Raw genomic sequence first — 55,717 nt, 5'->3', positions numbered from 1 at the left:
CCATTGCAGTTCCTTCACACCAAGATCGAAAACAGCCGTATTACGGGCGATGGATTTCAAACGCTCAATATCATGAGACTCGGTAATCAATACCGGGGGGGAAAGCATGATGACGGCTATCGGCTTTTTCACGGAACAGTTTCATTGCTGTCTCCCCAACGCCCGTCCGTTATCTAACAGACTACAGCGGCATACACCCTGAACCGGGTGTTTGTTGTTATTAATGTTGCTATTGACGTTACTACCAACGGTTGTTGCCTGTTCTTTGTTACCGGAAAAATCGACAGGCCGCAATGGCGCTTTGCGTTCTAACCGACGACTCCCCTTCTGATTGCCCCCAAACACCGGCTACAACGCCGCTGTAGGAGTACCTCTTGAGGCACTCCTGCCGTGGTTTCATGGAAAGCCTGTGACAACCGCAGAGCACTATAAAAAAGGGGCCAAACGGCCCCCTCTTGAACATTACCCGGAATCAGAGAATAACCAGATGGTTGGGTAATTCGTTTTTCTGCTCGGTGGCAGGCACATGGGCAGCCAGTTTGTCGCCGCAGGCGGCCACGCATTCCTGGAAACCCTTGGCCACGTCACCCCGTTTCAGGTGGGCGATAAAGGCATCGACCATGCTTTGCCATTCGCTGTCCGGCACATGCTGCGCGATCCCTTGGTCGGCCAGAATTTCCACGTAGTGCTCGGCTTCGCTGACAAAGATCAGTACGCCGGTGGCGCCCTTGGTTCGGTGCAGCCCCTGTTGCAGAAACGCCTGGCGCGCCAGACCAGCGGCACGAGCTTGCTGCAAGCGCCGGGGCACCAGCCGCAACTGGATCGGCTTGAACCGGAACAGCAACGTCAGCCCCAGTAGCACGCCCCACTGAAGCAGCAAGGCTTCAAACGGGGTCAGCCACACGGGCAGGAACAACAGTACCGCCGGCACCAGCAACGATAACAGCGCCGCCCACATAACCGTCACGTAGCGGTAATCGTCGGCCTGCCTGGCCAGCACGGTCACCATTTCCGCATCGGTGCGGGCTTCCTGTTCGCTGATGGCGCGGGCCAGTGCATCCTGTGCAGTGTTATCCAACAACATTACCAACCTCCCGAGGCGCCACCGCCTCCAAAACCACCACCGCCGCCGCCGAAGCCGCCGCCACCAAAACCGCCACCGCCAAAGCCACCGGCGCCCATTCCCATGGGCAGGAACATCAGCCCCCCACGACGGCCGCCACGGCCACCGCTACCGCCGCCAAAGGAGAGCAGGAAGGTGAGCACAATCATCACGCAGAGAATCAGCAGCGCCTTGCCGCTGGACACCTTCTGCTGTGGCTGCTTTTCACCCTCGTACTCCCCCTTAATGGCCGCTTGAATGCTGGTCACGCCTGCCTGGATCCCGCCATAGAACTGCCCTTGACGGAAAGCCGGCAGAATTTCCTGCTGGACGATCACACTGGAGAGCGCATCCGTGAGGGCGCCTTCCAGGCCATAGCCCACTTCAATGCGAACTTTGCGGTCATTAGGCGCCACAATCAGTAGCACGCCGTTGTCGTTTTCTTTGCTACCAATGCCCCATTCACGGCCCAGTTGATAGCCATAATCGGCAATGTCGTAACCCTGTAAATCGGGCACAGTGACCACTACCAGCTGATTGGACGTGTTCTGTTCTGCGGTGGCCAGCGCCTGGGTAAGGCTCTGGGTCTGGGCGGGGGTCAGCAACCCCGCTTCATCGACCACCCGGCCGGACAGCGCCGGGAACTCCGGCGCGGCCCATAGCGAGGTGCTGAGCAGCAGAACAATCAGTGCGAAATAGCGCATTAAAGCCCGCCCTAGTTAAAGTTCACGGAAGGAGCCTGATCCGCGTCTTCGGCGGTGGCTTCATAGGTGTCACGCTGCTCCATGTCGCTGTACAGGAAGCTGTGCCACAGGCGACCGGGGAAGGTGCGAATTTCCGTGTTGTATTGCTGTACCGCCGCGATGTAATCCCGGCGCGCCACACTGATACGGTTCTCCGTGCCTTCCAGCTGCGATTGCAGGGCCAGGAAGTTCTGGTTGGCTTTCAAGTCCGGGTAGCGTTCCGCCACCACCATCAGCCGCTGCAGGGCAGAGCCAAGCTGACGCTGGGCTTGCTCGAACTGCTGCAGTTTTTCCGGATTGTTGAGCATGTTGCCATCCACCTGAATAGAGCCCACCCTGGCCCGCGCCTGGGTCACCTCTACCAGCACTTCTTTCTCGTGGCTGGCGTAGCCTTTGACCGTGTTAACCAGGTTGGGAATCAGGTCGGCACGGCGCTGGTACTGGTTTTCCACCTGGGACCAGGCCGCTTTGACCTGCTCGTCGAACGTCGGAATATTGTTGATGCCACAGCCGCTCAACCAGCCTGCCAGCAATACCAGCATGGCGCTGCGCCAGAGAGTAGCCATGCGCGCCATTGGCCGCGCGGTCAGTGTCTTTGTCATCGATTCGGTCTCCTTGATGGTGTTTGTGTTGTCAGAATCATCACGGCTCACTGAGCGTCTCGATCCAGACAGACAGCGGCTGCTGCCGTTTTTCCGTTTGCAGGGCCGTCAGCAACCGTTGTTTGTCGCGGCGGCTCAACCGTTTTATCCGTGCTTCCAGCTGACTGGCGGAGGCCCTGTCGCCCCCCGGCAGCAGCAACACCGGGCGCACCGGGCGACGGGCCCGGGTATAGCGCGCCCCTTTCGGGCTAGTGTTATGTTCATGAAACCGGCGCGCCGGTTCGGTGCTGATCCCGGTATACAGCGACCGGTCCGCACACTCCACCATATACACCCACCACTGTTGCATGGTTTTACACCCACCCCTGCGATGGCTGGTATGATGCCAGAGACGCTACGCGTTAAGGAATCGCTGTATTGTTCTGCAATTCCCGCGCGCCATTACAACAAACCACAAACGAGAAGGATGCAAACATGGTTACCTATCTCTACTGGTTCCTGGTGGCTGCTCTGGTCATCGGCACCCTGTTTGGCCTCGGCGTACGGCTGGGCAAATGGAAGCCCGCACTGATTGTCGCCGTGATCATCTGGCTTACTGCCACTGTCGCCTATTACTTCTGGCTACAGCAGGTCTTCGTGAAGCGCTTTGGCGGCACCATGAATATCTCTGTGCCCGAAGAGCAGTATCACATCAGTGCCACCTGGAAAGACGACAACCTGTGGATCGAAAACTACAACCCGGAAACCAACGAGTGCATTTTCCGGGAATATTCCCGTGGCAACATGTTGGAAGGGAAAGTCATCATCAAGAACTGTAGCCCGCTGCAAAGCACTGGCATGGTTCTGCCAAAAGACTCCGCGGCCCAGTAACCGGATCGACCCGCGCCAACCGTGACTCTGTGCAGGGTTGGCGCTATCCTGCTGCGTTTTACACCGCACAGGACTGCCCATGAGCCCCTCGCTAAACACCCTGCTGGATTCCCTCAACAACGCCCCGGACACCGTTACCTTCGACGCGGTACAAACCGTTATTGCCGAACACTACCAGTACACCCCGACCACCTTTATCAATGGTGAGGGCGACGACAGTGTGCGTAACGATGCCGGCACCAATGAAGGTTCGTGCAAGATTTTTGCCTTCGCCAAACACCAACAACTTTCCGATAAACAGACCCTGGCCTGCTTCGGCCATTTTTACCGCGAACATGTGCTGGGCAACCCGGACGGCAACGACCACGCCAACATTCGCACCTTTATGCGCCACGGTCTGAGCAAGGTAACCTTTGACGCACCGGCACTGGCAGAAAAATAAGGTTCTTCGCGGATTAGGGGAGACATCACGTTTTCGGCGGCTTAATTGGCTTATCGCGGGTGCCGCGGATGTTGCCGAACGCTCGACGCCGGATGCCTGACGCAGTCAACAATTAGGCGAGGAAAGCCTTTTCGCGCTTTCTTCGCCCGCTTGGCAAGATACTATCAAGGTCGACGCTGGCCGACCCCGCTAACGCAAACAAAGGACACCCCACATGCCCGGCACTCTGCGCTATGCCCTGACCACCCTTGCCATACTGTTAAGCCCGCTGGCGAGCGCAGACGCTGCCTGCGCCCCCGCTCTGGATGCCTCCGTGCGCAAACTGCACACCAGCCACGAGCTGGATTTATGCGCCCTCACTGCTGGAAAGCTGACACTGGTGGTCAACACCGCCAGCCAGTGCGGTTACACCCCGCAATTCAAGGGTCTCGAAGCACTCTACCAAGCCTACCGCGAACAGGGCCTGGTGATCATCGGCTTCCCCTCCGACGACTTCCGCCAGGAACTGGACGACGAGGCAGACACCGCCAGTGTCTGCTATGTGAATTACGGTGTCAGCTTCCCCATGGCAGCCACCAGCACGGTCAAGGGCGATGCCGCCAATCCGGTGTTCAAGGCGCTGAACCAGGCGGCCGGCGAGCCCGCTTGGAACTTCAACAAGTACCTGGTGCCCGCCAGCGGCGACAATATTATCCACTTCCCCTCGGCGGAAAAGCCTTTGGGCGGCAAGCTGGAAGCAGCAATCCAGCAGGCCCTGCCCGGCACACAAAGTCAGACAGACTAACAATTGCAGTGGTGGCAGCGTTCATATGAGCCTGCTATTGTGATTGATCAACCCATCAGCCCCGATGAGTCCCGTGAAAGTTCGTAACAGTAAGGAACAACAACGGCATCGCTTGGAACGCGACATGGAACGCTTTCTCTCCGAAGGCGGGTCCATTAGTGAAGTGCCAAACGGGGTGAGTGGCGCCGATGCGGTATCCGGCAAGGGCCACCAAACGGTTCTGTTCAATGGCCCACGTCAGGATCAACGCACTGACCTGAGCCAGGTGGTGGCCACTATTGATTCACGAAAGCACAAGCCGCGCCGCCAGCGCTTGAATGCCAGACCGCAACGCAAACTGGTTTATGACGACTTCGGCGAACCGCTACGTTGGGTCTGGCAGAACAAATAACCCGCCAAATGGCACATCCAAGGACAGGTCTATGAAACGGTTTTTCCTGCTGGTATCCCTGATTGTCGCTGGCCAGGCCGGCCACGCCGATATTATTGAAACCGAAGTCACCCTGCCTGACGGCCTGGGCAAAGGCATCATGTACCTCAACGATGACCAGAAAAACCCGGGGGCCGGGGTGATTGTGGTGCACGAATGGTGGGGCCTGAACGACTATGCACGTAACCGCGCCCACATGCTGGCTAAAGCGGGCTACACCGCGCTGGCCGTGGACATGTACGGCACTGGCGAAGTCGCCACCCACCCCAAAGACGCAAAAAGCTTCATGGAAACCGCCTTGGCAGACCCGGAAACCATGAACGCCCGTTTCCAGGCCGCCCGCACCATGATGCTCAAACAGCAGCAGGTCGAACCGGATCGACTGTTTGCCATTGGCTACTGCTTTGGCGGTGCAGTGGTACTGGAACAGGCTCGCCGCGGTACCGATCTCGCCGGCGTGGCCAGCTTCCACGGTAGCCTGGGCACGGAAACCCCGGCCAAATCGGGTGAGATCAAGGCCCGCGTGCTGGTCGCCACCGGCCAGGCAGACCCCATGGTGCCCGCCGAACAAGTCAGTGGATTCGTCAGCGAAATGACCGCCACCGGCGTCGATTTCCAGTTACTCAGTTTCCCCGGCGTGAAACACGGCTTTACTAACCCTCGTTCCGACGCCGCCGGCAAACGCTTCGACATGCCCCTGGCCTACAGTGCCCATGCGGACCAGGTCAGCTGGCAAGCGCTGGTCGACTTTCTGGAACACGAAGAGTAATCATCCGCTTCGCCATCGCACCAGAATTGCGCATCACTGCGCACCACGCACCATGCCGGCACAAACTCACCCGCCGGCATGTTCGCCTCCCTGCTACGCACCAACCCCTTTCCAGCCCCCTTCTTTCTCCGCCAGCGCATGACTCGCGCGGGCAAGCACCTTTTTATTCAGCTAAGGCCCACCTTGGCACTCACCTTGCTTTGCAATAGGTAGAGGAATCGAATGGCTTGGTTGCCATCAAACACTCAACACAATCTGCACCAATAGATCGCTAGGGTTCCGGTCGGCCGCATCAGCAGCCGATGTCTGGTCCGAGAGCAATCGACCTCCTTGGCGCCGATAGGCCCGGAACAACGTCTAGCGGTAGGGGGTTACACGGCGGGACAAAAGCCCGGGAGGTCACGATGGCGACATTGTCATTGGATTCCTCATCGCCCGTAGCCAAGGAGGTCTAACATGACCCGTTCCGTACGCAAGATAGCGGCCGCTGCCGCACTGTCCCTTATCACCGCTTTCTCTCCTGCTGTTGCCCAGGAAAAAGACGAGTTCAGCATCTGCTGGTCCATCTATGTGGGCTGGATTCCATGGGATTACGGCGAACAAAAAGCCATCGTCGAGAAATGGGCCAACAAATATGACATCAGCATTGATGTGGTCCAGATCAATGACTATGTGGAATCCATCAATCAGTACACTGCCGGCCAGTACGACGGTTGCACCATGACCAACATGGACGCCCTGACCATTCCGGCAGCAGGCGGGGTCGATTCCACCGCCTTGATCGTTGGTGATTTCTCCAACGGCAATGACGGCATTGTTCTTAAAGGCTCAGACAATCTGGCCGACTTGAAAGGACAAAACGTTAACCTTGTTGAGCTATCGGTTTCTCATTACTTGCTCGCCCGCGCACTGGAAACGGTGGGCATGAGCGAAAAGGATCTGACCGTGGTGAATACTTCAGACGCGGATCTGGTATCGGCCTACGCGTCCGATGATGTCACCGCAGTCGCCACCTGGAACCCTTTGCTTAGCGAAATCAGTGCCATGCCGGATAGCCACAAGATCTTTGACTCTTCACAGATCCCTGGTGAGGTCATCGACTTGATGATCGTCAACACCGAAACCCTGGAGGCAAACCCCAATTTCGGTAAGGCATTAACCGGCGCCTGGTATGAAATCATGGATCACCTCTCTGCCGAAGACGAAACCGGCATTCAGGCCCGTGAATATCTGGCTGAAGCCTCTGGCACAGACCTCGCTGGCTTCAATGCCCAGCTCGCGTCAACGCATATGTTCTACCAACCCAAAGACGCTGTGGAATTCGTTAACAGCTCTGCTGTGAATGACACGATGAAGAAGGTAGCGGAATTCTCTTTCCAGTATGGGCTGCTGGGCGAAGGCGCACCGGATGCTGGCTTCATTGGCATCGAAACCCCGTCTGGAGTTTATGGTAACGAAGGCAACATCAAACTGCGTTTCATTCCAGATTATATGGCCATGGCCGCTGAAGGAAAGTTGTAAAACGCACTGATACGGCACGCTGGCACCCAACGTGCCAGCCTCTGTCGCGAGCGAATTAATAGCCTTCGCACCAAGGAAAAACCATGAAGAAGTTCATCAACCGCCGACCGTCCAAAGCTGTCAGCTGGGCATTAGGCATGCTGCCTTTTGTGCTGTTAATCATCATTTATATGCTGGCTTCCGATGCCCGCTTGGCTGAGAACCCCAACGATAAACTGCTACCAGCACTGGATACGTTTGTGCAGGCAATTGATCGTATGGCGTTTGAGCCCAGTAAGCGCACCGGTGAGTATCTGATGCTTAACGACACCCTTGCCAGCCTTCAACGGCTCGCAATAGGTGTGGGAATCAGTGCCTTGGTTGCCGTTATGGTAGGCATTGGCAACGGCACCATTCCGTTGATTCGTGCCACGTTCTCACCCTTGGTTACAGGGCTTTCTCTTGTTCCTCCGATGGCTATCCTTCCCGTGTTGTTCATTGTTTTCGGGCTGGGTGAGTTGGCCAAGGTCATGCTGATCATTATCGGCATCACTCCATTCATGATCCGGGATCTTCAGCAACGAGCACGGGAAATTCCCGCTGAACAGATTATTAAGATGCAAACCCTGGGCGCCAACACCTGGCAGATCATTACCCGGCTGGTGTGGCCACAGTTAATGCCCCGTCTAATTAGCGTCGTACGACTCTCGCTGGGTCCCGCCTGGCTTTTCCTTATCGCGGCGGAAGCGATTGCGGCCACCGAAGGGCTCGGCTACCGGATATTCCTGGTGCGCCGTTATCTGGCCATGGACGTCATTCTTCCCTATGTCCTGTGGATTACGCTGCTGGCCTTTGCCATTGATTTCACCCTCAACCGATACACGCAATGGCGCTACCCCTGGTTCCATGGAGGAGAATCCTGATGGCAATTATCGAGATGCAAAATCTGTGGAAAGAGTACGGCGAGCAAGTGGTACTGGAAAGACTCAACGCCAGCGTTGAGGAAGGCGAGTTTGTCACCATTGTTGGCGCCTCCGGCTGTGGCAAAACCACCTTCCTGAAAATGCTGCTAGGGACGGAAGAGTCTACCCGCGGTGAGCTACTGCTGGATGGCCAACCCCTCACAGCCGAACCGGATGACAGCCGCGGCGTGGTCTTCCAGAAATACTCTGTCCTTAGCCATATGACGGCGCTGGAAAATGTCATGCTTGGGGGCGAGCTACAAAGCAGCCGCTGGCTGGGTATCAGTTTCGGGAAACAGCGCCGCAAGATTCGTAAAGAAGCATTGGCGATGCTCGAATCCGTAGGCCTGGATCAGGCAGCGGACAAATACCCCCATGAGCTATCCGGTGGCATGCAGCAACGTCTGGCTCTTGCCCAAGCGTTGATCAAAAAACCTCGCATTTTGCTGCTGGATGAACCCTTTGGTGCGTTGGATCCAGGCATCCGCTCCGATATGCACAAGCTGGTGTTGTCATTGTGGAAAGAGCAAAAGCTCACCGTGTTCATGATCACCCATGACATCAACGAAGGCTTCTATCTGGGCACCCGACTGTGGGTTTTTGATAAACCCCGCCTGGACCCACAAGCCCCCGGAGCCTACGGCGCCCGTGTGACCTACGACCTGCCAGTTGGCGACTGCCAGACCGGCACCCTCACCTCCATCAATGCAAGCGTGGATAGCACCAGCCGCGCCATCGACCGTGTCTAAGGTGATCAGCATGAAAAATTCATTCCATCACGAGCCCCTCTATCAAACCACCCTGCCCGGCAGCGCCCACTGGTCGCTGCGAGTACGCCGGGGCATGCAATTACGCTTCACCGACCTGGAAGGCGGCGCCAATCTGGGCTTGCTCATGTTTAACCCGGAAGACCTGCTCGAGCGTTACAACGCACCGGACACGTTAAAAGGTCAACACACCTTCAAGCTAACCCGAGGGAACTGCCTGTACTCAGACATGGGCCGCGTGTTCGCCTCCATAGTAGAAGACGATTTTGGGTGGCATGAATCCGTGTGCGGCACACTTAGTGAAAAAGCACTCAAACAAAAATACGCGGCCCGTTCTTACCAGGATCATCATAATCACTGGACCCTCAGTGGTGAACACAGCTTCCTGACTGAGCTCGCCAAATACGGCCTTACCGAAAGAGACATGGCCGCCAACCTCAACCTTTTCTCTAAAGTCGCCGCCGACAATGACGGCAACCTGATATTTGATCTTTCAGCGGCCAAGCCCGGGGCCAGCCTCACCCTGCGTTTTGAAATGGACACGCTGGTCATCTTGAACAGCTGCCCCCATCCGCTGAATCCAGCGGAGGATTACCCCATGAAGCCGATACAGATCGAGATGCTAAAAGCCGCCCCGGTTGCCGATGACGATTACTGCAAACATTTCCGTGCGGAGAACGTTCGCGCTTTCGAAAACAACCGTCTCTATCACTTGGGTATCTAAGTCTCGCTACGCGATTCAGGCACCACGAAACAAGAGAGAACACCATGATTAAAGAAAGCCCAAGACAACCGGAAAATGCCACTTTTCGTGAAATTGTCGCCGCCGGTGATTACTTCATTCATACCGTGCAACAAGGCCAAACCGTGCGACTGCTCGACCTGGAAGGTAACCAGGCCGCCGATACCTTGTTCTACAGTGCCGAGGATCCTGCCGAGCGTTACAGCGCCATGGATACTATTCGCGAACAGGGCAATGTCTACCTCACCGCTGGCACCACGCTGATGTCCAATCGGGTTAATCCATTACTGGACATCGTCGCTGACACTTGCGGCCGCCACGATACTCTGGGCGGCGCCTGCGCCACAGAAAGCAACACCGTGCGCTACGACCTGGAAAAACGCTGCATGCATGCCTGCCGTGACAGCTGGATGCTCGCCGTGAACCAGCATCCGGAATTTGCTCTGGGCAAACGAGACATCACCCATAACATCAATTTTTTCATGAACGTGCCAGTCACCGCAGAAGGCGGCCTGACCTTTGAAGACGGCATTTCCGCCCCCGGCAAATATGTGGAACTGACCGCCTGCATGGACGTGATCATTTTGATCTCAAACTGCCCGCAATTGAACAACCCCTGCAACGGATACAACCCGACTCCGATCGAAGTACTGATCTGGAACGATTGATCGCGTCTGCCGGGACGACCCGGACAGCGCAAGGATTTACTGCGGGACGGCCCGCTACCGTCAAGAGACACTGTCATGTTCAACAAAGTGCTGATTGCTAACCGCGGCGCCATCGCCACCCGAGTTACCCGTACTCTGAATAAAATGGGCGTCACTGCTGTGGCGGTCTTTGCGGAAGCCGACCGGGACTCCCTTCACGTTAGCCAGGCCGATGAGTGTTACTGCCTGGGCGAAGGCGGTGCTCGGGAGACCTATCTGAATCAGGATGCCCTGTTCGCACTGATGGAAGAACACGGCGTCGATGCGGTACATCCTGGCTACGGTTTTCTTAGTGAGAACCCTGATTTTGTCAAAGGCTGCGAAGCCCGCGGGATTGCTTTTATCGGGCCCACACCGGATCAGATGAACACCTTCGGGCTAAAACACACCGCCCGCGCCCTGGCAGAAGACACCGGGGTGCCATTGCTTTCTGGCACCCCTCTGCTCACCGACAAAAACGCCGCGTTAAAAGCCGCCGATAGCATTGGCTACCCGATCATGTTGAAGAGTACCGCCGGTGGTGGCGGCATTGGCATGCAGGTTTGCGAAAACGCGGACAGTCTGGACAAGGCATGGGATACCGTTCGCCGGCTTAGCGCCAATAATTTTTCCAACGATGGCGTGTTCATCGAAAAATATATCCCCCGTGCACGACATATCGAAGTGCAGGTGTTTGGTGATGGTCAAGGTAACGCCATCACCCTCGGCGAACGTGATTGCTCCGCCCAGCGACGCCACCAGAAAGTGCTGGAAGAAACCCCAGCTCCGAACCTGCCAGACACTGTCCGTGCGGATCTACATGCCACCGCAAAAAACTTGATGGAAGCGGTGCAGTATCGCAATGCCGGCACCGTGGAGTTCATTCTCGATCAGGACAGCAACGCCTTCTACTTTCTGGAAGTGAATACCCGCCTGCAGGTCGAGCATGGTGTCACTGAACAAGTGTACGGTGTGGACTTGGTCGAATGGATGGTAAAACTGGCCGCCGGCGATCTGCCCGCTCTGGAACAACTCGGCACCGAACTGACTGCCCGCGGCCACGCCATTCAGGCACGGATTTACGCGGAAGACCCGAACAAGGATTTCCAGCCCAGCGCCGGGCTACTGACTGCGGTAGCGTTTCCCGATGCGAATGGACAATCCCGCCGCATCGATCACTGGATAGAAGCTGGCCTCACTGTTTCTCCCCTGTTCGACCCCATGTTGGCCAAAGTCATCGTTCACGAAACCTGCCGCGATGATGCTTTGACTGCATTGAACGCCACGCTGGCTGAAACCAGCATAGAAGGCATAGAAACTAACCGGGATTATATTTGCGCCATTCTCGCCGACCCGGTTTTCGATCAGGGTGAAATGACCACCCGCTACTTGAACGATTTCCGCTATCAGCCGTTCACCATGGACGTGTTGGCCGGGGGCACCCTTACCACCGTGCAGGATTATCCCGGCCGCAGTGGTTACTGGCCTGTGGGGGTCCCACCTTCCGGCCCCTTCGATAACCTGAGTTTTCGTCTGGGCAACCGTCTGCTGGGCAACGATGAAAATGCCGCCGGTCTGGAATTTACCCTTAACGGCCCCACGCTGAAATTCAATCAGGCCACGCGCATCGCGCTTACCGGCGCGGACATGCAGGCCACACTGGATGACCAGCCGGTTGCCAGCTATTGCGCCATTGAGATAGCACCGGGGCAGACGCTCCAATTAGGTAAAGTCAGCGGCGACGGTGCCCGCGCCTATCTGGCCGTGGCCGGTGGCCTGCAATGCACCCCCTATCTCGGCTCACGCAGCACCTTCACTCTGGGTCAGTTTGGTGGCCACGGGGGTCGCGCGCTACGCACTGGAGATGTACTGCATTTCCAACAAGCCGCACCCGCACCGGCCACTGCTATTGTGCCGGACAGCCTGAAACCCGCACTGGGCAACCACTGGACCTTACGGGTGATTTACGGCCCCCATGGCGCGCCTGACTTTTTCACTGACGACGACATGGCCATGTTCTTTGCCACCGACTGGCAAGTGCATTACAACTCCAGCCGTACCGGTATCAGGCTAGTCGGGCCAAAGCCGACTTGGGCCCGCAGCGACGGCGGCGAAGCCGGCATGCACCCGTCCAACATTCACGACAATGCCTACGCGGTAGGGACAGTGGATTTCACCGGTGACATGCCGGTGATCCTCGGCCCGGACGGCCCATCCCTGGGCGGCTTTGTCTGCCCTGCCACCGTGGTCCTGGCGGACCGCTGGAAACTGGGCCAATTAAAGGCCGGCGACACCCTGCGCTTTGAAGCGATAAGCCTTGCAAGTGCCGACGCCTTGGCAGCTGACCAGAACGACTGTGTCGTCGCTCTCACGCCACCACAGGCAGTGGCAGAAAGCGCCGACATCACCACGCCGGTGCTAAACCGCCTTGGCGAAGCGGAAGCGGGCGTGGAGGTGGTGTATCGCGCCGCCGGCGATCGCTATCTGCTGGTGGAGTATGGCCCACTGGTGCTCGACCTTCGCCTGCGCTTTCGCGCCCATGCCTTAATGCTTTGGCTGGAACAACAACAGCTTGAGGGCGTCATTGAACTGACCCCCGGGATTCGTTCTCTGCAGGTTCATTTCGACCCTCAGCGTTTGCCCCGCCAACAACTGCTGGATGTACTGGCCAGCGCAGAACATGAACTGCAACAACAGGACGACCTGGAAGTCCCCTCCCGCATTGTGAATATTCCACTCAGCTGGGACGACGAGGCTTGCCATCAGGCCATCGAAAAGTACATGCAGTCCGTGCGTAAAGATGCCCCCTGGTGCCCCTCTAATCTGGAGTTTATCCGCCGTATTAATGGGCTGGGTAGCGTGGACGAAGTGAAAGAGACCCTGTTCAGCGCCAGCTATGTGGTAATGGGCTTGGGCGATGTCTATCTGGGTGCCCCGGTGGCCACCCCCTACGACCCCCGTCACCGTCTGGTGACCACCAAGTACAACCCGGCCCGCACCTGGACCGCAGAGAATTCCGTGGGTATCGGGGGCGCCTACCTGTGCGTGTACGGCATGGAAGGCCCCGGCGGCTATCAATTTGTCGGTCGCACACTGCAGATGTGGAATCGCTACCGAAAGACTGAAGCCTTTGACCAACCCTGGCTGCTGCGTTTCTTTGATCAAATTCGCTTCTACGAAGTGAGCCACGAAGAACTCAACCAGATCCGTCGGGATTTCCCCAAAGGGCAGTATCCCATTCAAGTGGAAGAAACCACCTTCAGCCTGAATGAATACCAGCAATTTCTTGATGACAACCAACAGGACATCACCACCTTCACCGACGCCCGCAACCAGGCCTTCGACGAAGAACTACAACGCTGGGTAGAAAGCGGCCAGATCAATTTCCAGTCAGAACAGGACCTGGACGCCGACAACGGCGCTGACGATGTGGAAGGCACCCCGGTGGAGTCGCCAGTAGCGGGTAGCATCTGGAAATTGAACGTGCAAGAAGGCGACGAGGTGAAACAGGGGGACGTGGTAGCCGTGCTGGAATCCATGAAAATGGAAATCGAAATTTCAGCCCCCGCCACCGGCAAGGTCATCGCCCTTACCCGACAGGAAGGCCAGCAGATCAACGCAGGCCAAACCATCATGGTGCTGGATTGATAATCAGAAAATCACAGGGAGGTCCGGCGCCCCCTTTTTAGGTGGGATTCCCTGTGCAGCCTCCACGAATAGGAGTGTAGACAGAATGTTAGCGCCGGTGCTCCTGATAGAAACGCTGGAAAGGCGCTAAAGACTCAGCCTGGCTGTCTACCCAGCTCTGCAAGGGCTCTGGCATGGTCGAGGGCCACTTCAGGCCGTACTGCGGCGGCATGAATAGTGGGGCCAGCAAGCTGGCCGCCGCCAGATCCGCCCGGGAAAATTGCTCACCAGCCAGGTAGGGTCGTTCACCATACGCCTGTGACAGTGTCTGAATAGCTTGCTCCAGCGTCACGCGACTTTCGCTAACCTGGGGTTCGCGAATTTGCATGGCTTTGCGCATTACCCCCTGCAGTTTCGGGAAAATCATGCGTAGAAATGCCTTTCCCCAGAAAGGGCCACCCTGGGCGAAAAAGGGAATCACCAGATCCGGATGGTCCAGCAAGGTGTGGTAACAAAAACGGCGCACATGGGGGCCAATGTTGTCATCGCAGAATGTTTCCCAACGTAATGCCTCCTCCCGGGCTTCCGAAGCCTGCGGCGTTAATGGGCGCGCCGGAAACTTTGTATCCAGGTAGCTGATAATCGCCGCAGAGCCTTGCACGTAATGTCCATCGTGCTCCAGAACCGGCACACTGCTAAACGGCACCACGGCTTTCATTTTCTTGAAGTGCAGGCCCGGAAGGTGGTTCTTCAGCCGATAGTCCAACCCCTTGTAATCCAGTGCCCAACGGATTTTTTCGCAATAATGGGAAATCGGAAACTGGTGCAACACGATGGCCATGGAGGCATCCTTTTATTGGTTTAATCGCGAATAAACAGAGAAGGCTCATGATGTAAATCAGACCTGATAGCGCCCTCACTCCTTCCCGCTTTGTTGTTTTACATGCCAGTGAACAATCTGCTGCACCGTGGCCGTCGGGGAACGCGCCCAGCGAAAATGGTCAGCGCGGTCACCCAGCATCTGCTCATCCAGCACCACGTTGCTTACCGTGGCTGTGATAAATTTTTCTACTACCGCCTCCACAGACGCTGGCGGCGCAAAAGCATCATCCGCCATACGCAGGCTCAACACTGGCCCACTATATTGCGCGATGCCACAATCCAGGTCATCGCTAAAGCCATTGGCCTGATAACGGTTGGTTTTCGCCAGAGCTAGCCAGTCCTGCATCAAGGTTCTGGCTTCACGGCCGCCGAACCCTAGCTTGTCCCCCGGGTAGTAACCCAGTATCGACGATGCAGGCGGAATCATGGCGCAGAGAAATTTCAGCTTACTGCGGGTCGCTCCGGTAAATCCGCCCAGCCAAGGGCTACCGCAGGCAGCCAGAATAATGCCGTCTATTTGCCCACCATAGACGCCAGACGCCATGGCGGAATAATGCCCGCCCAAGGAGTGGCCCATTAGATAAACCGGCAATCTAGCGGAGCGGCTTTTCACCCAATCCAGAGCTACCGGAATTTCATTGACCAGTGGCTCACGAAAGCCCCAGTCGCAGCTGCGTGACGGGCGCCAGGGGCTCTCGCCATGGCCACGCTGCTCCAATAAGGCCACATTCAACCCGGCCGCCTGTAACGCCTTTGCCAGTGGCAGATAAAAGCGAGCGCCCATGCCTAAAGCCGCCATCAACACCACAGCGCCACTGGCACTATCTGCCGGGTACCAATTTACCGGCAAGGTATAGCCCGCACCGCCTGGCAAAGAAACTGACTCAGGAGCTTTCATTGCTGGCCTCCTGACGGCGAGGGCGCTTCACCAGCTCGCCCTGGCAGTTGGGGCAGCGGCTTGCATGAATGGTGCAACAATCCACACAAAAGGTGCATTCATAGGAGCAGATATAGGCTTCCGCCCCAGCAGCCAATGAGCACTGGCAACTTTCACAACTGGATCGCATTTCAAGCATCAGGGTTACCCGGTTAGTGCGCTTTCACTTTTTCTTTTCCGCAGCGGTCACAGCGATAGACAGTCACCAGCTTTCCCTGCTTCACATCGAATTGCTTTTCCTTGCAGACCACCCACTTGTGGAAGTCATGCTGGCACATGCCTTTACGCGGCGTTTTCTTTTGCGGTTTTTTGAACGGCAGGATATCGCCCATACCTTATCACCGTGGCGGAAAATCGTTACCCGAGCATACCGCAAATGTTACTTGGTTCGTTACAGTGACATCGCTTACAAGGAGAACAGCAGCCCTATTCCCAGCCCCACCTCTGCCATCAGAAACAAGGCCGGAAAGCCATCCAGCCGGCGATCCACACCCCAGGACACCAACCTGCCGGCCGCCATGCCCAGCAATGCCAGCGCTAGGGCGAGCAACACTCCGTCACGCCATTGCGGATAATCGCGGCAGGCAATCAACAACCCGCCCATAGCCACCCCAAAGCCGCCATAGACAGCACGCACCTCGTTACGGGCAGCCGCCACCGGCTGTTCGGTAAAGGCAACACAGCGGGTTACCCGCCGTGGTGACACCAGGGCAACCAGACCCATCAGCAGGAAGCCCAGAGCGGTAATCTCGATCATGATCGGCCTCCCGGTTGCGACTGTGCAGCGCCACGGACAGTACGCTGTTGTTCCTTAAGCGGTTGCGCCCGCAGCCCCCGCCATTGGAAAAGGGCACAGATACCCACCAGCAATGCCACATCCAGCAACACCAGATGCCCCCAGAATGATAACCAGGATGCAGCCAGCATCATGACCATGGGCGTCGCCACCACCCAAGCCAGATCAGCCACGGTAATCATTTTGGCCAGTCCCGGCGAAATGAATGGTCGCGTCGCCACAAAAGCCACATCGGCCGCGAAGATCAGCAAGGCAGCGCCGAGAGCCATCAGTATCAACGGGCTGAATTCGCCCATCAGTGACGCCAGCCCATCCGGGGCCAGCAATAGCGTGGCCCCCAACAAGGTTGAGCAGGCTGCGTTGAATAGCAACGCATGTTTGAGTGATGTCCAGGGCATGGTGCACCTCCAGGTTTGGAGCCGACTTGCGGATTACCGCAGCGGGCCGGTTAGTGTTAGATTCAGCCTCTGCCGAACAAGGAAGTGAAACAATTACCTCAGAGGTAATGGAGAAGCCCGGCTGCCATGGCCATGCTGACCCGCCACTGGAAGAAGAGAACCCCAATGCAGACCGGCCAGATCCTCGCAGAACTGCGCAAAGCCCGCCGCCTCAGCCAGCTGGAACTGGCGTTACGGGCCGATGTGTCCAGCCGGCACCTGAGTTTTATCGAAACCGGTCGTAGCCAACCCAGCCCGACCATGCTGAAGCGCCTGGCACTGGAAATGGAATTGAACTGCCGGGATACCAATCGGCTGCTGCTGGCCGCCGGTTATGCACCGGCCTTCACCGAGGCCGATCTCAGCAGTGACAACATGGCCCCGGTGCGCGAAGCGCTCACAGTCATGCTCAGCAACCATAATCCGTTCCCTGCGGTTGTTCTTGATGCCCACTGGAACGTGTTAATGGCCAACGAGGCCCAACAGCGGCTAGTCGGCTTGATGATTCAGGAACGCGGCCCCTTTGCGCAAACCGCAAATGTGATCGAACTGGTCTTCCATCCCCAAGGCTACCGGCCATTCCTGTGTAACTGGGATGAGGTAGCTGGCTTTCTGTTGCGCCGCCTGCACCGTGATCAACAGGCTCGCCCGGACCCGGCGCTGGCCGCGCTGCTTGACCGGCTGGCAGCGCTCGCCAATCTGGACGAGCTGCTGCACCAGCAGCCCAGCACGGACCGCAACGAGCCCATGATGACGCTAGAAATTGAACTGGCCGGCCAGCGCCTGCGAAGCTTCTCCACCCTGGCCAGCTTCGGCACCGCCCTCGACGTAGTCATGGAAGAACTGCGCATCGAACACTACTTCCCCGCCGATGAGGCCACCCGCCGCTGGTTCCGAAATCAGATTCAATAGGTTTCACCCATCGAAGGGGGCCGTACAAACCCGTATAATTCGCCCCCCAAGCAATCACCGGCAGCAACAATGACTGACTTTATCCCCGGCCAACGCTGGCTGAGCGAATCCGAAACCGAGCTGGGCCTCGGCATCATCAAGGAATTGGATTACCGACTGGTCACCGTGGAATACCCGGCGGTAGAGGAAGAGCGCACCTACGCAAAGAACAATGCCCCGCTGTCCCGAGTCACCTTCGACAGCGGTGACACCATCCGCACCGCTGATGAGATGGAGCTGGTGGTCACCGAGGTTAACGAGCTCAACGGCCTCAAGGTCTACATGGCGCACCCAAAGGACGGCAATCCGGACGATATTCAGCCGGTGCCAGAAACCAACCTGGGCCACACCCTGCGCCTGACAGCAGCACTGGACCGCCTGCTGTCCAACCAGCTGTCATCCAATCGCTGGTTTGAGCTGCGTATCGATGCACTCAATGCCCACTGTCGTCAGCAGCAATCCACCATCAAGGGGTTGCGCGGCCCACGCATCGACCTAATTGGTCACCAGCTGTATATCGCCGACCAGGTAGCCAACCGCTTTGCCCCACGGGTGTTGCTTGCCGACGAAGTGGGCCTGGGGAAAACCATCGAAGCCGGCCTGATCCTGCATCAGCAACTGCTTACCGGCCGGGCCAAGCGCGTGCTGGTGGTCGTACCCTCCCCCCTGGTCCACCAGTGGTTTGTGGAAATGGTGCGCCGCTTCAATCTGCATTTCTCCATTTTTGATGCCGAGCGCCTTAACGCCTTGCAGCCGGAAACCAGCATCAAAGACATGCTGGCGCAGATTATTGAAGACGAAAGCACACCGGACGAGGATTCAGAAGAAGACACCGGTGCCGTCAGCGCCGCCAGCGGTGACGATAACCCGTTCCTCAGCGAGCAATTGATTCTCTGCAGCACCGATTTTCTCAGCGAGTGCGATATCGACCAGCTCGCCGCCGCCGACTGGGATCTACTGGTGGTTGATGAAGCCCATCACCTGGAATGGTCTGCCCAGCAGGCCAGCGACGATTACCAGCGCGTGGAAACCATTGCCCAACAGGCGCGAGGGCTATTGCTGCTCACCGCAACACCCGAGCAATTGGGCCTGGAAAGCCATTACGCTCGCCTGCGTCTGCTCGACCCGGAACGTTATCCCAGCCTGGAAGCGTTCAAGGACGAGCAAGCTCACTATCAGGATGTGGCGGCGCTGGCCGGCCGTTTGCATGACGAACCCCGCTGGGATACGGCACTGAAAGAAGAAGCCGTTGCCCTGCTGCCGGATATGAATATTGACGAAGCGGATCGCGACGCCATTCAAACAGAGCTGCTGGACCGCTCCGGCCCTGGCCGCGTCATGTTCCGTAACACCCGCCACAACATTGCCGGTTTTCCGGCCCGCCACGTACACGGTATTCCCCTGACCCTGCCGGACGAATACAAGTACGACAGTGACGAAGAAGTAGACGGCCACCTGCACCCGGAAACCCTGTTCCACGATGACCGCTGGTGTGGCCTGGACCCACGCGTGAACTGGCTGGAGAACTTCTTCAAGCAACACCGCCACGACAAAGTGCTGGTGATTTGTGCCAGCAAACACACCGCCACCGACCTGCATGCTCACTGCAACTACAAGCTGGGCATGAACGTGGCGATGTTCCATGAAGACATGGACCTGATAGAGCGGGACCGGGCCGCCGCCTTTTTTGCGGACGACTTTGATGGCGCCCAGGCACTGATTTGTTCCGAAATCGGCTCTGAAGGCCGCAACTTCCAATTTGCCCATCATTTGGTGCTATTGGACCTGCCGCTAAACCCGGACCTGCTGGAGCAGCGTATTGGCCGCCTGGACCGTATCGGCCAGACCGACGATATCCAGATTCACGTCCCCTACTTCGAGCAGCACGCTCAGGAAGTGCTGTTCCGCTGGTATCACGACGGCATGAATGCCTTCGAGCACACCAACCCGGCTGGCCACGATATCTACCTGCGCAGCCGCGACGCGCTGGAGCCACTGCTTACTGGCGACCCGGAATACACCGCCATCGAAGCACTGGTCGACGACACCCGCACCATTACCAACGAGCTGCATACGCTGCTGGAGACAGGCCGCGATCGCCTGCTGGAGCTGAGCTCTTTCGACAGTGAGCGCGCTGAAACGTTAATCACCGACCTGATCGCCGCGGATGACGACAGCCCTCTGCCTTTCATGCAGCGCATCTTTGATCGCTACGGTGTAGAGCAGGAAGATCATTCCGATACCGCCATCATCCTCAAACCCGGTCCTCACATGCGCGATGCGTTCCCTGCCTTGCCGGAAGAAGGCGTGACCATGACGGATAACCGGGCCACCGCGCTGGCCCGTGACGACATGCAATTCCTGACCTGGGAGCATCCCATGGTCACCGGCAGCCTGGAGATGATGCTTACCGAGCATCGCGGTAAAGCCGCCGTGAGCATGCTCAAGAACCCGAAAATCAAAGCCGGCACGCTGCTAATCGAAGCCATTTACACGGTGGATGCGGTAGCGCCGAAACATCTTCAAGCGGATCGCTTCTTGCCCACCACGGTGATCCGTCACCTGCTGGATGCCAACGGCAAGAATATTAGCCAAGCCATCAGCCACGACGGTCTGAGCCAGCAATGTCACAAGATGGACAAGCCGCTCAGCCGCAAGATCGTTGGCAGCCAAAAGTCTCTGCTGGAGAAATTGCTGAAGGCCGACGAAACCAGCGCCAGCCAGGAAGCAGAAAGCATCATTGCCGCTGCTCAGGAAAAAATGCGCGCCGAACAAGCCCATGAACTGGCGCGACTGAAAGCCCTGCAGGCCAAAAACCCGGCGGTTCGTCACGAAGAAGTGCAGGCCCTGGAAGCACAAACACACGCTTTGGAAAAATGCCTCAGCGAAGCCCGCTGTCAGCTGGAAGCCGTACGAATTATTGTTTCGGGAGGAGACTAGTTATGAGCGAAGTATTGCCTTGTGTTGAAATCGAACCGACCACAAGCGCCACCGCCAGTGTCATCTGGCTACACGGTTTAGGCGCCAGCGGAAACGATTTCGAACCCATCGTGCCGGAGCTTCAGTTGCCTGCCGATCTCTCCGTGCGGTTTATCTTTCCCCATGCGCCGCAGATTCCTGTGACGGTCAACGGCGGCATGGTGATGCCCGCCTGGTACGATATTCTCGCCATGGATATTGATCGTAAAGTCGACGAAGCCGGCGTGCTGGCTTCTGCCGATGCGGTGGATGCACTGATTGAGCGGGAAATCGCCCGCGGCATTCCCAGCGAACGCATCATCATTGCCGGTTTTTCCCAAGGTGGCGCGGTCGCGTACCAAGCGGCCCTGCGTCAGCCCAAACCCCTGGCTGGCCTGCTCGCGCTCTCCACCTACATGGCCATGCCTGTCACACCCAGCGAAGCCAATGCCAAGCTTCCCGTGATGATCTGCCACGGCAGCATGGACCCCATGGTCCCCGAACAACTGGGCCAACGCGCCGTAGCCACCCTTACCGAACTGGGCTATTCCCCGCAATACCGCAGCTACCCCATGGAACACATGGTCTGCCTGGAGCAAATCCGCGAGGTTGGCCAGTGGTTGACCCAGTGTCTGACGCCTGACGCCTGACAGCACACAGAAGCGTCTGGTTACGGCTAGGCCTAACCAGACCGTCTTCCTTCTCTCCCATCGCTTTTCACCAGCCATTCTTGCCAGCAAGACCGGTATTTCCATCCAGGCTTCACTGCGACAATCCTTGCTGATGTTTCACAATGCATGCGCGTTGCTTGCACATTCTCTTATTACCCTGAAGGCCTCAGTCACTCAGCCACATGAAGCGTCATTTGGCTTAGGAGGTTTTCATGCGTAAAGGAATTATCGCTACCGCCACCATCCTCGTCAGCAGTCTGGGCAACCAGGCCATTGCCTCGCCACCGGCGTGGAACAATGCTCACAAGCATCACCCTGAAAAGCCCTATTTTCATCCGCAGGCACACGTGGTGCATGTTGGCAAAAAACCATCATGGAATCGCCACTACGTTACCCCCCGACGCCACTACGATGCCAGCTGGTATCGCTTCGCTTATGCAGGACAAAATCTGCCACATGATTTACGCCTGAACCGGTATTACTTACCGAAACATGCCCAGATCCGGCGCCCGGTAAACGGTGTTACCGAACTGGTTATCGCTCATCAGATCATCCGCATTCTCGACGCAACACACACCATTATTAGCGTCAGTCGTTAACTATCAGACAAAAAAAAGGCGCCCTATGGGCGCCTTTTTTGCTGAACCGGATTACAACCAATAGACGGTGATAAACAGGAACAGCCATACCACGTCCACGAAGTGCCAGTACCAGGCACCCGCTTCCCAGGCGAAGTTGTTCTCTTCATCAAAGTGCCCTTTGATCACACGCACCAAGGTCACAAACAGGAAGATGGTACCGATAGTCACGTGCGCACCATGGAACCCGGTGAGCAGGAAGAACAGGCTACCGTAGATACCGGCATCCAATGTCAGCCCCATGTCATAGGCATGAACATATTCCAATGCCTGCAAACCCAGGAAGATTACACCCAACACGACTGTGGCTGCCTGGAAAACAATCAACATGCCACGCTTACCTTCCAGCAGAGCGTGGTGAGCGATAGTCAAAGTAATAGAAGACACCAACAGAATAGCGGTGTTGATGGCCGGCAAGCCCCATGCGCCCATGGCTTGAGTAGTATCACCAGCCGGAGTCAACGTCAGCGGCCACATGGCCTGGAAGTTCGGCCACAGCAGCTCGTGGGTCATGGCGTTGCTGCCTTCCCCGGACAACCACGGCAGGATCAACCAGCGGGTGTAGAACATGGCGCCAAAGAAGGCCGCGAAGAACATCACCTCGGAAAAGATGAACCACAACATACCCTGACGGTAAGAGCCGCCCAGCTGGTTGCTGTGCAGGCCGCCGACAGATTCCTTGATCGTGTCACGCCACCACAGGGCGATCACCACCAGCAACCACGTCAGTCCCAGGAAGAACAGCGGCTTGCCGATGAAGCTGGGCTCCATGTCTGCCATGGTGCTCTGCTGGATGAAATGCGCACCACCGATGGCGGTCATGAACAAGCCAATGGACGCGGTCAGCGGCCAGGGGCTGCTCTCGGGAACGTAATACTTTTCAGTAGCCATTAAAAAATCTCCTCTACAACCGGCTGTTCTAGTTAGCAGCCACGCTGTTGTTTTTACCGGCGACCCGCTCTGTCACATCGAAGATCGTATACGACAGAGTGAATTGGTTAATGTGACTGGGAATTTCCGGGTCCAGATAGAAAATCATCGGCATGTCTTTACGCTCACCCGCCAGCAATGTTTGCTGATCAAAACAGAAACACTGTGTCTTGTGCAGGTATCGCGCCGCTTCCCCCGGTGTGACCGACGGGATGCTCTGGGTAATCATGTCCGATGACGTCGGGTTGCTTGCGAAAAAATGCACCAAAGTAATTTCCCCCGGATGCACTTTTACCCGCCTGGTTTCAGAGGAAAACTCCCCACTGATCCCATCGCCTTTCTGGGTGATAAATTCCACCGTCACGGTACGGTCTGCCACCACGTTTTCAGGCACTTGGGTGGCCGCCGTACTGGATGTTTTTCCATTCAGTCCGGTGACATCACAGATAACGTTATAAAAGGGCACCATGAGGAAGGCGAAGCCAAACATGGCCACCGCCCAGATCAACAGCTTTTTCAGCGTGCGCTTGTTGCGCTGTTCAACACTGAGCTGTTCGTCGCTCATGGTGCCTCCGTCAGTCTCTGTTACTTCACTCTCTGTTACTTGACTACCGGCGGGGTGTCATAGGTGTGGAACGGCGCCGGTGACGGCACTTCCCATTCCAAACCTTCAGCACCTTCCCACGGTTTAGCCGGAGCTTTTTCGCCTTTCTTCATGGCGCACAGCACAGTGATCGCCAGGAACAGCAGCTGTGACAGACCAAACCAGAAGCCGCCAATGGAAATCCAGAAATTGTAGTCCGCAAACTGCAGTGCGTAGTCAGCGTAACGACGCGGCATGCCGGCCAGGCCCACGAAGTGCATGGGGAAGAACAGCAAGTTGGAAGAAATCAGCGAGTTCCAGAAATGCAGCTCACCCAGGGTCTTGTTGGGCATGATCCCGGACCACTTCGGCAGCCAGTAGTAAGCGGCAGCGAAGATGGAGAAGATGGCACCGGTCACCAGCACGTAGTGGAAATGCGCCACCACGAAGTAGGTGTCATGGTACTGGAAGTCCACCGGGGTAATCGCCAGCATCAGGCCGGACAGACCGCCACAGGTAAACAGCACCACAAAGGCGATGGCCCACTTCATCGGCAGTTCGAAGGTCATGGACCCGCGCCACATGGTGGCCACCCAGTTGAACACCTTCACGCCGGTGGGCACGGAGATCAACATGGTCATGTACATGAAGAACAAGGTGCCGGCCAGCGGCATGCCCACAGTAAACATGTGGTGAGCCCATACCACGAAGGACAGCAGCGCAATGGACGCAGTCGCGTACACCATGGAGGCGTAACCGAACAGCGGCTTGCGGGCAAAGGCCGGGATGATCGCTGACACGATACCGAAGCTCGGCAGGATCATGATGTACACTTCAGGATGCCCGAAGAACCAGAAAATATGCTGGAACAATACCGGGTCACCGCCACCGGCGGCATCGAAGAAGCTGGTGCCGAAGTGGCGATCCGTCAGCATCATGGTGACCGCACCGGCCAGAACCGGGATTACCGCGATCAGCAGGAAGGCCGTGATCAGCCAGGTCCATACGAACAGAGGCATCTTCATCAGAGTCATGCCTGGGGCACGCATGTTGAAGACGGTTACTACCACATTGATCGCACCCATGATGGAAGAAATACCCATCATGTGAACCGAAAGGATGAACAGATCCGTGGACGCCGGCCCGTACTTGGTGGACAGCGGCGCATAGAAGGTCCAGCCAAAGTTCGGTGCGCTGGGGTTACCGGCACCAAAGGCACTCAACACCACTGAACCGATCAGGATGGTAAACGCAAAAGGCAGGATCCAGAAGGACCAGTTGTTCATCCGCGGCAGCGCCATATCCGGCGCCCCGATCATCAAGGGAATCATCCAGTTGGCCAGGCCAACCGTGGCGGGCATCACCGCGCCGAATACCATGACCAAGCCGTGCACGGTGGTCATCTGGTTGAAGAATTCCGGATCCACGAATTGCATGCCAGGCTCGAGCAGCTCGGCACGAATTACCATGGCAAGGAAACCGCCGGACAGGAACATGGCGAAGCTGAACCACAGATACAAGGTACCGATATCTTTGTGGTTGGTGCTGAACAGCCAACGTTTCAGGCCGGTCGGGGCGTGGTGATGATCGTGATGATCATCATGGGTTGCAGCTGCAGTAGACATTGCTATCCCCTCCCTTATTCGTGGTCGTTAACGTCGGCGGGCTGGATCAGATCGCCGGTATCGTTGCCGAAAGCATTACGCTCGTAGGTGATCACCGCCGCAATCTGGCGAGGTGTCAGCTGAGCCTTGAAGTTGGGCATGGCGGCACGGCCATTCACCAACACATCGATGTGTTCGTTCAGGTGCTCTTTATTGGTGGCAAACTCCGTACCGGCAAACGCCAGGCCGATACCGCCTTCACCATTGGCACCGTGACACAGGGCACAGGCGCTGTCGTAAACTTGCTTGCCTTCTTCCAGCGCCTGATCGATGCCGGCAAACGGCGTCAGATCCGGGCCAGAGGCCGCTTTTTCTTTCTCTTCAGCAATCCAGGTCTTGAACTCGTCCTGGGTCACCACTTCTACGGCAATCGGCATGAAGGCGTGGTTCTTGCCACACAGTTCCGCACACTGGCCGTAGTAAGTCCCTTCTTTGCCTTCTGGCACCAACGCCCAGGTTTCGTTAACGAAACCGGGAATAGCGTCTTTTTTGCCACCAAGATCAGGCACCCAGAAAGAGTGGATCACGTCGTCGGAGGTCACCAGGAAGCGCACTTTCTGGCCGGACGGGATACGCAATTTCTTATCCACTTCCAGCATGTAGTTGTGCCCTTTTTCGGGAGCGTCCTTACCGACCAGATCTTTCGCCGTGCCGTAAGGGAACAAGCCACCGGCAAGTACCGGGTTGTTGTACTGCTCCGGGGGAGTGGCCAGGTTGGAGAAGAAAGAGACACCAATATCGTTGTCATCTTCGTACGTCAGGTACTCGTAACTCCACTTCCAGCGATAACCAGTCACCTTCACCGTCAATTCTGACTCAGCAGTATCGTCCAGCTGAACCAGTACGCGGGTGGCCGGAACGGCCATGGCGATCAGGATAACGAAGGGGATCACTGTCCACAGCACCTCGAAAAACACGTTTTCGTGGAAGGTGGAAGGATTCGGGTTCTTGGAACGGCGGTGGCGGATCATCGAGAACAGAATCAGGCCACAGACCAGCAGACCGATAACGGTCACGATCCAGAGAACGGTGGTGTGAAGATCTTGAACATCCTGGCTGACTTGGGTTACCCCCGGTCGCAGGTCGAGATCGGAACGTTCAGTCCAGTCGCTAGCGAAGGTCATACCACTGATCATCAGTGACGTCAGACCCGCCGCCGCGCGGTGGAACAGAGTTGACTGCATGCGTTTGCTCCCTGTTTTCCCCAGCGCTACCCCGTTACAGGCACGCTTGTTCTTTGCCGTTACCGGCGCCTGGAAAGCGAGTTTCAGGATTGATGCAGCGAAACGGTCACCAGACCTTCCCCAGTCACATCCACGGCCAAGGGGGCGGCCGCTTAACGTGTCACATGGGAGGCAAAACCCAATAAAATCAAGTAGCTATTTACCGCTATGCTGATTTCATTGAATTGCCGGAGGTGTGGCAAATTGTCCCACTGCATTTATGGGCGCCAACTCTAGTCATTCGCTTGGCTAAAGTCCAGCCGAAACGTAGGGTTTATCAAGCCTTTCAGGCAGATACGATTGCCACACACTATGCTACACTCAGCCCCTGTTCCACTACCCAGCGCCCCTCTCCCCCATGCCGAAACGCCGTCCCATTTACCGCGTCATATTCCAGAACCAAGGGCAAACCTACGAAGTCTATGCCTCGGAGATATACCAAAGCGACCTGCACGGGTTTATCGAGGTGGAAGAATTCCTGTTTGATGAACGCAACGGCGTGCTGGTGGACCCGGCAGAAGAAAAGCTGAAGACGGAGTTCTCAGGAGTATTACGGTCTTATATCCCCATGCATGCGGTGATTCGTATTGATGAGGTAGAAAAAGAAGGCGTCGGCAAGATCACTGAATCACACAGCCAACCACGCACCAACAATGTTTCCCCCTTCCCCATTCCGCCAGCACCACCCAAATAGCCCGAACAGAGTCAAATCAGGCTGACCAGCAGCCCATAAGGTGACACGGCGTGTTGCGGCCGCAAATCGGCAAAAAAGAAGGGCGCCGGTTAGACCGAGCGCCCCGAGGGTTGCCTGATATTACTAAGAGGAGAAAACGTATTTTGCCTACTGAATTAGTCCGCAGGCTGATTCAAAGGTTCCCACCAGACCAAAAAAATCTTCTGCTAGCGGGAGGTATCCCGAGAGACGTGATTTCGCGCCATAGAGCGCACCGCCGAAAGCTCAGTGCGGGCGCTTTGGGCCAGCAACATGGCCTGTTCAGCCCGCGCAACCATGCGAACAAACAGAATCAGCGCAAACCGTGTCATCAACTCCATCTTCGTCTCCTGCTGCAGCGGGCCCGTCTGCTGACTCCCTGAGAGGGTCGGCCAGTTATCAGACAGCTCAATAAAAGAAGCGGGGAAGCGCGTCCGTGCTCCCTGGCCATCCTTGCTGGCCCTTCTCCGCGCATCTCGCTCAAGGCGAGTTACCGTATCAGAGACGTCTTTTCCGCCTTCGTTCACTGATCAGCGGGGTTTTTACCGGCCTTTTACAAGCAGCGCGCTACCTGCGCCAAAGCGTTACTGCGCCGGAGTTCGGGAAGGGGCCACCTCGCCGGATTGAATCGGCTCGCCATAGCGCAAGGTCGGGTTCACATCGTGAGGCTGAATCCAACCCATCATCATACTGAGCAGAATGAACAGAAACACCGCAACGGAAAAACCCACACGCCAAGCCAGCGCGCGCATAGTCTTGCCTTCTTTGCCCTGCCCTTTTACCAGCGACATGAGCGCACGCCCCAGAGAAATCATTGCCGCCAGCAGAAGAAGCACCACAATCAGCTTTACCCACCACATACTCTTTACCTCCTTCAATGCATTGCTATGGCGTCCCGCTCCGTGCCAGCGAAGCACCGCCAGAATTCCCTGGGTGAAAAGCCCGGCCAGCTATGTACAATGTGCCGCCATTGCTGTGTGGACAAGCCGAGAATCGCTGCGGGACCGCCATTTATGCGGCTATTGTAATGGCCGACTCTTCCAGTGCACGCACTATCTGACCTGCGCTGTCGCCCACGGACCGGGCAAGCCGCCGTTTTCACCACGCCACTGCTGTCACGAGGGCAGACAACCATGCCTCACACTCACCGCCGGGCACCCTGGATCGCACTGATCGCCACCTTGATTGTGGCCGGAATCTGTCTGCGGTTGGCCTTGTGGCAACTGGACCGGGCCGACGAAAAGCGCCAGTGGCTCACAGAACAGAGCGAGCGGGCCACCCTGCCGCCGGCAGACTTGCCCACCTTGCAGGCCGACGCGGACCCCATGCACCGGCGCGCATCGATTTCCGGCCATTTTGATAACGCCCACAACTTGCTGTTGGATAACCGCACGCTGAACCGCGTAGCCGGCTACCACCTGTTGACTCCATTTGAAACCCACAAAGGGCAATGGGTTCTGGTCAACCGGGGCTGGCTGCCCCGGGGCAACGATCGCGCCAAACTGCCAGCCATCGCCCCCATTACAGGAAACTTGACCGTCACTGGAGTGGCATACCGCCCTTCCCGTGATGCTTTTGTGCTCAAGGACATGCCATTGCCCGACAATCAGTGGCCATTACGGGTTCAGAAAGTGGATTTTGACGCTATTGGTGAACAACTTGGGGTAGAATTGGCGCCCTTCGAAATCCGGGTCACCCCTGAACTGGCGCTGGGTAGCAACGCACCGCTACCCCGGCACTGGCAGGACGTGACCGTGATGGGCCCGGAACGGCACAAAGCCTACGCATTGCAGTGGTTCGCACTGGCACTGGCCGCCCTGCTGATATATGTTGCCGCCGCACTCCGAAACCGGCGCAAAGCACGTAAGACGCGAGAGGAACAGTAATGACTCCACGGACCAAGAGCAGGGTCACTTTGTTAGCCATCATTGCGCCCTTTGTTCTGTTTTTTCTGGCCGGACGCTACTTGGTTGATGTCCAGGAGCTGCCCAAGGTCAACAAGGGCCAACTGCTGATTCCGCACATCGACATGGCGAGCCTGAACGCCACTGACAGCGACCAGCAACCCTACGACGGCAATCACATGGGTAACCAGTGGACCCTGCTCTATGTGGCTGGCGAAGGCTGCGATACCCGTTGCAAAAATGGCCTTTATTATCAGGTACAACAGGTACGGCTGACCTTGGGCGAAGACACGAAGCGGGTACGTCGGATGATTCTGCATACCACCCCGGCAAACACCGAATTACAGACCTTTCTCACCGACAAGGTGGACGGCATGGTGTCCATCCATGCGGCTTCTACCGATGTCACTCAGGCACTGGCGCCGGTGTATACCCCCGACGCCAGCCAGCCCATTGGCGATATTTTTCTGGTCAGCCCGGACGGCCAGATCTTCATGCGTTATCCCACGCACGAAAACATGGATGCCACCCTCGAAGAGGCGGAGAACATCCGCGTCGATCTCAAACGGACCCTCAAAGGGTCACTGATCGGTTAAGGCAGACTCTTGATTATGCAAACCCCCACCGCATCGCAGCGCTGGTTGCGCCGCTTCTGTATTCTGGCTGTGCTGATGGCCGCCGGCGTAATCATTCTTGGCGCCTGGACCCGTCTGTCCGATGCGGGCCTGGGCTGCCCGGACTGGCCTGGCTGCTACGGCCATCTGGACGTGCGCAAGGCCATTGAACATGTGGCCACCACCAACGAAACCACCCCCGGCGCCCTGCGCGAAGCACATAAAACCGTGCCGGAAATGGTGCACCGCTATTTCGCCTCGACCCTGGGGCTGGTGATCATCATCATTGCCGCCTTGTCGTTTGTTAACCGCAAACGGGAAAAACAGCCGCTGAAGCTACCGCTCTTCCTTGTTGCGCTGGTGATCTTCCAAGGCATTCTCGGCATGTGGACGGTGACCATGGGGCTGCAGCCCACCATCGTGATGCTGCACTTACTTGGCGGGTTTACTACCTTCACCTTATTGGTGCTTCTCACCGCCCGAGTATTCCGCTGGCCCAGCTTCCTCAATGATTGTGATGTACTGACACTCAAGCCGTTGGCATCCATGACCTTGGCCGCCGTTATCTTGCAAATTGCCCTGGGCGGCTGGACCGCCAGCAACTACGCAGCCGTGGCCTGCACCGATTTGCCGGTGTGCGAAGAAGGCTGGCAGGATAGGCTAAACTTCAAGGAAGCGTTTATTTTCTGGGGGCACGAGCACGACAAGCCGGACTACGAGTACGGCGTCCTTGATAACGAAGCACGCACCACCATTCACGTGATGCACCGCTTCGGCGCCCTGATGGTGACCCTGCTGGCGCTGCTGCTGGTGGGCAAGATTCTGCTGCGTGCCCGCAGCGTGTTTTTCCGTAATTTTGCGCTGGTGATTCTTGGCATTCTCAGCCTGCAAATCGGCCTGGGCCTCAGTAATGTGATGTTTGCGGTGCCGCTGGATGTGGCCGTGGCCCACAACTTCGTCGCAGTGATACTGTTGGCCAGTCTGGTGTTGTTCATTCGCGCCATTAATGTGAAGTGTGGCAAACGCCAGCCCCCCAAACAGGAAGGAGTCTCGTCATGAGTGAGTCAGCCCACTGGCGCGACTATCTCGCCCTCACCAAACCCGGCGTAGTCATGTTGCTCATGGTCACCGCGGTGGCAGGCATGTTCCTGGCCACCGAGCCGGCAGGCATGGTGCCGTTGGGAACCTTCATCCCCGCGTTCCTGGGTCTATCTCTGGCCATGATGGCGTCCGCCGCCATTAACCAGATCATGGATCAGAAAATCGATGCCATCATGAAGCGCACGGAAAAGCGCCCCCTGGTGGCCGGCAAGCTGACCCCAAAAGCGGCCATCACCTTTGCGGTGCTACTGGCAGCAGCCTCCATGGTCATGCTGTATTTCCTGGTGAACCCGATTACCGCCTGGCTGACCCTGTTCGGCTTTGTTGGCTACGCCTTTATTTACACTCTCTACCTGAAACGGGCGACCCCGCAAAACATCGTGATTGGCGGCATCGCCGGCGCCATTCCACCGCTGCTCGGCTGGACCGCCGTTACCGGTGAAGCCCACCCGTACGCCTGGCTGCTGGTGCTGATCATCTTCGTCTGGACGCCGCCACATTTTTGGGCGCTGGCCATTCACCGTCGCGACGAATACGCCAAGGCGGATATCCCCATGCTACCGGTGACCCACGGCATCCCGTTCACCCGTGAATCGGTGCTGTACTACACCATTCTGCTGTTTATCTGCACCCTGCTACCGTACCTCACCGGCATGAGCGATCTGATCTATTTGCTCAGCGCCCTGATCCTCGGCCTGGTGTTTCTGTATCACGCGGTACGCCTGCGTTTTTCCGAAGACCCGAAACTGCCGATGAAAACCTTCGGTTACTCGATCACCTACCTGTTCGCCCTGTTTACCGCCCTGCTTGTGGATCACTACCTGCCGGTGAGCCCGACCAACGTCGCCACTTGGCTCGGCGCGTGAGAACCCCGTTGCGAGATACGAGTTTCGAGTCACGAAAGGCAAGAAACAACACAACAGAATCTGCTTTTCGAAACTCGTTACTCGCCACTCGCTTGTGCCTTAAAAGACACTGCCACAGCGGTTTCATTCGCTCCCTTCTTCCCACTCTACGACTTTTGCAGTAGCTTATAGGCCAACAACAACACCGCTTGGGGAAGGATCACCTGCATGGGCACTCTGATTTTTTTCGGCATCATCATTGCCGTCATCATTTACATCATTGCCGTCTACAACCGGCTTATCGCCCTGAAGAATCGCTTCAAGAACGGCTTTGCCCAGATTGATGTGCAGCTACAGCGCCGTCACGACCTGATTCCCAATCTGGTGGAAACCGCCAAGGGCTACATGAGCCATGAGAAAGAAACGCTCACCCAGGTGATTGAGGCCCGAAATCAGGCCATCAGTGCCAAGCAAGCCGCTGCCGCACACCCGGACGACGCTAACGCTGTCACCCAGCTTGGCAAGGCGGAATCCCTGCTATCCGGCTCACTGGCCAACTTTTTTGCGCTCAGCGAAAACTACCCGGACCTGAAGGCCAACGACACCATGGCCCAGCTGATGGAAGAGCTGAGCAGCACCGAAAACCGCATCGGGTTTGCCCGCCAAGCATTCAACGACGCGGCCATGAACTACAACACGTACCGCGAACAATTCCCGCAGAACTTTATCGGTGGCCTGTTTGGCCAGTTCAGCGAAGCCAAGCTGCTCCAGATCGAGAGCGAGCAGGCACGCAAGGCTGTGAACGTCACCTTCTAACGCGGCCTTCCCATGGATTTCTTTCAACATCAGGAACGGGCCCGGCGTAAAACCGGGCTTTTGGTCCTGTATTTCATTCTCGCGGTCATCGCTATCGTGGTGTGCGTGAATCTGGCGGTATTGCTGACGCTCTTCTGGGGCGATTTTCAGTCAGTCTCGGCCAGCCAATGGTTTACCCATCCCTTCATCCACTGGATTACCGGCCTCACACTCGTCGTCATGGTGTTCGGTTGCCTGCTCAAGCTGTGGCAACTGCGCAATGGCGGCCAGGGGCTAGCCGAGATGCTCGGCGCGCGCCATATCCCCATGGACAGCACCGTCACCGGTGAAAAAAAGCTGATCAACGTGGTCGAGGAAATGAGCATCGCCTCGGGCATTCCTGCCCCCCAGCTCTATGTCCTGGACAAGGAAACCGCCATAAACGCTTTTGTTGCGGGCTTCCGGCCCTCGGAAACCGTACTGGTGGTGACCCAAGGCACCCTCAACGAGCTGAATCGGGATGAATTGCAGGGCGTTATCGCCCATGAATTCAGTCATATATTCAACGCCGACATGCGCCTTAATCTACGTTTGCTAGCCGTCTTGGCGGGCATTCTCGCGCTGGGCAAGGTGGGCGAATACCTGATTCGTGGGCAACGCCGCTCGTCGTTCAGTCGTTCTTCATCCAACAGCAAGGGCGGGGGCGGGTTGGTGTTTGTCGGGCTGGCCCTGATGGTGATCGGTTATGTGGGCCTGTTCTTCGGTCGCCTCATCAAAGCTGCCATTTCCCGGCAACGGGAACTACTGGCGGATGCCTCCGCGGTGCAGTTCACTCGCAACCCGGCCGGGCTCGGCGGCGCGTTGATCAAAATTCGTAACGGTAACGGCTCCCACCTGGCCACGCCCCACGCGGAAGACATGAGCCACATGTGTTTCGGGGAAACCCTGCACTTTCGCCTGCGTAACCTGCTGGGGACCCACCCGCCACTGGATGAGCGCCTGACCGCTCTGGGCAGCGACTGGGTGGCCCGTGCCCGCAGCCGCGCACGGGACTCGGGGAGTTCGGCTATTGGCACAGAGAACCAAACCGCCCCAGGGACTGCCGTACCCCAAGGCGCCTCAGCTTTCGCCGGCGGTAGCACAGAGCCTGCGGGCACCACCACCGCCCCGCCCCCCACTGCGTCACAGCGGGTGGGCACCGTCAGCGAACCGGATATGGGCTATGCCCGCAGCCTGCTGCAAGCCATTCCGGATGATTTGCGACACCAGATACGCTCGCCCCAATCAGCAGAAAGCGTGCTATACGCCTTGATCCTCAGCACCTCCACCAGCGACCCCGAATCGCTGCTCAAGGCACTGAACGTCAGCGACGAGCGGCAAACCCTGATGACATTGAGCCAAACCATCGGCGCACTGGGCTCGCGCCTGCGCCTACCGCTCATTGACTTGGCCTTGCCGGTGCTCAAGCCCTTACCTGCCGATACACGGGCGCGCATTCTCTCGCACCTGACGGCACTGATTCAGGTCGATAACCGTTACACGTTTTTCGAATGGGCGTTGGTGGGGCTGGCCCACCAACAACTGGGCGACCAGTCTGGCAGGAACCGCCGCACCCGTTTCCGCCGCTATGGCGCCCTGGCGGCCGAGCTGCAACTGCTGTTTTCCGTATTGACCTGGTCCAGTGGCGCCGAAGACGAAGAGGCCCGCACCCTGTTCCAGCGCAGCACCCATGGGCTACTGCCCGCCGGCCGCACCTTGTTGCCACTCACCCACTGCGCCAGCCACAAGCTGGGTAACGCTGTGGATCGGCTGGCCGACCTGTCTCCCCTGCTCAAGGGGCCGGTGATTGATGCCGCTGCCGACCTGGTGTTGGCCGACGGCAAAGTGCAAGTACAGGAAGCAGAATTGCTGCGGACCATCGCCGCCCTGCTCGAATGCCCGCTCCCTCCCCTGTTTGCCGACTGAACGCTCAGCGGCATACGGCGGGCGCCCCCATGCCACCACAACCACTCAAATGGTTTCCCGACAAGGCGCCTCCACATTGGCAGGCGGGCCACCCTATTATGCAAAACACTGAATCTTCTTCAAATTGTCAGCTTTAGCTGACAATTATCAGAGCAACTTCCCTATGCATTGGCACGAAAGTACGGGCAGAATACGAACATCTCCGAAACACTGCCGTTGATCGGCAGAACTGTGATTCGCATCACATTTTCACGGACGATCAACCTCATGGGACGAGGACAAACGATGGAATTCAGTAAAGCAAGCACCCGCAATACATGGGAATCCGTGGCCCACGCCACCGAACAGGTTCGTAGCGGTAGCCTGGACCCGGCACTCTCGGCCTGGGTTAAGGCGCAAGGCTTTGCGCTGGATGAAACCGTTTTTTCGTGTGTATGCAGGTTCGATGACGGCATCTACACCGGCACTCTCGTTGACCGACACGGCCGTGCCTGGGAGTTCTTTGCCGATCTGAATGACCCACTGAGCTGCGACCTGGAAGATGTGACTGATACCCTGGGGCCGAAATCCCCAGACCACCCCCAGGCTGATTTGTGTGACAAAGTCACCATGGCCCTGCTGTACCAGCGAGAGCAGCAAGTAGCGGCCTGACGATCCTGGCCGACATGTTAAGGGCCATTAGGGACTCGTTATTCCCCACCTCGCCGGAAGGGCAACAGACTGCGCGCCTCGTCCTGGTAACGCTGCACATGCAGCGCTTCTTCCTCACAGAAATCCCCAATTGCCCGCTGAAAAGCGGGCTCACACAAATGGTGCAACGACCAAGTAATCACCGGTTCGAAGCCACGCAGAATCTTATGCTCGCCCTGCACACCGGGGTCAAACTCCTGTAACTGCTGCTCAATGGCAAACTCGATACCCTGGTAATAGCACATTTCGAAATGCAGGCAATCGCGCTCCTGCAGGCAGCCCCAGTAGCGGCCATAGAGCTGGGTGTCGTCGAAGAAATACAGGGCCGCTGCGATAGGTGCCTGGCTATTGCCGTCCCGGGCCAACACCATCATCAGCTGCTCCCCCTGCTGTTCGGCCACCGTGGCAAAAAACGCCTCGTTCAGGTACGGCATCTGACCACGCTTGAGATACGTGCTGGCGTAGCAACGATAGAACAAGGACCAGTCATCTGCCTGGATCTGGGCGCCACGGCGGCGCTCGATCTGGATGCCCTGCTCGTGGATTCGCCGACGCTCCTTGCGCAGGTTCTTGCGCTTGCGCGACTGGAACTCAGCCAGAAAAGCACCGAAATCGGCATAGCCGCGATTAAACCAACGAAAGTGACAGGCCTGGCGAGACACCAGCGGCAAATCCACCAGAGCCTCACGGCTTGCCTGGTCCGGAAACAACAAATGCCAGCCACTAGCCTGCTGCACCGCCAATTGCTCGCTCACCGCCTGCCAAAGCGTCTCCGGGCGCCAGTCGCCCAACCACCGCGGGCCCACCACCGGCGTGAACGGCACCGAGGTCACCAACTTGGGGTAATAAGCCAGCCCATGGCGCTGATATGCGTCTGCCCAGCTGAAATCAAACACGTACTCGCCACGGGAATGGTCTCGACCGTACAAAGGCAGCCAGGCCCCGTCGCGCTCAACATGGCAGGGCGACCAGCCAGTCTCTGGCGTGGTGGCGCCGCACTGCTGCAACGCCTGGAAAAAAGCCGAATTCAGGAATGGATACGACGTCAAAATGACTCCAACATGAGTTTCACCGCCAGCTTGGGTACAATGCCCGGATTGTGCGGTGCCTGACAGTCATTACCGGCAAGCCCTGCCAACAAAAAGGGCCACGGTAACGGGGGTTTTACCCGGGCACATTAGCCGCACAATACCGCCTCGTCATCTGGCTGTTTTTATCCTTACTTTTATCACTCATTGCATAAACAAGGTAACGTCAATTCCATGAATGTCTCTAAATCGCTGACTATTTTTTACGTCATCGTCACCCTGTTGCTGGCCATCCCTGGCGCCTGGCTTCTGTTTGCGCCGGAAATGGCCCTGGTGACTATCCACGAAAACCTGGCCATGATTCAGGTTTCTAACATCCACAGTCAACAAACCGGCCTGGGCCTGTTGCTGGCCGCGGCCGTCAACCTGGTCTGCCTGCTTGGCGGTCGCCAGCGGCTGCCGCTGCACGTGGCCGTGTTTTTCTACCTCGCCGGCCTGGTAGCCAGCCATGGTAATACCGTCTTCACCCACCAGGCATGGCTGTGGATTCCGGTCCTCGCCTACCTGCTGCCGCTGATTCCCTTCAGCAAGTTGGTGCCAGCCAACCTGTCTATGCCCTCCTTGCCCGGCAGCAATGGCCAGCAGCGCGGTGAAGTGAAGTGGTTCAACCCGAACAAAGGCTTCGGCTTCATTCTTACCGACAGCGGTGAAGAACTGTTTGTGCATTTCAAAGCAGTACAGAACGGCGGCCGTCGCAGCCTGCGCACCGGCACCAAGGTACGTTTCGATACCCGCATGTCTGATCGTGGCGAACAAGCCGATAACGTTTATATCGAGCAGTAACGCAACATAAGCCGCATCACGCGGCGCGCAACAGGCTGCACGCGGCGGCCTGTTGCGCGCCGCCTGTTGCCTGAAGCGGAATAACAATAATGACACTGGCCACGGCTGACTGGGTTGTCCTGGCGGGCTACCTGTGTGTGGTACTGGGTATCGGCATCTATTTTTCTCGCCGCAATACCAGCACCGAAGAATATTTTGTCGGCGGACGACGCTTTCGCGGCTGGGTGATTGGCCTCTCGCTGGTGGGTACGTCCATTAGCTCTATTACCTTCCTTGCCTACCCGGCCGATGCGTTCAAAACCGACTGGTTGCGCTACCTGCCTAACCTGGCGTTGCTACCGGCCATGCTGGTCGCCGCCTTTGTTTTTCTCCCTTTTTTCCGGCGTGGCAACATGACCAGCGCCTACGAATTTCTCGAACAACGCTACGGCCCCTCCATTCGAGTGTATGGCGCCGTGGCCTTTCTGGTGGCACAGCTGGTGCGCCTGGCCATGATTCTGTGGCTGTTGTCGCTGTTGATTCAACAGGTCACCGATCTGTCACCAACCACCGCCATTGTGCTCGGCGGCCTCTTTGTGGGGCTGTACACCGTGATCGGCGGCATCGATGCGGTGATCTGGACCGATGTGCTGCAAACCGTGATTTTGCTGCTCGGCGGCATTATCTGCCTGTGGGTGATACTGGATGCACTACCCGGCGGCCTGAATCAGGTGTTTGAGCAAGCCGGCAGCGCCGGCAAGTTTGCGCTGGCACCGTGGGAAAACGGCGCCCCGGGGGACACCTCCTGGTCGTTCTCCCTGAGCGAGAAAACCGCCACCATGATGCTGCTGATCGGGCTGACCAACTGGCTCACCGAATACTCCAGCAACCAGAACACCGTGCAGCGTTACTGCGCCTCCCAATCCACACTGGAAGCGCGGCGAGGACTCTGGGTCTACCTGTTCACGGCCCTGCCGATCTGGGCGTTCTATATGTTACTGGGCACCGCTCTGTGGGTGTTCTTTCAGGTGTACCCGGACCCACATGCCGGCGCCATTCTGGCCAGTGATGCGCGGGCGGAAACTCTGATGCCGCATTTCATCACCGCTTACCTGCCCGCGGGTGTGGCCGGGCTGGTCATTGCGGCGGCCCTCGCCGCCGCCATGAGCTCACTGGATTCCAGCATCAATTCGATTACCACTGTCAGCGTGGTGGACCTGTATCGCCGCCACCTGCGCCCCGGTCGCGATGATCGCCACTATCTGAAAGTGGCCTGGGCCATCGCCATCGCCGTCACTGGCTTCATGATTATCGGTGCGCTGTGGCTGAACCAGGCTGACACAAAAACGCTGCAGGACACCTCCACCATTCTGGTGTCCCTGCTGGGTGGCGGCATGCTGGGGTTGTATCTACTGGGGTTCTTCAGCAAGAAGGGGAATGCACGGGCCGCCTGGTGTGGCATCGGCTGCACATTGGTATTCACCAGCTGGACGATCCTGACCAACAACCAGCTGCTGCCAGAGGCGCTAAGCGCCCCCTTTGACCTGTACTACACCGGCCTGATCGGCAACGTGTTGATGTTCCTGGTCGGTTATCTGGTGGCGTTGTTCTGGCCCGCCGCCTCAGTAGCACCGTCTGCGCCCTTGTCTTCCTCCGAAGGCTGAACCGATGGCTGCGACGCGGGCATGGCCCGTGCCCGCAGCAATCGATCTCGCAATAACCAACCTGCCGCCCAGCACACCAGCCAGGGATCGATCAGGTAATCCCACAGGTTGTCACTGGTCAGCAAACCGGCGCCAAAGGCGCACTGAGCCGCCACCAGAATCAGGCAGGATGCATAGGCCCGCGTAATCCACGCCAACAGACCGATCAGCAACAGAGCCGTACTGAATTCAAAACTGCCAAAGCCCAACGCATAAGGGTCAGCATAGCTGGAGCCCATGCTCATCGGGTAGAACCACAGCGCCATCAATACCAGCATCAGGCAGGCGGTGCGCAACTCCCGCACGGGTAGCCAGTAATGCCCGACGACACGGTGCTGAATCGCCAGCACCGCCAACAGGCCAGAGGAGACACTAAAGCCCGCCAGATAACTCAACACCCAAGTCCCAGGCCCCCAGGGGTAAGGCAGCAAGGACCAAACGAAGACCAGCGCGGCCAGAAAAATACGCCCCCGCAAGAACAGCAAGTTGGCACTGATACGCAACTGAACCGCCACCAGCACCAGCGCGCAAATCACCAAATCAAGTGACATTACCGAGCTCCTTGTGCGGGTTCTTGTGGGGACACTGTGCCCTCAGAGGAATCAGCTTTCAGCCAGGCATGGCGGATCGCCGTCTTGTTCCAGGTGTAAAGTAGATGCAGATCGCCATTACGGGTGCGCACCATATACGGGTAGTCGTACTGAAATTCACAGCCCCGGTGACTTTGGCACTTGTTGGCCTTCACTCGCTCAAGAAACAGGCGCCGATCTTCGGGAATAGCACCGCCGACAAACTCATCGTCAATCAGATCAGCAAACGCATCCGGTTTCAGCTCGCTACCGCGCCACTGCTCCCGATTATGGAAAAACCAGCGATCTTCCCAGTGCTGCCCTGCATCACGGGTTTCACGAATACACAGGTCATCGCGCTCTTCACGGTTACAATTAGTGGCCACCAGCCAATGCCCCGGCCCCATGGCAACGCCGCCCACGGCTGAGCTGGGATTATCTACCGGCGCGTATTCCAGCGGCGACCAACGCCAACCACCATCACTACTGGAGGACTGATACAAATACCCGTTATTCGGCTCGTTCTCATTGCGCAGGAAAGAGACCGCGTGATTACTGTCATCCACCAACACCAGCGGCTGGATAGCCTTGCGTCCATGCCCGATGCGGGCCTTACCGAGGATGCGATTATTGCGGTCCAGGCGCAGAATTTCACCAAACTTGCCGATCATTTCGTGGTACACCGGCAAACCGATGGAACCATCGCTGTAATGGATCGGCGGAGTTTTAACCAGTGTACTGATATTGAGAAACGGGGTAGCCGCCAGAGCAGTATCGAAATGCCAACTGGCCCCTTGATCCGACGACTCCATCACCACTATGCGGCTGGCCGCCCAACCCCCGAAACTGACGGCTACGACAAACAACCGCATGTGGCCATTGTCGTCCAGCACCGGTACCGCGTTACCCAGTTTGCGAATGTGCCGCCCCCAACCGCGAGAGATTTGTTCGCGGGTAACGGACACCTTTTCGTCAGACCAGGTACCCGACTCAGGATCAAAAATCGCAGAATTAATGGACACATCACCCGCCCCTTCACGGGTGCCGGCAAACCAGAAGGCGCGCAAGCGGCCATCGGGCAGCTCTAGCATGGAGGCCGCATGCACCATATTAGTATCCGCATCGGACGCAAAGCGGGTTTGCCATTGGCTATCCGCCGGAACCGGGGCAGGATCAGCCGCCAACAACTGTGGGGTCGGCTGCCAGAGGCGTGCCGGTGTTGCCGCAAAGTAGCCCGCCACCAGAGCGGCACCGACCAAAAGATGAAAAGCTCGCTTAAGCATAGGGAATCGTCACAACTGAAATATGCAAATGCTTGTTATTGGGTGATCTATTGGCGCAAAACGCGCCGGGCGACAGTCTAGCAGCCGTTCACAAAATTGCCTGCCGTTAATACATATTTGCCGCACCGACTGTCAGTTAGCGCGGAGAAACCACAGGGCAAAGCGGTCAAAATGTGTTCAGCCCTATAATGATAATGTCATAATGACGTCGCGTTATATGCCCAAATCAATTCCAAGAATAGCGAACAAGGACTTCTCGCCCCCTATGGACAGGCTTCGACCTTTTGGCCTCAGTTGGCTGCTGCTTGCACTTTCTGCATTGCTCTCTACCCTTTCTCCCGCATGGTCGGCACCAGCATCCAGCAATGCGGCCCCGGGCTGGACACTGGTCAGCGACCGCAATGACATTCAGGTGTACATGAAACACCGGGATGAATCCCGCTTAAAAACCTTTCGCGGTATCACCCGCTTTACCTTGAACGACGAATACTCCCTGGTGGCCCTGCTAAACGACTATCCTTCATTTCCCAAGTGGCTACACTTTGTCGACAGCGCTGAAGAGTTTGGCCGTACCAGCCCCCTGGATCGGCAGCTGCGGTTTACTACACAACTACCTTGGCCACTGGCAGACCGGGAAGCGGTGCTGCGCGCCAAAGTCACGCAGACCCTGGGCACCGATCCTGAATCGGTAATGATTACGTTGATTAACCAGCCCGATTCCTTACCCCCCAACAATAACTACATCCGCTTCCCGGAAATGACCGGGCTGCTGGGTTTTACCCGGCTGGGTAACCGCGAAGTGGAAATGACCTATGAACTGATTCTGGATCCGGGCGGTTACATCCCCGCCTGGATTGCCAATATCCTGCTTCGCGATGCCCCTTACTTCACGCTTGAGCGTCTGCGCCGCATCGTCAACAAGCCGGAATACCAGAGCCATTATTACGACTATATTGATTTGCATGGCCCCGGCCGGCCAGCAGATGCCAACCCACAGGCCGCACCACCGCCAGCCCCCAGCTCATAAACGGCGATCACCACACCGCCTGAGGGCAGCGATTTTGCAGCCCTCTCTCCAGGCGATTTCACCCCAGCGCCACAATGCCGTGTCGCCAACGCCACGGCCCCAGCACCTTGTCTGACAAAATTGGCCCATTCTGCGGTAACAAAGTGTCTACACTCGGTCGCTTTGATGAAGCTGAAAGTTCAAAGTTGAAAAGCGCGAGGAAACTATCGGTAATACCCCGAAGCGCCGGGCCCGCGACGACAAGCAATCCTGAGCAACCAAATTGGATCGCGCTTTTGAACTTTGAACGGCTTGCAACGGAATGAGTGGACACAGGAGTAATCATGAAGAATTTCAAAGATAAAGTGGCGGTCATCACCGGTGCCGGCTCCGGCATCGGCCGTGCTCTGGCCCAGGAACTGGCGGCATCCGGCGCGAAGCTGGCACTATCCGACATTAATGAAGCCGGCCTGAAAGAAACCGCCAACAGCCTGAATCTCGGCGAAGATCGTCTGATGACCAAGATTCTCGACGTGGCCGACCGCCAGGCGTTCTATGATTTCGCCGACGATGTGGTCAACCATTTCGGCCACGCCAACATGATCTTCAACAACGCCGGTGTGGCACTGGGCGCTACCGTGGAAGACATGAACTATGACGACTTCGAGTGGTTGATGAACATCAACTTCTGGGGCGTGGTCTACGGCACCAAGGCTTTCCTGCCCTACCTGAAGCAAGCCGGTGAAGGTCATATCGTCAACGTCTCTTCTATCTTTGGCCTGGTTGGCATCCCCACACAGTCGGCCTACAACGCCGCTAAATTCGCGGTGCGTGGCTTCACGGAAGCCCTACGCATCGAGCTGGAAATGGAAGGCAGCCCGGTATCCTGTACCTCCATTCACCCGGGCGGCATCAAGACCAACATTGCCAAGGCCGCGCGTTTTGACGCAAGCGTTGAACGCATTACTGGTGGCAATCAAGAGCAATCCATCCAAGACTTCGAGAAAATGTTCCGCACTACGCCGGAAGAAGCCGCCAGCACCATCCTTAAGGGTGTCCGCGCCAACAAGCGTCGTGTTCTGATTGGCTCAGATGCTGTCGCTGTCGATACCATGCAGCGCCTGCTGCCAACCAGCTACCAAAAGCTGGTCGCCATGGGTCAGAAGTACATGAACAAGAAGTAACGACTGGGGAATATCGCTTTTCCCTTGCCAGAAAAAGCCTTTGATGGTGCCATGGCTTCTCACTCACAGGAGTAGCCATGACATCCCCAGAGGTTCCTTTTTCCCAGGCGGCCGAAAACAATAAAGGCCCCATCCTCCAGGTTCTGCAACAACACTGTCAGGCCCCCGGCACCTTGCTGGAAATTGGCGCAGGCACCGGACAACATGCCGCCTGGCTCTCTGCACAGTTGCCCCACCTGCAATGGCAACCTTCTGACGTGGCGGAAAATTTGCCCGCCATTCGCCACTGGTTAAGTCAGAGCCCCAACCCGGCAAAGGCCCCCTTGGCACTGGACGTGACGGACCAATGGCCCTCCGGCCCGTTTGATTATCTGTTCACCGCCAATACCTTCCACATCATGGCGCAATCGCTGGTGGCCCACTGTATCGCCGAAGGTTGCCAGCGTCTCAGCCCGAAAGGGGTATTCATGGTCTACGGCCCCTTCAACTACGATGGGCAGTTCACCAGTGATTCCAATAGACAGTTTGAAGGATGGCTGAAAGCCACTGATGCGCAGCGGGGAATCCGCGACAAGGAGTGGGTGGAGCAGGAATTTGCCCGCCACGGCCGGCAATGCCTGACAGACCATGCCATGCCGGCCAATAACCGGGTGCTGGTGTTTGGGTAAAAGAGTTGAGATCAGGCTCAGGCGCGGCGAATACCGCGCATTCTCGGCTTCAGGTAAATCACCCCGAATATCAGGGTCATCAAGGCATCACGCCAGTGAAACAGGCCCTTGCCCCGCAGCCACAGGGCAAAGCCCAGGCATTCCAGCGCATGCAGTATCGCCACCACCGAGCCGGCAATAATGAGCAAGCGGTCAAAGGGAGCGGGTAAATCCATGAAAATGGCTAACAGTACCCCCACCCAAAACACTACAATAACGCCGCGAAGCAAGCCCATAACAAACATCCTCTGACAGCGCTGGCTATTTTTTCTACACTGTGATGTTTGGAGACGCCTCCAAGGCCCTGCCAGACAGGAACACAAGGCGACTGCACTCACAAATCTCTCGCATTCAGACTGAGCGAATACATGCAAAAAGACAAGGCAAGCTCCTGGAGCCTGGAGCAATTTCAGGTCCCGGAAAAGGAAGGCGAGAGCCGCTTTCACGATTTCGACCTGCACCTGGACCTGATGCACGGTATCGCTGATTCCGGTTTCCAGTACTGCACCCCCATTCAGGCCGAAGTGCTGACCCACACCCTTGCTGGCGCCGACGCCATCGGCCGGGCCCAGACCGGCACCGGGAAAACCGCCGCCTTCCTGATCACCGTGATCAACGACCTGCTCAAGCACCCCATCGACGTGCAGCGTTTTGCCGGTGAGCCCCGAGCCCTGATTGTGGCCCCCACCCGGGAACTGGCCATGCAGATCGAAAAAGACGCCAATATACTGGCCAAGCACACCGACCTGCAGGTAATGAGTGTGGTCGGCGGCATGAACTTCAATCGTCAGCAGGAACGCCTGCAAAACAAGCTGATTGATATTCTGGTGGCCACCCCCGGGCGGCTACTGGACTTCGCCAAGCGCCGCGACCTGTGGCTCGACCGGGTGGAATTCCTGGTGCTGGACGAAGCCGATCGCATGCTGGACATGGGCTTCATTCCCGATGTGAAACGCATTGTCGGCATGACCCCGAAAAGCCAGCACCGCCAGACCCAGCTGTTCTCCGCCACCTTCAACGACGACGTGATGAACCTGTCACGTCGCTGGACCCAGGACGCGGAAGTGGTGGAGATCGAACCCACCCAAGTCACCACCGATACCGTGGAACAGAAGGTCTACATCACCAATACCGACGACAAGTTCAAGCTGCTCTATAACCTGATCACTGGCATGAACATGGACAAGGTCATCGTGTTTGCCAACCGCCGGGATATTACCCGCCGAGTCAGCGATCGGTTGCACAAGAAGGGGCTGAAAGTTTCCCTGATTTCCGGCGACGTGCCGCAGACCCAGCGTAGCAAGACTCTGGAACGCTTCCGCGCCGGCGAATTGCAGGTGCTGATCGCCACCGACGTGGCCGGCCGGGGCATCCACATCGACGGCGTCTCCCATGTGGTGAACTACAACCTGCCGGAAGATCCCGAAGATTACGTACACCGCATTGGCCGTACCGGCCGTGCTGGCGCCAGCGGCATGTCGATCAGCTTTGCCTGTGAAGACGATGCCTTCCTGCTGCCGGAACTGGAAAATGCCATCGGCATGAAGCTGGAATGCGAATACCCGCCTGCCGACCTGCTGGCCGAGAAAGACGCTGCCGCCCCCGCAAAAACCGACAGCAAAGACACCTAGCAATAAGCGGAAAAGGACTGACCAATGGCAACACGAATCAGCCCCACTGACGGCAAGGCCCTGTTTGAACAGGGCGACGCCTTGTTCATCGACATCCGCGACCCGGCCAGTTTTGCAGCCGGGCACCTGCGCGGCGCCGTGCACTTGAGTCAGGCCAACGTGGAACCCTTCCTGGCCAACACCGCCCCGGATCATGCCCTGGTGGTGTACTGCTACCACGGCAACAGCAGCCAGAACGCGGCGGACTGGCTGAGCGAGCAGGGTTTCAGCAATGCCGTCAGCCTGGACGGCGGCTACGACGTGTTTCGCCAGCAGTTTCCGGAATGCTTGGAAGAAATGGCTTAATTAGGGTTCATCGCGGAGTAGAGTGAATAACACGCTTCTCGCCGTTTGATTGGCTTATCGCAAATGCCCCGTGCTTTGCCATACGCTCGGTGCCGGATGCCTGACGCAAAAACACATAACCCAGAAGGCTGTCGCTACTACGATACGTCTTTTGAGGAATATTCAGGGAACAATCTGGTCATCGCGTTTTGCGAAGAGCGCATCAAGGCCACGGTTTTCCAGGTGTTGAATGAAAGCGTCAGTCGTCGGGCCTCCGACGTTCAGCGGTCGCCAGAGCGGGATAATGAGACAGGTCCGACACCGGCTCACCACTCCATTCCGCGATAACCCTCAATTAAACCCGCTGGAAGCAACACGCCAAACAGGAAAGCACAGGGCGGAGATCACTCAATACCCTCTCCGCCCATGCGCCCAAGCTCACTGGGGACTTACTCTCTACCGCGTCCAGCGTGTTACGTGAAGCGCCCCCTAAAAGCGATAGCCCACGCCCACCATGTAGACCCAAGGGTCAATTTCCACATCGATTTTATCCACCCGAGCGTCGTTCACATACAGCCGCGCTTCGGTATCAATATCGATATTCCAGACGCTGGCATTGAGCAGCCAGTTTTCATTGATGAGGAGATCCGCACCCACTTCCCAGGCAAAGCCCACGGAATTGCTCAGCTTCACATCCACATCAGCGCCGCCCAACAAAGGGCTCACTACTGCATCATCAATGCTGTCATCGAAGAACAGCGTGTAGTTCACCCCGGCTCCAAGATACCCGCGTACAGGGCCCAGCTGAGGAGCATAAAACTGTGCCAGCAACGTCGGTGGCAGATGGCTGGTTTCGCCAATCACTACCCCGCTTCCCCCGGTATCCAGAATGATGTCATGGGTGAACGGCGTTGCCCCGACCAATTCAACACCAATGCTGTCTGTCACCATATAAGCGAACGTCAGCCCCACCTGGGTATCATCGTCCACATCGACCTCTAGCCCGCCAACCACTGGCAATGCCGGATCGAAAGCATCACTGCTCACATCAGGAGCAACCTTGATGCCCCCCATACGTACGATGAAATCACCGGATTGATGAGCCATGACAGGCCCGGCCAACAAGACGGTGGACAACATCAACACACTTTTTCCCTGTCCGCGCAGTTTCATACCCTTCCCCCCTCTATTAATTCAAAACCCGGTGTGAATCCCCTGATGGGTCAACACGGCACCATTGAACGCCACACTCGGGTACCAGGCATTGCGCTGCATCAATAAAGAATCAGGCGTCCGTCAAATGCTGTCGCAATACCTAGGGAGCCCCCCTCACTGACTGCCAGACTGGATGTCCAGACATATTGGCGCCCCGCTCGATTCAGAATAGGCGCCCCTACCGATGCAACCCTGCGCATACCGACAAAAACCGCATAAATATTGACCAACGGTACAAAACATACCGCCTGCCGATGCCGATCCTTTCTGGTAGCAAACCGTGCCCGGCATACACACCACCACACTGCGTCTGTAACGTTTGCACTAGCGCCCCCGGCAGCAGTCTTCCCGGTTACATACAGCGTGGTGCGAATGCCGCAAGATAGCTTTCGGAGCCGTGTGCTCTACCGCGAAGCGGGGGCTGCGTTCCATCGCTATGCCCGGAATCCCCAATATCCAGAACCGAATAACAATGAGGTTGTATCACCATGCCCGCCAACACACTGGTCAGCGCCCTGCGCGATGCTCACAAGGCACATCTGAGCCAACAGCTTCAGAACCCGGAACACTGGCAGGACCTTATGGCTCAAGCGAGCAACCTGCTTACTGACATTCCGCTCGGCAACCTGGTGGATCAAGACAGTCTTGTAGAGGTCGTTGATCAGTGGCTGCTGGAAGCGCTCAGTGCCCGCGGATTGCAGGACGTCATCAACGACGTGAGCCTTGCCGTGTGGGAAGCTGCAGAGCAGGATGATGCCACCATCGGTGAGCTACTTCGCGAAGAACACTTCGAGACCATTCTCGAACAGGTACTGAAACTGCAAAGCCTGCGGGAAAAAGCCATTCACTCAGCCATGAACCATCCACTGGTCAGCGAAATGGTCAGTGAAATGCTCTATACCGGCATCAAGAATTTCCTGTTGGAAGAAAATGCGCTGGCGAAGCTGCCCGGTGTTAGCAGCATGATGAAGATGGGCCGCAAGAGTGTGGTCGGCAAAGCCATGGGCGGCATGGAGGAATCCATTCGCACCTACCTGCAAAAGAATATTCGCGTCACCCTGAAAACCGGTGAGCAATGGCTGAACAAGCAATTAACCAACGAGCGAATTCAGCAACTGGCCCGCGATGGCTATCTCCGCGTCGCTCCGCTTAAACCAGCAAATTACATGAAGATGGTGCCCGACGGCGCCGTGACGGAAGTGGTGGCGCAAAGTTGCGCGATTACCGATGAAAGTGCCCGTCTGGCGTACACCCGCCGGCTGGTCAGCGTGGGCATCCAGGCAGCCGTAACATCGCTGATGGACAAACCACTGAAAAGTGTCCTCGAGGGCATGCAGATCAGTGAAGAACGAATCCGCGAGATCGCCACGCCGGCACTGGCTAGGGGCGCCAGTGTTCTGGTTGAACAAGGCGTACTGGAACCCTTTATCGAGTGGGTGCTGGACGATTTCTATCAGTCCGAGGCGTGCAAAAAGATACTGGAAAGTAGCGACGCTTGATACAAAGCCGCTGTAGGCGCGAAGCCTGAACCACGAACCCCGCGCTGGCGTACGGAGGCTCCCTGCAAGGAATGCAGGGAGCCTGGCCCGGGACACCCGGTTCGCCCCTCAGGCGGCGCTCCTGCCATTAACCACTTTGCCTTAAAGAAACGACTCCGCGTATTCCGCCAGCTTGGATCTGGGCACACCATTGAGCTGCACCGAACCACCATGCTCGAACCGTTTAAAGCGCTCGGTCATGTAAGTCAGCCCGGAACTGGTGGGTGACAAATAAGGCGTATCGATCTGTGCCAAATTACCCAGGCACACCACCTTGGAGCCTTCCCCTGCCCGGGTAATGATCGCCTTCATCTGATGGGGAGTCAGGTTCTGGCTTTCATCGATCAGGATCAGGGATTTCTGGAAACTGCGCCCGCGGATGTAGTTCATGGCCTTGAACTGGATATTGGCGCGTTCCTTCACATACTGAATGCTACCGGACGGGTTTTCATCGTTAAGGTGCAGCGCTTCGATGTTGTCGTTGATGGCCCCCAGCCACGGGTCCATCTTTTCTTCTTCCGTGCCGGGCAGAAAGCCATGATCTTCCGCCAGCGGTGGCGTGGAGCGGGTGGCAATAATCTTGTTGAAGCTCTTCTGTTCCACCGTCATTTCAATAGCAGCGGCCAGGGCCAGAATGGTTTTCCCTGACCCGGCCGCACCGGTCAGCGTGACAATGTGTACATCCGGGTCCAACAACATCTGCAAGGCAATAGCCTGCTGAATGTTCATCGGTTTCAGGCCCCAGGCTTCCTGCTCCATCAGGCTGTCCGCCTTGTAATGTCGAAGCGTTACCACGCCGTTTTCCACCGTCATCACCCGGCCAACAAATCCCTGCTCATCGATGATGTACTGGTTGGGGTACACCTCTTCACCCAGAATTTCGCTGACCAGCAACCCGTGGGAAAGATGGTGCAGCGTATCCACCCCCACCTGCTCGGTTTCTACCTGAGTCACCTGATCCCAGAACGAACCCGGCACTTCAAAGTAGCCCCGTGTTAGCTGCTTAATGTCTGACACGAGTTGGTCGTTGTGATAATCCTCCGACTCGATACCGCACGCCCGCGCCTTGAGGCGCATGTTGATATCCTTGGTCACCAGAATATAGCGGCGGTCCGGGAACTGATGCTTCATGGCGACCACATCATTGATGATGCGGTTGTCATTGAGATCATTGGGAAGCGGCGCCGTGGCCTTGTTTTGCTCCGCCATCAGCACTGTCAGTGTGCCCTGGGGCGCATTATCGCCGCCACGGGGAATCGGAATGCCTTCTTCCACTTGCTGCGGGGTTGCACTGCCCAACACCTTGTCGATCTGCCGAATGGCGGCACGGCAGTCCGCCGCCGTGTGCGACTTGCCACTCTTGAGCTTGTCCAGTTCTTCCAGCACCGTCATGGGAATCACAACCCGATGTTCCTCGAAATTCAGTAACGAATTGGGGTCATGAATCAGCACATTGGTATCGATAACGTAGGTTTTTTTCTGCTCTTCTTCGAAAGTCGAACTGTCGTTCTGGCTATCGTCTGTGTGGTTAACGGAAAGGGTGTGGAGTCTGGCCGCGCGCTCTTCCATGCGTATCCCCTGTACAGGTTAGACGGTACGGTTGCATCGTTTTGGCGGCATGTGGCTTGGCGTCAGATCTAAGAGTGCAAGAGTGACGCCTGCCCCTGCCGCCACGGTTTAAGCCCTTTGGCGGTTCAGTTGCATTAAGCTGTTTCAGCTTTTGATCGCGATCACTCCCACAAAGGCGGGATTGGAATTACCATAACCCAGCTTTTCACAAACGATCAATAGTCCATTGCGCAATCTTTTTGCCTCTCCTTGCGTTCACTGCGTGCAACGCTGCTCTGTGAATGGTTGACCAAGCCGAAAGCTGGCCCGCTATTTCCCGTGATAAAAACGGCCCAAGACAGATACAATCACAGCCTGAATCCAATGCCGCCACACAAACACCGCCAAAGGAATTTTCATGTCGCTTGAACATCCCCAGGTCATAATGCCGCCGCCAGCCCTTTTCCTGGGCGGCCTGCTGATGGGGTACGGACTGGACCGGGCGCTGACCCTGCCGGCAGTGCAGTTCCCCGGTCAACACTGGGTCACTCTGGTGCTGGCAATTATCGGTATCGGGCTTACCGCCAGCGCAGTGATTCAGCTGCGCCGGGCCAGCACCACAATGATGCCCCACCGGGCGGCCAACGCCCTGCTCACCGGTGGTGTATTTGCACTCAGCCGCAACCCGATCTACCTGGGCTTTGCCTGTCTGCACCTGGCCATGGCGCTGGCTCAGCACAGCACCGGGATGCTGGTAATGTGGGTGCCCGTCATCTGGGTTATCCAGCAACATGTGATCGCGGCGGAAGAAACGTTTCATGCCCAGCAGTTTGGTGAGCAATGGCAGGCATACAGGCAGAAGGTGCGCCGCTGGCTGTAAGGGCATCATCAGCCTCACAGAGCACTGGGTGTGGTAATTCAGATTTGAGCCACTCCACAGGGCCCAGCTTGCCGTGTTGCAGGCGCATATGCCGCGATCCAAAATGGCCGGGCACCAAGGTGCTTGAGCGAGTGTCCAGGGGTAACCATCCAAGACGCCGGTACAGCTCTGCCACCAGCTCGGAACAGAACCAACCCCGCTGGTCTGGACGCCGGGTGAACCCGGTCAGCACATCCAGCGCATTACAAAGCACATAATTTTTATAGGGACGATGCAGCAACCGGCGCGCCATCCGTGCCACCATCCGTTGCTGCCGTTCCGATAGATTCGGGCCGTGCCGGCGACGCACCGCCACCGCCCCCGGGTAGTCGCGAATTTTGCTATACAACGGGACTAACGCCACACCCGCAACCGGGTGGCCGAGAGTAATATCCGGGGATTCACTCAGCGTGGTGGATTCCAGCACCAGCGGTTCCGGCTGGCCGGGCAGGTGGAGCACCATGCCGATGTGGCTCCAGGGGCTGCGAGTAAAGACCCGAATTACATCGCTGGTAAAACCACGGCCCGAAAAAAGCAGCAGATCACCGGTACGCAACGTATCAACAGAATCGTGAGGCTGAATGTCTGGCTTGGCCACAGTCGCCCTTCCGTTGTGATGACATCCGGACGAAGCATTTCGCCCGCCAAGTGATGAAACATCCTGTCCTTCACGCTAGAAACCGGGCATGACAGTCTGCTGACAACACGATCACACTTTGGTGAAAGGACAGCGAGTGCCGTACGCCGGATGCCTGTCGCCCAAAATCAACAGCCACATCACTCCTGCTTATGTCGACGCTTTCCCGCACGCGTGTACCCTCCACGCGGTAAAAGACACCAATGGGGCACCGTCAGGCCCGGGCTTTTCTCCCTGGTATCGTCATATTTCTGTTATCCATGGGCGTTAAGGTAAGCGTCACTGTGGATGAAACTGACCTATGGAAGAAAAGCTCTACCTGCTGCAACGCCATCTGCCGGAACTGCTGGAACTGGATGCATTGATCCGTCACGGCGAGCGTCATTTGCGCGTGACCACGGTGCACCAGGTCCCCATGGGGCAAGTGTCCCTGCCGATTCATGTGATCGAGCTGGGCAGCCGCTCACCGAATGCACCAGTGGTGGGATTTTTCGGTGGCGTGCATGGTGTGGAGCGCATCGGCAGTCAGGTGCTGATGTCCTGGTTACATAGCCTGATCCATCGACTGCAATGGGACGACCAGCTTCACCGGCGCCTGGAAAAGGTACGCCTGGTGTTCATGCCCATGATCAATCCCGGTGGCATCTGGCAGCGCACTCGCAGCAACCCCAACGGGGTGGATCTGATGCGCAATGCACCGGTGGACGCCATGGGCAAGGTACCCTTTCTGGTGGGCGGCCACCGCATCAGCCGGCACCTGCCCTGGTACCGGGGAAAAAATGGCGCCCCCATGGAACCCGAAGCCCAAGCGGTGATCCGCACCGTGCGCGAGAAACTGTTTTCCTCACCGTTTTCCATGAGCCTGGATTGCCACAGCGGCTTCGGCCGCCGCGACAGAGTCTGGTGTTGCTACGCGCGAAGTCACCGGCCGATCCCGCATATTGCGGAGGTATACCGGCTCAAACAGGTCTTCGAGCAGACCTACCCGAATCACCATCCCTACCTGATTGAACCCCAATCGATTAACTACACCACCCACGGGGATCTCTGGGACTATCTGTACGACGACGCCCAGGAACAACAGCCGAATCACACCTTCCTGCCCTTCACTCTGGAAATGGGCTCCTGGCTCTGGGTGCGCAAAAATCCACGCCAAATGCTGGATTTCTTCGGTTACTTCAACCCCATGATCAGACATCGTCACCACCGGGTGCTGCGCCAGCACTTGCCCTTCTTCGAGTTTCTCACTGCCATGGCCAGTAATGCCGGCAACTGGTTGCCTACCCCGAAAGAGAAGTCGCGCCTGACCCAGCAAGCCATCGAACACTGGTTTGGCGCCACCTGACCCCCGCACACGGCAGGCATAAGCCACCACTTCAGGCTAGCAATACCGCCATGGGCCCGGATTATCGAAAGCAACAATTGGCCTCAGCCTTGCATTGACCCGTGCATGCGCGATGCCCAAGATTGGATCATTCTCATTCGAGGCACCGCCGAATCACGCTTTGCCTGCTCTGCATTGCCTTATACTAAGTACAACCCAACAGGAGTTTTCTATGAAACACCTTGTCACTGCCTGTGCATTCTTACTGGCCGGCTGCCAACACCTGAACTATCAACCCCCCAGCGGCGACGATACCGCCACCGTCACTTTCACCGGTAACAGCATCTCCGCTCAGCCGATGGTGTGTGTACCCGGAAAAGGCTTTAAAGCCACTGAGTATGCCCTGACCAGCAGTGGCAGCGACGCGCTCGGCGATTTACGGGAAACCCTCAAAAAGAGCCCGCAAGTCACCACCTCAGTGCCGGCAGGAAGCTCCACCCGCATCGGCGTGGCCTTCAATCGTCCGGGCAATAACCACAGCCGCGATCGCTGCCAGGTTGCCCTGTTATTCACGCCTTCTGCTGGCAGTGAGTACAGCGCCCACTTTGTCTATGAAAACGACCAGTGCGGGCTTTCACTGAAAGAATCCTCAGGCGGTTCCGCCGATGCCGTGCTGACGGACTGGAAATGCCCATAAGCGTCGCACCAAAGCGGTGCCAGGCACCATTACAGTGCACCGCTTTCTTTATTTCCCCTTCATGAACCTTCAGCGAACCTTCCCGAAAACAGTTAACCCCTTGTTATAAAAAAGATAAAAATAATTGGCACAGTCTCTGCAATACCCTTGATGAGCCGATTTGGCGGTGCGTCACCTGCGCACACTGAACGAATTAGACTTGTTAAGAGGGTTGCACATGAAAAACGTATTTGGTCTGAAGAAAACCGTTCTGGCGGCATCCGTTATTGCTGCCAGCCTGGCCCCTGCCATTGCTGCAGCTGAAGTCAGCGGCACCCTGGGTGCATCCAGCCAGTACTTGTGGCGTGGTCAGCAGTTGACTGACGGCGCAGCGGTATACGGCAGTGTGGATTACTCCCACGCTTCCGGCCTGTACGCAGGTGCCTGGGCGTCCTCTGAAACCGATGACACCGAGTATGACCTGTACGCCGGTTATGGTGGCGAAGTAGGCGGCTTTAGCTATGACATCAGCTACATCGACTACAACTACACCAGCGGTGGCACCGTTTCAGCTCCGGCCTCCGGTGCGGATTTCGAAGAAGTTCACGTTGGTGCAGGCTTTGCCGGCTTCAGCGCTGATGCCTTCATCGGCGTTGGCGAAGTGGCCCACGGCGACAACGCCACCGACAACAAAGACAACTACTTCGCACTGGGCTACGGCTACGATAAATATGGCATCAGCGCGGGTTACTACGACTTTGACGGCGACCCGGTAACCGACGGCACCCTGGCCGACTACACCCACGTGGATCTTAGCTACGCCGTTACCGATCAGTTCACCTTCACTGCCTCCAAAATTGTCGACCAGGAAGACGTGGCCGGCACAGACACTTGGGATGACGACGTAGTAATGAGCGTTTCTTACGAGTTCGCCCTGTAAAGCATAAGATCAAACACGCTCCATCGGGCGACTCCGGTCGCCCACTGTTTTACGCCGCAGGGCTCTCCCTGGTCCTCGCAAGCACGCAAGCAACCCTGCGGCGTTTTTTTAATGTACGTTTGACGCTCAACGCCCGATGCCTGACGCTTAAAAGCAAAGCGGGTCAGCGTGACTGAAAGCAGGCAAATTCCCCGTATCTTCTATCTTCTCGCTTCTAATCCGGCTCCTAGCGTTCAAAGTACACCACCAGTGCATCATGGTCGGACACCGGCGCCACCCCCTTGCTGCCATACAGGCTGTCGTAGCGGCCCGCATTGCCACGACTTACCGCGATCTTGCTAACAAACGTTTTTAATCCGGGCGTCACCCAGATATGGTCTAGCGCTTGCGGACGACAGCGGTGGCGAAAACTGTAGCGTTCCTTTTCCGGTAAAGACTGCCAGAGATTCAACAACCCCGATTGTTCGAACCGTTCATAACTGTCGGAGAAGCGACCCGCGTCCCAGGTCGTATTGAAATCCCCCGCGACAATCAACGGCGGAGTCTGCGCCGTTACCCAATTGGCCAGCAAGGCCGCCTGGGTTTGCCTTTTTTCATGGACCCAGGTTTTCTTTAAATCCCGCGCACTACGCAAATGCACCACCACCAAATTCGCCGCAAGCGGCGCCTCAAGTGCAACTACCAATGGCGGACGTGAATACAACGCATGGCCATGAAACTGTTGATCCGAAAACAACGTACGCACCGCACCGATTTTTACCGGTGAGCGATACAGCACCGCCACATCCATACCGGAAGGATCATTGCCTTCGCGCAACACGGAACGATACCGGTAACCCCGTTTCGCCATCTGGTCCGCCAGACGGTCCAGCACCGCCCGGTTTTCCACTTCCTGCAACGCCAGTACATGCGGCGCATTCAGCTTAGCAACAACAAACTCTGCAACCGCATTCACCCGCGCTTCCAGAACGGCGGACGATACCGGGGAATCCAGCTCGCTGTTCTTGCGATCATCGCGCAAACGCCACAGGTTCAGGGTTGCCAGCGCCCACGTTTGATCAGACGCAGCCGGCACGCCACGGGCAGGCGCCAACCGCTGGCAATCTGCCGAGGCCAGAAGAGGAAAAATAATGAGGGTAATCAGGATTAATAAACGCATACAGGCAGTGTAGGCGTGCCGTCAGCTGCGCAACAGAGGCACAGGCGCAAGCGCATGTAGATACCGTCTCTCCTAATGAACTACAACCCTCTCACATGGGTTGTGGTTCATATTCTTTCTGGTGCGCCAGTACGCCGTAAGCGATGTGCACCAGCTTTCTCATGGCGGCTCCAAGCGCCGAC

60 protein-coding genes and 1 riboswitch (1 of these 61 cut by a window edge) are annotated in these 55,717 nt (G+C 57.1%); of the genes, 35 read left to right on the top strand and 25 right to left on the bottom strand.

Going from position 1 to position 55,717, the window contains the following annotated elements; all coding sequences use genetic code 11:
• The 5 genes from ABNH18_RS02990 to ABNH18_RS02970 all read right to left on the bottom strand — a co-directional run.
• Positions 1 to 132, bottom strand: the 5' portion of a protein-coding gene (locus ABNH18_RS02990) for a hypothetical protein (protein WP_349381404.1). The gene continues 78 nt to the left of window position 1, outside the view; only the first 132 of its 210 coding nucleotides appear in the window; the start codon lies at positions 130 to 132; the stop codon falls past the left edge of the window.
• Between the two features lie 340 nt (positions 133 to 472).
• Complete coding sequence (locus tag ABNH18_RS02985; RefSeq protein ID WP_349381403.1) at positions 473 to 1,084, bottom strand: TPM domain-containing protein; 612 nt, start codon at positions 1,082 to 1,084, stop codon at positions 473 to 475.
• A complete protein-coding gene (locus tag ABNH18_RS02980; RefSeq protein ID WP_349381402.1) occupies positions 1,084 to 1,806 on the bottom strand; it encodes a TPM domain-containing protein in 723 nt (240 codons plus the stop codon). Before ABNH18_RS02980 ends, ABNH18_RS02985 begins: the two co-directional genes overlap by 1 nt.
• 11 nt (positions 1,807 to 1,817) lie before the next feature.
• Positions 1,818 to 2,447, bottom strand: a complete 630-nt coding sequence (locus ABNH18_RS02975) for a LemA family protein (RefSeq protein WP_349381401.1) — start codon at positions 2,445 to 2,447, stop codon at positions 1,818 to 1,820.
• Positions 2,448 to 2,487: 40 nt separating this feature from the next.
• Positions 2,488 to 2,796: a GIY-YIG nuclease family protein gene (locus ABNH18_RS02970; RefSeq protein WP_349381400.1), complete on the bottom strand. Its 309-nt coding sequence runs from the start codon at positions 2,794 to 2,796 to the stop codon at positions 2,488 to 2,490.
• A 125-nt stretch (positions 2,797 to 2,921) separates the two neighbouring features.
• Between ABNH18_RS02970 and ABNH18_RS02965 the strand changes: the two genes are divergently transcribed.
• The 11 genes from ABNH18_RS02965 (at position 2,922) to uca (ending at position 14,047) form a co-directional block, all read left to right on the top strand.
• Entirely contained in the window at positions 2,922 to 3,317 is a 396-nt protein-coding gene (locus tag ABNH18_RS02965) for a hypothetical protein (RefSeq protein WP_349381399.1), read from the top strand.
• 79 nt (positions 3,318 to 3,396) lie between these two features.
• Entirely contained in the window at positions 3,397 to 3,759 is a 363-nt protein-coding gene (locus tag ABNH18_RS02960; protein WP_349381398.1) for a HopJ type III effector protein, read from the top strand.
• Positions 3,760 to 3,973: 214 nt separating this feature from the next.
• The gene (locus ABNH18_RS02955; RefSeq protein WP_349381397.1) at positions 3,974 to 4,543 is read left to right on the top strand and encodes a glutathione peroxidase; all 570 of its coding nucleotides are present in this window, start codon (positions 3,974 to 3,976) and stop codon (positions 4,541 to 4,543) included.
• A 73-nt stretch (positions 4,544 to 4,616) separates the two neighbouring features.
• Positions 4,617 to 4,934 carry a hypothetical protein gene (locus tag ABNH18_RS02950; protein ID WP_349381396.1) on the top strand — a complete coding sequence of 106 codons (318 nt, stop codon included), beginning with the start codon at positions 4,617 to 4,619 and terminating at the stop codon, positions 4,932 to 4,934.
• Positions 4,935 to 4,965: 31 nt separating this feature from the next.
• Positions 4,966 to 5,742 carry a dienelactone hydrolase family protein gene (locus ABNH18_RS02945; protein ID WP_349381395.1) on the top strand — a complete coding sequence of 259 codons (777 nt, stop codon included), beginning with the start codon at positions 4,966 to 4,968 and terminating at the stop codon, positions 5,740 to 5,742.
• Between the two features lie 260 nt (positions 5,743 to 6,002).
• Positions 6,003 to 6,142: riboswitch (guanidine-I (ykkC/yxkD leader) on the top strand.
• Between the two features lie 56 nt (positions 6,143 to 6,198).
• On the top strand, positions 6,199 to 7,263 hold the full coding sequence (locus ABNH18_RS02940; RefSeq protein ID WP_349381394.1) for a putative urea ABC transporter substrate-binding protein: 1,065 nt from the start codon (positions 6,199 to 6,201) through the stop codon (positions 7,261 to 7,263).
• 83 nt (positions 7,264 to 7,346) lie between these two features.
• The gene (locus ABNH18_RS02935) at positions 7,347 to 8,165 is read left to right on the top strand and encodes an ABC transporter permease (RefSeq protein WP_349381393.1); all 819 of its coding nucleotides are present in this window, start codon (positions 7,347 to 7,349) and stop codon (positions 8,163 to 8,165) included.
• Positions 8,165 to 8,953 carry an ABC transporter ATP-binding protein gene (locus tag ABNH18_RS02930; protein ID WP_349381392.1) on the top strand — a complete coding sequence of 263 codons (789 nt, stop codon included), beginning with the start codon at positions 8,165 to 8,167 and terminating at the stop codon, positions 8,951 to 8,953. The genes ABNH18_RS02935 and ABNH18_RS02930 overlap by 1 nt, the downstream gene beginning before the upstream one ends.
• Before the next feature lie 10 nt (positions 8,954 to 8,963).
• Complete coding sequence (locus ABNH18_RS02925; RefSeq protein ID WP_349381391.1) at positions 8,964 to 9,695, top strand: urea amidolyase associated protein UAAP1; 732 nt, start codon at positions 8,964 to 8,966, stop codon at positions 9,693 to 9,695.
• Between the two features lie 44 nt (positions 9,696 to 9,739).
• The gene (locus ABNH18_RS02920) at positions 9,740 to 10,381 is read left to right on the top strand and encodes an urea amidolyase associated protein UAAP2 (protein ID WP_349381390.1); all 642 of its coding nucleotides are present in this window, start codon (positions 9,740 to 9,742) and stop codon (positions 10,379 to 10,381) included.
• A gap of 75 nt (positions 10,382 to 10,456) precedes the next feature.
• Complete coding sequence (uca, locus tag ABNH18_RS02915; protein ID WP_349381389.1) at positions 10,457 to 14,047, top strand: urea carboxylase; 3,591 nt, start codon at positions 10,457 to 10,459, stop codon at positions 14,045 to 14,047.
• A gap of 88 nt (positions 14,048 to 14,135) precedes the next feature.
• Here the strand turns inward: uca and ABNH18_RS02910 are convergent, their stop codons facing one another.
• The 6 genes from ABNH18_RS02910 to ABNH18_RS02885 all read right to left on the bottom strand — a co-directional run bounded on the left by ABNH18_RS02910 (position 14,136) and on the right by ABNH18_RS02885 (position 17,039).
• Complete coding sequence (locus tag ABNH18_RS02910; protein ID WP_349381388.1) at positions 14,136 to 14,867, bottom strand: glutathione S-transferase family protein; 732 nt, start codon at positions 14,865 to 14,867, stop codon at positions 14,136 to 14,138.
• Positions 14,868 to 14,942: 75 nt separating this feature from the next.
• Positions 14,943 to 15,806 (bottom strand): alpha/beta hydrolase family protein, encoded by an 864-nt coding sequence (locus tag ABNH18_RS02905; RefSeq protein WP_349381387.1) that lies wholly within the window; start codon positions 15,804 to 15,806, stop codon positions 14,943 to 14,945.
• Positions 15,793 to 15,975, bottom strand: a complete 183-nt coding sequence (locus ABNH18_RS02900) for a DUF1272 domain-containing protein (RefSeq protein WP_349381457.1) — start codon at positions 15,973 to 15,975, stop codon at positions 15,793 to 15,795. The genes ABNH18_RS02905 and ABNH18_RS02900 overlap by 14 nt, the downstream gene beginning before the upstream one ends.
• Positions 15,976 to 15,997: 22 nt before the next feature.
• On the bottom strand, positions 15,998 to 16,177 hold the full coding sequence (locus ABNH18_RS02895; RefSeq protein ID WP_349381386.1) for a hypothetical protein: 180 nt from the start codon (positions 16,175 to 16,177) through the stop codon (positions 15,998 to 16,000).
• 74 nt (positions 16,178 to 16,251) lie between these two features.
• On the bottom strand, positions 16,252 to 16,602 hold the full coding sequence (locus ABNH18_RS02890; RefSeq protein WP_349381385.1) for a DUF4345 family protein: 351 nt from the start codon (positions 16,600 to 16,602) through the stop codon (positions 16,252 to 16,254).
• A complete protein-coding gene (locus ABNH18_RS02885) occupies positions 16,599 to 17,039 on the bottom strand; it encodes a hypothetical protein (protein WP_349381384.1) in 441 nt (146 codons plus the stop codon). The genes ABNH18_RS02890 and ABNH18_RS02885 overlap by 4 nt, the downstream gene beginning before the upstream one ends.
• Positions 17,040 to 17,165: 126 nt before the next feature.
• Between ABNH18_RS02885 and ABNH18_RS02880 the strand changes: the two genes are divergently transcribed.
• The 4 genes from ABNH18_RS02880 (at position 17,166) to ABNH18_RS02865 (ending at position 22,257) form a co-directional block, all read left to right on the top strand.
• Entirely contained in the window at positions 17,166 to 17,990 is an 825-nt protein-coding gene (locus tag ABNH18_RS02880; RefSeq protein WP_349381383.1) for a helix-turn-helix domain-containing protein, read from the top strand.
• A 69-nt stretch (positions 17,991 to 18,059) separates the two neighbouring features.
• Complete coding sequence (gene rapA, locus ABNH18_RS02875; RefSeq protein WP_349381382.1) at positions 18,060 to 20,969, top strand: RNA polymerase-associated protein RapA; 2,910 nt, start codon at positions 18,060 to 18,062, stop codon at positions 20,967 to 20,969.
• Between the two features lie 2 nt (positions 20,970 to 20,971).
• A complete protein-coding gene (locus ABNH18_RS02870; RefSeq protein ID WP_349381381.1) occupies positions 20,972 to 21,637 on the top strand; it encodes an alpha/beta hydrolase in 666 nt (221 codons plus the stop codon).
• A 233-nt stretch (positions 21,638 to 21,870) separates the two neighbouring features.
• Complete coding sequence (locus tag ABNH18_RS02865; protein WP_349381380.1) at positions 21,871 to 22,257, top strand: hypothetical protein; 387 nt, start codon at positions 21,871 to 21,873, stop codon at positions 22,255 to 22,257.
• 51 nt (positions 22,258 to 22,308) lie between these two features.
• On the opposite strand, the gene ABNH18_RS02860 is transcribed toward ABNH18_RS02865, so the two are convergent.
• The 4 genes from ABNH18_RS02860 to coxB are packed head-to-tail and all read right to left on the bottom strand — an operon-like array spanning position 22,309 to position 26,657.
• Entirely contained in the window at positions 22,309 to 23,187 is an 879-nt protein-coding gene (locus tag ABNH18_RS02860) for a cytochrome c oxidase subunit 3 (RefSeq protein ID WP_349381379.1), read from the bottom strand.
• 28 nt (positions 23,188 to 23,215) lie between these two features.
• Positions 23,216 to 23,791, bottom strand: coding sequence for a cytochrome c oxidase assembly protein (locus tag ABNH18_RS02855; RefSeq protein ID WP_349381378.1), 576 nt, complete (start codon positions 23,789 to 23,791; stop codon positions 23,216 to 23,218).
• A gap of 35 nt (positions 23,792 to 23,826) precedes the next feature.
• Positions 23,827 to 25,434 (bottom strand): cytochrome c oxidase subunit I, encoded by a 1,608-nt coding sequence (gene ctaD, locus ABNH18_RS02850; RefSeq protein ID WP_349381377.1) that lies wholly within the window; start codon positions 25,432 to 25,434, stop codon positions 23,827 to 23,829.
• A 14-nt stretch (positions 25,435 to 25,448) separates the two neighbouring features.
• Entirely contained in the window at positions 25,449 to 26,657 is a 1,209-nt protein-coding gene (gene coxB, locus ABNH18_RS02845; RefSeq protein ID WP_349381376.1) for a cytochrome c oxidase subunit II, read from the bottom strand.
• 397 nt (positions 26,658 to 27,054) lie between these two features.
• Here coxB and ABNH18_RS02840 point away from each other — a divergent pair, with 397 nt between their 5' ends.
• Positions 27,055 to 27,390 (top strand): DUF1820 family protein, encoded by a 336-nt coding sequence (locus ABNH18_RS02840; protein WP_349381375.1) that lies wholly within the window; start codon positions 27,055 to 27,057, stop codon positions 27,388 to 27,390.
• Between the two features lie 206 nt (positions 27,391 to 27,596).
• Here the strand turns inward: ABNH18_RS02840 and ABNH18_RS02835 are convergent, their stop codons facing one another.
• Both ABNH18_RS02835 and ABNH18_RS02830 read right to left on the bottom strand, forming a co-directional pair.
• Entirely contained in the window at positions 27,597 to 27,749 is a 153-nt protein-coding gene (locus tag ABNH18_RS02835) for a hypothetical protein (RefSeq protein WP_349381374.1), read from the bottom strand.
• Positions 27,750 to 27,992: 243 nt separating this feature from the next.
• Entirely contained in the window at positions 27,993 to 28,268 is a 276-nt protein-coding gene (locus ABNH18_RS02830; RefSeq protein ID WP_349381373.1) for a twin transmembrane helix small protein, read from the bottom strand.
• A 273-nt stretch (positions 28,269 to 28,541) separates the two neighbouring features.
• Between ABNH18_RS02830 and ABNH18_RS02825 the strand changes: the two genes are divergently transcribed.
• The 7 genes from ABNH18_RS02825 (at position 28,542) to ABNH18_RS02795 (ending at position 35,283) form a co-directional block, all read left to right on the top strand.
• Positions 28,542 to 29,294, top strand: coding sequence for an SURF1 family protein (locus ABNH18_RS02825; protein ID WP_349381372.1), 753 nt, complete (start codon positions 28,542 to 28,544; stop codon positions 29,292 to 29,294).
• Positions 29,294 to 29,908 (top strand): redox-active disulfide-containing membrane protein, encoded by a 615-nt coding sequence (locus ABNH18_RS02820; protein ID WP_349381371.1) that lies wholly within the window; start codon positions 29,294 to 29,296, stop codon positions 29,906 to 29,908. The genes ABNH18_RS02825 and ABNH18_RS02820 overlap by 1 nt, the downstream gene beginning before the upstream one ends.
• Before the next feature lie 15 nt (positions 29,909 to 29,923).
• Positions 29,924 to 30,985, top strand: coding sequence for a COX15/CtaA family protein (locus ABNH18_RS02815; protein ID WP_349381456.1), 1,062 nt, complete (start codon positions 29,924 to 29,926; stop codon positions 30,983 to 30,985).
• A complete protein-coding gene (gene cyoE / locus ABNH18_RS02810) occupies positions 30,982 to 31,893 on the top strand; it encodes a heme o synthase (protein WP_349381370.1) in 912 nt (303 codons plus the stop codon). Before ABNH18_RS02815 ends, cyoE begins: the two co-directional genes overlap by 4 nt.
• A 207-nt stretch (positions 31,894 to 32,100) precedes the next feature.
• Positions 32,101 to 32,688 carry a LemA family protein gene (locus tag ABNH18_RS02805; RefSeq protein WP_349381369.1) on the top strand — a complete coding sequence of 196 codons (588 nt, stop codon included), beginning with the start codon at positions 32,101 to 32,103 and terminating at the stop codon, positions 32,686 to 32,688.
• A gap of 12 nt (positions 32,689 to 32,700) precedes the next feature.
• Positions 32,701 to 34,632: a M48 family metalloprotease gene (locus ABNH18_RS02800; protein ID WP_349381368.1), complete on the top strand. Its 1,932-nt coding sequence runs from the start codon at positions 32,701 to 32,703 to the stop codon at positions 34,630 to 34,632.
• Positions 34,633 to 34,917: 285 nt separating this feature from the next.
• On the top strand, positions 34,918 to 35,283 hold the full coding sequence (locus ABNH18_RS02795) for a hypothetical protein (RefSeq protein WP_349381367.1): 366 nt from the start codon (positions 34,918 to 34,920) through the stop codon (positions 35,281 to 35,283).
• A gap of 38 nt (positions 35,284 to 35,321) precedes the next feature.
• Here the strand turns inward: ABNH18_RS02795 and ABNH18_RS02790 are convergent, their stop codons facing one another.
• On the bottom strand, positions 35,322 to 36,371 hold the full coding sequence (locus ABNH18_RS02790) for a GNAT family N-acetyltransferase (RefSeq protein WP_349381366.1): 1,050 nt from the start codon (positions 36,369 to 36,371) through the stop codon (positions 35,322 to 35,324).
• Positions 36,372 to 36,584: 213 nt separating this feature from the next.
• Between ABNH18_RS02790 and ABNH18_RS02785 the strand changes: the two genes are divergently transcribed.
• Entirely contained in the window at positions 36,585 to 37,193 is a 609-nt protein-coding gene (locus tag ABNH18_RS02785; protein ID WP_349381365.1) for a cold-shock protein, read from the top strand.
• Between the two features lie 89 nt (positions 37,194 to 37,282).
• Complete coding sequence (locus ABNH18_RS02780) at positions 37,283 to 38,836, top strand: sodium:solute symporter family protein (protein ID WP_349381364.1); 1,554 nt, start codon at positions 37,283 to 37,285, stop codon at positions 38,834 to 38,836.
• On the opposite strand, the gene ABNH18_RS02775 is transcribed toward ABNH18_RS02780, so the two are convergent.
• Positions 38,764 to 39,426, bottom strand: a complete 663-nt coding sequence (locus tag ABNH18_RS02775; RefSeq protein WP_349381363.1) for a hypothetical protein — start codon at positions 39,424 to 39,426, stop codon at positions 38,764 to 38,766. The genes ABNH18_RS02780 and ABNH18_RS02775 overlap by 73 nt on opposite strands.
• Positions 39,426 to 40,727, bottom strand: a complete 1,302-nt coding sequence (locus ABNH18_RS02770; RefSeq protein WP_349381362.1) for a sialidase family protein — start codon at positions 40,725 to 40,727, stop codon at positions 39,426 to 39,428. Before ABNH18_RS02770 ends, ABNH18_RS02775 begins: the two co-directional genes overlap by 1 nt.
• Positions 40,728 to 40,992: 265 nt before the next feature.
• On the opposite strand from ABNH18_RS02770, the gene ABNH18_RS02765 reads away from it, so the two are divergent.
• The 3 genes from ABNH18_RS02765 (at position 40,993) to ABNH18_RS02755 (ending at position 43,585) form a co-directional block, all read left to right on the top strand.
• Complete coding sequence (locus ABNH18_RS02765) at positions 40,993 to 41,754, top strand: START domain-containing protein (RefSeq protein ID WP_349381361.1); 762 nt, start codon at positions 40,993 to 40,995, stop codon at positions 41,752 to 41,754.
• A 323-nt stretch (positions 41,755 to 42,077) separates the two neighbouring features.
• The gene (locus ABNH18_RS02760) at positions 42,078 to 42,917 is read left to right on the top strand and encodes an SDR family NAD(P)-dependent oxidoreductase (protein WP_349381360.1); all 840 of its coding nucleotides are present in this window, start codon (positions 42,078 to 42,080) and stop codon (positions 42,915 to 42,917) included.
• Between the two features lie 77 nt (positions 42,918 to 42,994).
• Positions 42,995 to 43,585 carry a DUF938 domain-containing protein gene (locus tag ABNH18_RS02755; RefSeq protein WP_349381359.1) on the top strand — a complete coding sequence of 197 codons (591 nt, stop codon included), beginning with the start codon at positions 42,995 to 42,997 and terminating at the stop codon, positions 43,583 to 43,585.
• A gap of 17 nt (positions 43,586 to 43,602) precedes the next feature.
• Here ABNH18_RS02755 and ABNH18_RS02750 read toward each other — a convergent pair whose 3' ends face one another.
• The gene (locus ABNH18_RS02750; RefSeq protein WP_349381358.1) at positions 43,603 to 43,860 is read right to left on the bottom strand and encodes a DUF1145 domain-containing protein; all 258 of its coding nucleotides are present in this window, start codon (positions 43,858 to 43,860) and stop codon (positions 43,603 to 43,605) included.
• Between the two features lie 132 nt (positions 43,861 to 43,992).
• Between ABNH18_RS02750 and rhlB the strand changes: the two genes are divergently transcribed.
• Together rhlB and glpE are read left to right on the top strand one after the other, a co-directional pair.
• A complete protein-coding gene (gene rhlB, locus ABNH18_RS02745) occupies positions 43,993 to 45,255 on the top strand; it encodes an ATP-dependent RNA helicase RhlB (protein WP_349381357.1) in 1,263 nt (420 codons plus the stop codon).
• A 24-nt stretch (positions 45,256 to 45,279) separates the two neighbouring features.
• A complete protein-coding gene (glpE, locus tag ABNH18_RS02740) occupies positions 45,280 to 45,600 on the top strand; it encodes a thiosulfate sulfurtransferase GlpE (RefSeq protein WP_349381356.1) in 321 nt (106 codons plus the stop codon).
• Between the two features lie 468 nt (positions 45,601 to 46,068).
• Here the strand turns inward: glpE and ABNH18_RS02735 are convergent, their stop codons facing one another.
• Positions 46,069 to 46,752: an OmpW/AlkL family protein gene (locus ABNH18_RS02735; protein ID WP_349381355.1), complete on the bottom strand. Its 684-nt coding sequence runs from the start codon at positions 46,750 to 46,752 to the stop codon at positions 46,069 to 46,071.
• A 530-nt stretch (positions 46,753 to 47,282) separates the two neighbouring features.
• On the opposite strand from ABNH18_RS02735, the gene ABNH18_RS02730 reads away from it, so the two are divergent.
• Complete coding sequence (locus tag ABNH18_RS02730) at positions 47,283 to 48,293, top strand: hypothetical protein (RefSeq protein ID WP_349381354.1); 1,011 nt, start codon at positions 47,283 to 47,285, stop codon at positions 48,291 to 48,293.
• A gap of 141 nt (positions 48,294 to 48,434) precedes the next feature.
• Here ABNH18_RS02730 and ABNH18_RS02725 read toward each other — a convergent pair whose 3' ends face one another.
• Complete coding sequence (locus tag ABNH18_RS02725) at positions 48,435 to 49,901, bottom strand: PhoH family protein (RefSeq protein ID WP_349381353.1); 1,467 nt, start codon at positions 49,899 to 49,901, stop codon at positions 48,435 to 48,437.
• Between the two features lie 397 nt (positions 49,902 to 50,298).
• Here ABNH18_RS02725 and ABNH18_RS02720 point away from each other — a divergent pair, with 397 nt between their 5' ends.
• On the top strand, positions 50,299 to 50,760 hold the full coding sequence (locus ABNH18_RS02720; RefSeq protein WP_349381352.1) for a methyltransferase family protein: 462 nt from the start codon (positions 50,299 to 50,301) through the stop codon (positions 50,758 to 50,760).
• On the opposite strand, the gene ABNH18_RS02715 is transcribed toward ABNH18_RS02720, so the two are convergent.
• Entirely contained in the window at positions 50,660 to 51,397 is a 738-nt protein-coding gene (locus ABNH18_RS02715) for a C40 family peptidase (RefSeq protein WP_349381351.1), read from the bottom strand. The genes ABNH18_RS02720 and ABNH18_RS02715 overlap by 101 nt on opposite strands.
• A gap of 340 nt (positions 51,398 to 51,737) precedes the next feature.
• Between ABNH18_RS02715 and ABNH18_RS02710 the strand changes: the two genes are divergently transcribed.
• The 3 genes from ABNH18_RS02710 to ABNH18_RS02700 all read left to right on the top strand — a co-directional run bounded on the left by ABNH18_RS02710 (position 51,738) and on the right by ABNH18_RS02700 (position 54,376).
• The gene (locus ABNH18_RS02710; RefSeq protein WP_349381350.1) at positions 51,738 to 52,781 is read left to right on the top strand and encodes a M14 family zinc carboxypeptidase; all 1,044 of its coding nucleotides are present in this window, start codon (positions 51,738 to 51,740) and stop codon (positions 52,779 to 52,781) included.
• A 211-nt stretch (positions 52,782 to 52,992) separates the two neighbouring features.
• Positions 52,993 to 53,457 (top strand): hypothetical protein, encoded by a 465-nt coding sequence (locus tag ABNH18_RS02705; protein WP_349381349.1) that lies wholly within the window; start codon positions 52,993 to 52,995, stop codon positions 53,455 to 53,457.
• Positions 53,458 to 53,674: 217 nt separating this feature from the next.
• Positions 53,675 to 54,376, top strand: a complete 702-nt coding sequence (locus ABNH18_RS02700) for a TorF family putative porin (protein ID WP_349381348.1) — start codon at positions 53,675 to 53,677, stop codon at positions 54,374 to 54,376.
• 226 nt (positions 54,377 to 54,602) lie between these two features.
• Here the strand turns inward: ABNH18_RS02700 and ABNH18_RS02695 are convergent, their stop codons facing one another.
• Positions 54,603 to 55,535, bottom strand: coding sequence for an endonuclease/exonuclease/phosphatase family protein (locus ABNH18_RS02695; protein ID WP_349381347.1), 933 nt, complete (start codon positions 55,533 to 55,535; stop codon positions 54,603 to 54,605).
• Positions 55,536 to 55,717: the final 182 nt, after the last annotated feature.

The sequence above is a fragment of the Alcanivorax sp. genome (assembly GCF_040118815.1).
In the GTDB taxonomy this organism is placed as follows: Bacteria; Pseudomonadota; Gammaproteobacteria; order Pseudomonadales; family Alcanivoracaceae; genus Alcanivorax.
The sequence above is the reverse complement of the archived record's forward strand: the minus strand, read 5'-3'. Positions and strand labels throughout refer to the sequence as shown.

Coding starts and splice junctions, on each gene's coding strand:
- ABNH18_RS02985 (WP_349381403.1), bottom strand. CDS start 1,084: ATGTTGTTGGATAACACTGCACAGGATGCACTGGCCCGCGCCATCAGC.
- ABNH18_RS02980 (WP_349381402.1), bottom strand. CDS start 1,806: ATGCGCTATTTCGCACTGATTGTTCTGCTGCTCAGCACCTCGCTATGG.
- ABNH18_RS02975 (WP_349381401.1), bottom strand. CDS start 2,447: ATGACAAAGACACTGACCGCGCGGCCAATGGCGCGCATGGCTACTCTC.
- ABNH18_RS02970 (WP_349381400.1), bottom strand. CDS start 2,796: ATGCAACAGTGGTGGGTGTATATGGTGGAGTGTGCGGACCGGTCGCTG.
- ABNH18_RS02965 (WP_349381399.1), top strand. CDS start 2,922: ATGGTTACCTATCTCTACTGGTTCCTGGTGGCTGCTCTGGTCATCGGC.
- ABNH18_RS02960 (WP_349381398.1), top strand. CDS start 3,397: ATGAGCCCCTCGCTAAACACCCTGCTGGATTCCCTCAACAACGCCCCG.
- ABNH18_RS02955 (WP_349381397.1), top strand. CDS start 3,974: ATGCCCGGCACTCTGCGCTATGCCCTGACCACCCTTGCCATACTGTTA.
- ABNH18_RS02945 (WP_349381395.1), top strand. CDS start 4,966: ATGAAACGGTTTTTCCTGCTGGTATCCCTGATTGTCGCTGGCCAGGCC.
- ABNH18_RS02940 (WP_349381394.1), top strand. CDS start 6,199: ATGACCCGTTCCGTACGCAAGATAGCGGCCGCTGCCGCACTGTCCCTT.
- ABNH18_RS02935 (WP_349381393.1), top strand. CDS start 7,347: ATGAAGAAGTTCATCAACCGCCGACCGTCCAAAGCTGTCAGCTGGGCA.
- ABNH18_RS02930 (WP_349381392.1), top strand. CDS start 8,165: ATGGCAATTATCGAGATGCAAAATCTGTGGAAAGAGTACGGCGAGCAA.
- ABNH18_RS02925 (WP_349381391.1), top strand. CDS start 8,964: ATGAAAAATTCATTCCATCACGAGCCCCTCTATCAAACCACCCTGCCC.
- ABNH18_RS02920 (WP_349381390.1), top strand. CDS start 9,740: ATGATTAAAGAAAGCCCAAGACAACCGGAAAATGCCACTTTTCGTGAA.
- uca (WP_349381389.1), top strand. CDS start 10,457: ATGTTCAACAAAGTGCTGATTGCTAACCGCGGCGCCATCGCCACCCGA.
- ABNH18_RS02910 (WP_349381388.1), bottom strand. CDS start 14,867: ATGGCCATCGTGTTGCACCAGTTTCCGATTTCCCATTATTGCGAAAAA.
- ABNH18_RS02905 (WP_349381387.1), bottom strand. CDS start 15,806: ATGAAAGCTCCTGAGTCAGTTTCTTTGCCAGGCGGTGCGGGCTATACC.
- ABNH18_RS02900 (WP_349381457.1), bottom strand. CDS start 15,975: ATGCGATCCAGTTGTGAAAGTTGCCAGTGCTCATTGGCTGCTGGGGCG.
- ABNH18_RS02895 (WP_349381386.1), bottom strand. CDS start 16,177: ATGGGCGATATCCTGCCGTTCAAAAAACCGCAAAAGAAAACGCCGCGT.
- ABNH18_RS02890 (WP_349381385.1), bottom strand. CDS start 16,602: ATGATCGAGATTACCGCTCTGGGCTTCCTGCTGATGGGTCTGGTTGCC.
- ABNH18_RS02885 (WP_349381384.1), bottom strand. CDS start 17,039: ATGCCCTGGACATCACTCAAACATGCGTTGCTATTCAACGCAGCCTGC.
- ABNH18_RS02880 (WP_349381383.1), top strand. CDS start 17,166: ATGGCCATGCTGACCCGCCACTGGAAGAAGAGAACCCCAATGCAGACC.
- rapA (WP_349381382.1), top strand. CDS start 18,060: ATGACTGACTTTATCCCCGGCCAACGCTGGCTGAGCGAATCCGAAACC.
- ABNH18_RS02870 (WP_349381381.1), top strand. CDS start 20,972: ATGAGCGAAGTATTGCCTTGTGTTGAAATCGAACCGACCACAAGCGCC.
- ABNH18_RS02865 (WP_349381380.1), top strand. CDS start 21,871: ATGCGTAAAGGAATTATCGCTACCGCCACCATCCTCGTCAGCAGTCTG.
- ABNH18_RS02860 (WP_349381379.1), bottom strand. CDS start 23,187: ATGGCTACTGAAAAGTATTACGTTCCCGAGAGCAGCCCCTGGCCGCTG.
- ABNH18_RS02855 (WP_349381378.1), bottom strand. CDS start 23,791: ATGAGCGACGAACAGCTCAGTGTTGAACAGCGCAACAAGCGCACGCTG.
- ctaD (WP_349381377.1), bottom strand. CDS start 25,434: ATGTCTACTGCAGCTGCAACCCATGATGATCATCACGATCATCACCAC.
- coxB (WP_349381376.1), bottom strand. CDS start 26,657: ATGCAGTCAACTCTGTTCCACCGCGCGGCGGCGGGTCTGACGTCACTG.
- ABNH18_RS02840 (WP_349381375.1), top strand. CDS start 27,055: ATGCCGAAACGCCGTCCCATTTACCGCGTCATATTCCAGAACCAAGGG.
- ABNH18_RS02835 (WP_349381374.1), bottom strand. CDS start 27,749: ATGGAGTTGATGACACGGTTTGCGCTGATTCTGTTTGTTCGCATGGTT.
- ABNH18_RS02830 (WP_349381373.1), bottom strand. CDS start 28,268: ATGTGGTGGGTAAAGCTGATTGTGGTGCTTCTTCTGCTGGCGGCAATG.
- ABNH18_RS02825 (WP_349381372.1), top strand. CDS start 28,542: ATGCCTCACACTCACCGCCGGGCACCCTGGATCGCACTGATCGCCACC.
- ABNH18_RS02820 (WP_349381371.1), top strand. CDS start 29,294: ATGACTCCACGGACCAAGAGCAGGGTCACTTTGTTAGCCATCATTGCG.
- ABNH18_RS02815 (WP_349381456.1), top strand. CDS start 29,924: ATGCAAACCCCCACCGCATCGCAGCGCTGGTTGCGCCGCTTCTGTATT.
- cyoE (WP_349381370.1), top strand. CDS start 30,982: ATGAGTGAGTCAGCCCACTGGCGCGACTATCTCGCCCTCACCAAACCC.
- ABNH18_RS02805 (WP_349381369.1), top strand. CDS start 32,101: ATGGGCACTCTGATTTTTTTCGGCATCATCATTGCCGTCATCATTTAC.
- ABNH18_RS02800 (WP_349381368.1), top strand. CDS start 32,701: ATGGATTTCTTTCAACATCAGGAACGGGCCCGGCGTAAAACCGGGCTT.
- ABNH18_RS02795 (WP_349381367.1), top strand. CDS start 34,918: ATGGAATTCAGTAAAGCAAGCACCCGCAATACATGGGAATCCGTGGCC.
- ABNH18_RS02785 (WP_349381365.1), top strand. CDS start 36,585: ATGAATGTCTCTAAATCGCTGACTATTTTTTACGTCATCGTCACCCTG.
- ABNH18_RS02780 (WP_349381364.1), top strand. CDS start 37,283: ATGACACTGGCCACGGCTGACTGGGTTGTCCTGGCGGGCTACCTGTGT.
- ABNH18_RS02775 (WP_349381363.1), bottom strand. CDS start 39,426: ATGTCACTTGATTTGGTGATTTGCGCGCTGGTGCTGGTGGCGGTTCAG.
- ABNH18_RS02770 (WP_349381362.1), bottom strand. CDS start 40,727: ATGCTTAAGCGAGCTTTTCATCTTTTGGTCGGTGCCGCTCTGGTGGCG.
- ABNH18_RS02765 (WP_349381361.1), top strand. CDS start 40,993: ATGGACAGGCTTCGACCTTTTGGCCTCAGTTGGCTGCTGCTTGCACTT.
- ABNH18_RS02760 (WP_349381360.1), top strand. CDS start 42,078: ATGAAGAATTTCAAAGATAAAGTGGCGGTCATCACCGGTGCCGGCTCC.
- ABNH18_RS02755 (WP_349381359.1), top strand. CDS start 42,995: ATGACATCCCCAGAGGTTCCTTTTTCCCAGGCGGCCGAAAACAATAAA.
- ABNH18_RS02750 (WP_349381358.1), bottom strand. CDS start 43,860: ATGGGCTTGCTTCGCGGCGTTATTGTAGTGTTTTGGGTGGGGGTACTG.
- rhlB (WP_349381357.1), top strand. CDS start 43,993: ATGCAAAAAGACAAGGCAAGCTCCTGGAGCCTGGAGCAATTTCAGGTC.
- glpE (WP_349381356.1), top strand. CDS start 45,280: ATGGCAACACGAATCAGCCCCACTGACGGCAAGGCCCTGTTTGAACAG.
- ABNH18_RS02735 (WP_349381355.1), bottom strand. CDS start 46,752: ATGAAACTGCGCGGACAGGGAAAAAGTGTGTTGATGTTGTCCACCGTC.
- ABNH18_RS02730 (WP_349381354.1), top strand. CDS start 47,283: ATGCCCGCCAACACACTGGTCAGCGCCCTGCGCGATGCTCACAAGGCA.
- ABNH18_RS02725 (WP_349381353.1), bottom strand. CDS start 49,901: ATGGAAGAGCGCGCGGCCAGACTCCACACCCTTTCCGTTAACCACACA.
- ABNH18_RS02720 (WP_349381352.1), top strand. CDS start 50,299: ATGTCGCTTGAACATCCCCAGGTCATAATGCCGCCGCCAGCCCTTTTC.
- ABNH18_RS02710 (WP_349381350.1), top strand. CDS start 51,738: ATGGAAGAAAAGCTCTACCTGCTGCAACGCCATCTGCCGGAACTGCTG.
- ABNH18_RS02705 (WP_349381349.1), top strand. CDS start 52,993: ATGAAACACCTTGTCACTGCCTGTGCATTCTTACTGGCCGGCTGCCAA.
- ABNH18_RS02700 (WP_349381348.1), top strand. CDS start 53,675: ATGAAAAACGTATTTGGTCTGAAGAAAACCGTTCTGGCGGCATCCGTT.
- ABNH18_RS02695 (WP_349381347.1), bottom strand. CDS start 55,535: ATGCGTTTATTAATCCTGATTACCCTCATTATTTTTCCTCTTCTGGCC.